Annotated in this window: 53 protein-coding genes and 6 pseudogenes (1 of these 59 running past the window's edge); 25 read left to right on the top strand and 34 right to left on the bottom strand. The window is 60.9% G+C overall.

Annotation, left to right across the window (positions count from 1 at the left end; all coding sequences use genetic code 11):
• The 3 genes in view from BS630_RS34110 to uvrA are tightly spaced (at most 24 nt apart) and all read right to left on the bottom strand, a layout consistent with a single transcriptional unit that may run on beyond the window.
• A protein-coding gene (locus tag BS630_RS34110; RefSeq protein ID WP_077981008.1) for a DUF72 domain-containing protein crosses the window boundary here: on the bottom strand, positions 1–215 show its start. Its footprint begins 592 nt before the window's first position; only the first 215 of its 807 coding nucleotides appear in the window; its start codon is at positions 213–215; its stop codon lies off the left edge, out of view.
• A gap of 24 nt (positions 216–239) precedes the next feature.
• Positions 240–701 (bottom strand): GNAT family N-acetyltransferase, encoded by a 462-nt coding sequence (locus tag BS630_RS34105; protein ID WP_077981007.1) that lies wholly within the window; start codon positions 699–701, stop codon positions 240–242.
• Positions 698–3,619 carry an excinuclease ABC subunit UvrA gene (gene uvrA / locus BS630_RS34100; RefSeq protein WP_020049915.1) on the bottom strand — a complete coding sequence of 974 codons (2,922 nt, stop codon included), beginning with the start codon at positions 3,617–3,619 and terminating at the stop codon, positions 698–700. Before uvrA ends, BS630_RS34105 begins: the two co-directional genes overlap by 4 nt.
• Positions 3,620–3,903: 284 nt before the next feature.
• Here uvrA and BS630_RS34095 point away from each other — a divergent pair, with 284 nt between their 5' ends.
• A complete protein-coding gene (locus BS630_RS34095) occupies positions 3,904–4,413 on the top strand; it encodes a single-stranded DNA-binding protein (protein WP_077981006.1) in 510 nt (169 codons plus the stop codon).
• A gap of 117 nt (positions 4,414–4,530) precedes the next feature.
• Here the strand turns inward: BS630_RS34095 and BS630_RS34090 are convergent, their stop codons facing one another.
• Entirely contained in the window at positions 4,531–5,178 is a 648-nt protein-coding gene (locus tag BS630_RS34090; RefSeq protein ID WP_011651968.1) for a MarC family protein, read from the bottom strand.
• Positions 5,179–5,402: 224 nt separating this feature from the next.
• Here BS630_RS34090 and gyrA point away from each other — a divergent pair, with 224 nt between their 5' ends.
• Entirely contained in the window at positions 5,403–8,240 is a 2,838-nt protein-coding gene (gene gyrA / locus BS630_RS34085; protein WP_077981005.1) for a DNA gyrase subunit A, read from the top strand.
• A 179-nt stretch (positions 8,241–8,419) separates the two neighbouring features.
• Here the strand turns inward: gyrA and BS630_RS38480 are convergent, their stop codons facing one another.
• From BS630_RS38480 to BS630_RS34080, 3 genes are all read right to left on the bottom strand, one after another.
• A complete protein-coding gene (locus tag BS630_RS38480) occupies positions 8,420–8,554 on the bottom strand; it encodes a hypothetical protein (protein WP_018445350.1) in 135 nt (44 codons plus the stop codon).
• Positions 8,555–8,590: 36 nt separating this feature from the next.
• The gene (locus tag BS630_RS37590; protein ID WP_003539654.1) at positions 8,591–8,746 is read right to left on the bottom strand and encodes a hypothetical protein; all 156 of its coding nucleotides are present in this window, start codon (positions 8,744–8,746) and stop codon (positions 8,591–8,593) included.
• A gap of 133 nt (positions 8,747–8,879) precedes the next feature.
• Complete coding sequence (locus tag BS630_RS34080; RefSeq protein WP_077981004.1) at positions 8,880–9,158, bottom strand: hypothetical protein; 279 nt, start codon at positions 9,156–9,158, stop codon at positions 8,880–8,882.
• Positions 9,159–9,248: 90 nt separating this feature from the next.
• Between BS630_RS34080 and coaD the strand changes: the two genes are divergently transcribed.
• The 5 genes from coaD to tgt all read left to right on the top strand — a co-directional run bounded on the left by coaD (position 9,249) and on the right by tgt (position 13,193).
• Positions 9,249–9,743 (top strand): pantetheine-phosphate adenylyltransferase, encoded by a 495-nt coding sequence (gene coaD, locus BS630_RS34075; protein ID WP_020049920.1) that lies wholly within the window; start codon positions 9,249–9,251, stop codon positions 9,741–9,743.
• A gap of 51 nt (positions 9,744–9,794) precedes the next feature.
• Entirely contained in the window at positions 9,795–10,367 is a 573-nt protein-coding gene (locus BS630_RS34070) for a peptidylprolyl isomerase (RefSeq protein WP_025394545.1), read from the top strand.
• Between the two features lie 29 nt (positions 10,368–10,396).
• Positions 10,397–10,906 (top strand): peptidylprolyl isomerase, encoded by a 510-nt coding sequence (locus tag BS630_RS34065; protein ID WP_025394546.1) that lies wholly within the window; start codon positions 10,397–10,399, stop codon positions 10,904–10,906.
• Positions 10,907–10,980: 74 nt separating this feature from the next.
• Positions 10,981–12,066, top strand: a complete 1,086-nt coding sequence (gene queA / locus BS630_RS34060) for a tRNA preQ1(34) S-adenosylmethionine ribosyltransferase-isomerase QueA (protein ID WP_077981003.1) — start codon at positions 10,981–10,983, stop codon at positions 12,064–12,066.
• Positions 12,063–13,193: a tRNA guanosine(34) transglycosylase Tgt gene (gene tgt, locus BS630_RS34055; RefSeq protein WP_025394548.1), complete on the top strand. Its 1,131-nt coding sequence runs from the start codon at positions 12,063–12,065 to the stop codon at positions 13,191–13,193. Before queA ends, tgt begins: the two co-directional genes overlap by 4 nt.
• Before the next feature lie 3 nt (positions 13,194–13,196).
• Here tgt and BS630_RS34050 read toward each other — a convergent pair whose 3' ends face one another.
• The 5 genes from BS630_RS34050 to BS630_RS34030 form a co-directional block, all read right to left on the bottom strand.
• The gene (locus BS630_RS34050; RefSeq protein ID WP_077981002.1) at positions 13,197–14,282 is read right to left on the bottom strand and encodes an acyltransferase family protein; all 1,086 of its coding nucleotides are present in this window, start codon (positions 14,280–14,282) and stop codon (positions 13,197–13,199) included.
• A gap of 109 nt (positions 14,283–14,391) precedes the next feature.
• Entirely contained in the window at positions 14,392–14,820 is a 429-nt protein-coding gene (locus BS630_RS34045) for a DUF4864 domain-containing protein (protein ID WP_020049925.1), read from the bottom strand.
• Positions 14,821–14,901: 81 nt separating this feature from the next.
• Positions 14,902–16,167, bottom strand: a complete 1,266-nt coding sequence (fabF, locus tag BS630_RS34040) for a beta-ketoacyl-ACP synthase II (protein ID WP_077981001.1) — start codon at positions 16,165–16,167, stop codon at positions 14,902–14,904.
• A gap of 13 nt (positions 16,168–16,180) precedes the next feature.
• The gene (locus BS630_RS34035) at positions 16,181–16,687 is read right to left on the bottom strand and encodes a winged helix-turn-helix transcriptional regulator (protein WP_025394552.1); all 507 of its coding nucleotides are present in this window, start codon (positions 16,685–16,687) and stop codon (positions 16,181–16,183) included.
• Between the two features lie 164 nt (positions 16,688–16,851).
• The gene (locus BS630_RS34030) at positions 16,852–18,717 is read right to left on the bottom strand and encodes a calcium-binding protein (protein ID WP_077981000.1); all 1,866 of its coding nucleotides are present in this window, start codon (positions 18,715–18,717) and stop codon (positions 16,852–16,854) included.
• A gap of 254 nt (positions 18,718–18,971) precedes the next feature.
• On the opposite strand from BS630_RS34030, the gene BS630_RS34025 reads away from it, so the two are divergent.
• The gene (locus BS630_RS34025) at positions 18,972–21,344 is read left to right on the top strand and encodes an alpha-amylase family glycosyl hydrolase (protein ID WP_077980999.1); all 2,373 of its coding nucleotides are present in this window, start codon (positions 18,972–18,974) and stop codon (positions 21,342–21,344) included.
• Positions 21,345–21,365: 21 nt separating this feature from the next.
• Here BS630_RS34025 and BS630_RS34020 read toward each other — a convergent pair whose 3' ends face one another.
• Positions 21,366–21,554, bottom strand: coding sequence for a hypothetical protein (locus BS630_RS34020; RefSeq protein ID WP_003539671.1), 189 nt, complete (start codon positions 21,552–21,554; stop codon positions 21,366–21,368).
• A gap of 156 nt (positions 21,555–21,710) precedes the next feature.
• Positions 21,711–22,012: pseudogene (locus tag BS630_RS34015) on the bottom strand (hypothetical protein).
• 145 nt (positions 22,013–22,157) lie between these two features.
• On the opposite strand from BS630_RS34015, the gene BS630_RS34010 reads away from it, so the two are divergent.
• The 6 genes from BS630_RS34010 (at position 22,158) to BS630_RS33985 (ending at position 27,848) form a co-directional block, all read left to right on the top strand.
• Positions 22,158–22,553 carry a hypothetical protein gene (locus BS630_RS34010; RefSeq protein ID WP_077980998.1) on the top strand — a complete coding sequence of 132 codons (396 nt, stop codon included), beginning with the start codon at positions 22,158–22,160 and terminating at the stop codon, positions 22,551–22,553.
• A gap of 200 nt (positions 22,554–22,753) precedes the next feature.
• On the top strand, positions 22,754–23,584 hold the full coding sequence (locus BS630_RS34005) for a metallophosphoesterase family protein (protein ID WP_077980997.1): 831 nt from the start codon (positions 22,754–22,756) through the stop codon (positions 23,582–23,584).
• On the top strand, positions 23,581–24,807 hold the full coding sequence (locus BS630_RS34000; RefSeq protein ID WP_077980996.1) for an ABC transporter ATP-binding protein: 1,227 nt from the start codon (positions 23,581–23,583) through the stop codon (positions 24,805–24,807). Before BS630_RS34005 ends, BS630_RS34000 begins: the two co-directional genes overlap by 4 nt.
• Positions 24,800–25,723 carry a carbohydrate ABC transporter permease gene (locus tag BS630_RS33995; protein ID WP_077980995.1) on the top strand — a complete coding sequence of 308 codons (924 nt, stop codon included), beginning with the start codon at positions 24,800–24,802 and terminating at the stop codon, positions 25,721–25,723. Before BS630_RS34000 ends, BS630_RS33995 begins: the two co-directional genes overlap by 8 nt.
• Positions 25,720–26,556 (top strand): carbohydrate ABC transporter permease, encoded by an 837-nt coding sequence (locus tag BS630_RS33990; protein WP_077980994.1) that lies wholly within the window; start codon positions 25,720–25,722, stop codon positions 26,554–26,556. The genes BS630_RS33995 and BS630_RS33990 overlap by 4 nt, the downstream gene beginning before the upstream one ends.
• A gap of 26 nt (positions 26,557–26,582) precedes the next feature.
• Complete coding sequence (locus BS630_RS33985) at positions 26,583–27,848, top strand: ABC transporter substrate-binding protein (RefSeq protein WP_077980993.1); 1,266 nt, start codon at positions 26,583–26,585, stop codon at positions 27,846–27,848.
• A gap of 71 nt (positions 27,849–27,919) precedes the next feature.
• Here the strand turns inward: BS630_RS33985 and BS630_RS33980 are convergent, their stop codons facing one another.
• The gene (locus BS630_RS33980; protein ID WP_077980992.1) at positions 27,920–28,900 is read right to left on the bottom strand and encodes a substrate-binding domain-containing protein; all 981 of its coding nucleotides are present in this window, start codon (positions 28,898–28,900) and stop codon (positions 27,920–27,922) included.
• Positions 28,901–29,129: 229 nt separating this feature from the next.
• Between BS630_RS33980 and BS630_RS33975 the strand changes: the two genes are divergently transcribed.
• The gene (locus BS630_RS33975; protein WP_077980991.1) at positions 29,130–32,048 is read left to right on the top strand and encodes a M16 family metallopeptidase; all 2,919 of its coding nucleotides are present in this window, start codon (positions 29,130–29,132) and stop codon (positions 32,046–32,048) included.
• Here BS630_RS33975 and BS630_RS33970 read toward each other — a convergent pair.
• Both BS630_RS33970 and BS630_RS33965 read right to left on the bottom strand, forming a co-directional pair.
• Positions 31,991–32,725, bottom strand: coding sequence for a GNAT family N-acetyltransferase (locus BS630_RS33970; RefSeq protein WP_077980990.1), 735 nt, complete (start codon positions 32,723–32,725; stop codon positions 31,991–31,993). The genes BS630_RS33975 and BS630_RS33970 overlap by 58 nt on opposite strands.
• Positions 32,725–33,069, bottom strand: a pseudogene (locus BS630_RS33965) (MarR family winged helix-turn-helix transcriptional regulator); the annotation flags it as partial. The gene BS630_RS33970 and the pseudogene BS630_RS33965, both read right to left, overlap by 1 nt.
• Here BS630_RS33965 and BS630_RS33960 point away from each other — a divergent pair.
• Positions 33,061–33,790 (top strand): annotated as a pseudogene (locus BS630_RS33960) (tetratricopeptide repeat protein); the annotation flags it as partial. The pseudogenes BS630_RS33965 and BS630_RS33960 overlap by 9 nt on opposite strands.
• Before the next feature lie 18 nt (positions 33,791–33,808).
• Here the strand turns inward: BS630_RS33960 and BS630_RS33955 are convergent.
• The 11 genes and pseudogenes from BS630_RS33955 to BS630_RS33910 form a co-directional block, all read right to left on the bottom strand.
• Positions 33,809–34,342, bottom strand: a complete 534-nt coding sequence (locus tag BS630_RS33955; protein WP_077981268.1) for a YidB family protein — start codon at positions 34,340–34,342, stop codon at positions 33,809–33,811.
• 169 nt (positions 34,343–34,511) lie between these two features.
• A complete protein-coding gene (locus BS630_RS33950) occupies positions 34,512–34,850 on the bottom strand; it encodes a hypothetical protein (RefSeq protein ID WP_077980989.1) in 339 nt (112 codons plus the stop codon).
• 167 nt (positions 34,851–35,017) lie between these two features.
• A pseudogene (locus BS630_RS36930) lies at positions 35,018–35,174 on the bottom strand (AhpC/TSA family protein); the annotation flags it as partial.
• A 113-nt stretch (positions 35,175–35,287) separates the two neighbouring features.
• Positions 35,288–35,749 (bottom strand): DUF411 domain-containing protein, encoded by a 462-nt coding sequence (locus BS630_RS33945; RefSeq protein ID WP_077981267.1) that lies wholly within the window; start codon positions 35,747–35,749, stop codon positions 35,288–35,290.
• Positions 35,750–35,805: 56 nt separating this feature from the next.
• The gene (locus BS630_RS33940; protein WP_077980988.1) at positions 35,806–36,093 is read right to left on the bottom strand and encodes a copper-binding protein; all 288 of its coding nucleotides are present in this window, start codon (positions 36,091–36,093) and stop codon (positions 35,806–35,808) included.
• 22 nt (positions 36,094–36,115) lie between these two features.
• Positions 36,116–36,595, bottom strand: a complete 480-nt coding sequence (locus BS630_RS33935; protein ID WP_072638454.1) for a cupredoxin domain-containing protein — start codon at positions 36,593–36,595, stop codon at positions 36,116–36,118.
• A gap of 30 nt (positions 36,596–36,625) precedes the next feature.
• Positions 36,626–37,972, bottom strand: coding sequence for a multicopper oxidase family protein (locus BS630_RS33930; protein ID WP_077980987.1), 1,347 nt, complete (start codon positions 37,970–37,972; stop codon positions 36,626–36,628).
• 15 nt (positions 37,973–37,987) lie between these two features.
• On the bottom strand, positions 37,988–39,454 hold the full coding sequence (locus tag BS630_RS33925) for a TolC family protein (RefSeq protein ID WP_077980986.1): 1,467 nt from the start codon (positions 39,452–39,454) through the stop codon (positions 37,988–37,990).
• Positions 39,451–39,678 (bottom strand): hypothetical protein, encoded by a 228-nt coding sequence (locus BS630_RS33920; protein WP_077980985.1) that lies wholly within the window; start codon positions 39,676–39,678, stop codon positions 39,451–39,453. The genes BS630_RS33925 and BS630_RS33920 overlap by 4 nt, the downstream gene beginning before the upstream one ends.
• 94 nt (positions 39,679–39,772) lie before the next feature.
• Entirely contained in the window at positions 39,773–40,177 is a 405-nt protein-coding gene (locus tag BS630_RS33915; protein WP_077981266.1) for a hypothetical protein, read from the bottom strand.
• A 162-nt stretch (positions 40,178–40,339) separates the two neighbouring features.
• On the bottom strand, positions 40,340–40,843 hold the full coding sequence (locus BS630_RS33910) for a cytochrome b (protein ID WP_077980984.1): 504 nt from the start codon (positions 40,841–40,843) through the stop codon (positions 40,340–40,342).
• Between the two features lie 520 nt (positions 40,844–41,363).
• On the opposite strand from BS630_RS33910, the gene copM reads away from it, so the two are divergent.
• The 3 genes from copM (at position 41,364) to BS630_RS33890 (ending at position 42,806) form a co-directional block, all read left to right on the top strand.
• Positions 41,364–41,795 (top strand): CopM family metallochaperone, encoded by a 432-nt coding sequence (gene copM, locus BS630_RS33900; protein WP_077980982.1) that lies wholly within the window; start codon positions 41,364–41,366, stop codon positions 41,793–41,795.
• Positions 41,796–41,806: 11 nt separating this feature from the next.
• On the top strand, positions 41,807–42,139 hold the full coding sequence (locus BS630_RS33895; protein WP_077980981.1) for a four-helix bundle copper-binding protein: 333 nt from the start codon (positions 41,807–41,809) through the stop codon (positions 42,137–42,139).
• A 112-nt stretch (positions 42,140–42,251) separates the two neighbouring features.
• Positions 42,252–42,806, top strand: coding sequence for a c-type cytochrome (locus BS630_RS33890; protein ID WP_077980980.1), 555 nt, complete (start codon positions 42,252–42,254; stop codon positions 42,804–42,806).
• A gap of 61 nt (positions 42,807–42,867) precedes the next feature.
• Here BS630_RS33890 and BS630_RS33885 read toward each other — a convergent pair whose 3' ends face one another.
• Positions 42,868–43,548: a peroxiredoxin-like family protein gene (locus tag BS630_RS33885; RefSeq protein WP_077980979.1), complete on the bottom strand. Its 681-nt coding sequence runs from the start codon at positions 43,546–43,548 to the stop codon at positions 42,868–42,870.
• A gap of 74 nt (positions 43,549–43,622) precedes the next feature.
• Positions 43,623–46,868 (bottom strand): adenylate/guanylate cyclase domain-containing protein, encoded by a 3,246-nt coding sequence (locus BS630_RS33880; protein WP_077980978.1) that lies wholly within the window; start codon positions 46,866–46,868, stop codon positions 43,623–43,625.
• A gap of 274 nt (positions 46,869–47,142) precedes the next feature.
• Between BS630_RS33880 and BS630_RS33875 the strand changes: the two genes are divergently transcribed.
• Positions 47,143–47,394: a ribbon-helix-helix domain-containing protein gene (locus tag BS630_RS33875; protein ID WP_027665810.1), complete on the top strand. Its 252-nt coding sequence runs from the start codon at positions 47,143–47,145 to the stop codon at positions 47,392–47,394.
• Positions 47,395–47,396: 2 nt separating this feature from the next.
• A complete protein-coding gene (locus BS630_RS33870; RefSeq protein WP_077980977.1) occupies positions 47,397–47,747 on the top strand; it encodes a type II toxin-antitoxin system RelE/ParE family toxin in 351 nt (116 codons plus the stop codon).
• A gap of 167 nt (positions 47,748–47,914) precedes the next feature.
• Here BS630_RS33870 and ilvB read toward each other — a convergent pair whose 3' ends face one another.
• Together ilvB and BS630_RS33860 are read right to left on the bottom strand one after the other, a co-directional pair.
• Positions 47,915–49,621: a biosynthetic-type acetolactate synthase large subunit gene (gene ilvB, locus BS630_RS33865; RefSeq protein ID WP_077980976.1), complete on the bottom strand. Its 1,707-nt coding sequence runs from the start codon at positions 49,619–49,621 to the stop codon at positions 47,915–47,917.
• 422 nt (positions 49,622–50,043) lie between these two features.
• Positions 50,044–51,132, bottom strand: a complete 1,089-nt coding sequence (locus BS630_RS33860; RefSeq protein ID WP_077980975.1) for a LacI family DNA-binding transcriptional regulator — start codon at positions 51,130–51,132, stop codon at positions 50,044–50,046.
• A gap of 348 nt (positions 51,133–51,480) precedes the next feature.
• Here BS630_RS33860 and BS630_RS33855 point away from each other — a divergent pair, with 348 nt between their 5' ends.
• The 3 genes from BS630_RS33855 (at position 51,481) to BS630_RS33845 (ending at position 55,134) form a co-directional block, all read left to right on the top strand.
• The gene (locus BS630_RS33855; RefSeq protein ID WP_077980974.1) at positions 51,481–52,443 is read left to right on the top strand and encodes a sugar-binding protein; all 963 of its coding nucleotides are present in this window, start codon (positions 51,481–51,483) and stop codon (positions 52,441–52,443) included.
• Between the two features lie 79 nt (positions 52,444–52,522).
• Positions 52,523–54,064 (top strand): sugar ABC transporter ATP-binding protein, encoded by a 1,542-nt coding sequence (locus tag BS630_RS33850; RefSeq protein WP_077981265.1) that lies wholly within the window; start codon positions 52,523–52,525, stop codon positions 54,062–54,064.
• A gap of 44 nt (positions 54,065–54,108) precedes the next feature.
• Complete coding sequence (locus BS630_RS33845; RefSeq protein WP_077980973.1) at positions 54,109–55,134, top strand: ABC transporter permease; 1,026 nt, start codon at positions 54,109–54,111, stop codon at positions 55,132–55,134.
• Positions 55,135–55,205: 71 nt separating this feature from the next.
• On the opposite strand, the pseudogene BS630_RS37585 reads toward BS630_RS33845, so the two are convergent.
• Positions 55,206–55,458, bottom strand: a pseudogene (locus BS630_RS37585) (ISNCY family transposase); the annotation flags it as partial.
• Positions 55,435–55,740: pseudogene (locus BS630_RS37730) on the bottom strand (helix-turn-helix domain-containing protein); the annotation flags it as partial. The pseudogenes BS630_RS37585 and BS630_RS37730, both read right to left, overlap by 24 nt.
• Here BS630_RS37730 and BS630_RS38345 point away from each other — a divergent pair.
• On the top strand, positions 55,678–55,845 hold the full coding sequence (locus tag BS630_RS38345; protein ID WP_167383853.1) for a hypothetical protein: 168 nt from the start codon (positions 55,678–55,680) through the stop codon (positions 55,843–55,845). The pseudogene BS630_RS37730 and the gene BS630_RS38345 overlap by 63 nt on opposite strands.
• Positions 55,846–55,943: the final 98 nt, after the last annotated feature.

The raw sequence follows: 55,943 nt of genomic DNA, 5'->3' as shown, positions 1-55,943 counted from the left end.
AAGATGAAACCGTCGGGCACCTCAGCCGCCCATTTGGCAAAGACCGCAGGCTTCTGCGTGCTGTAATAGGTGCCGTTAACCTCGATGACCTTCAGCTGGCGGCTGGCATAATTCAGCTCGTCCTTCTGTTTCAGGTCATCGGGAAAGAAATGCCCGCGCCAGGGCTCGAAGGTCCAGCCGCCGATGCCGGTGCGGATAGTGCCGGATTTCGTCATGTCGTCCTCCCCATTCGCAGCCGCTCAGGCCGCATTGATCTCTTTCGCCATGTCGACGAGCGTCCATCCTGGCCGATAAGGGTTCGGTCGGCGACCCGTTTCCTGAAACCCGAAGGCGCTGTAGAGCGCGATATTCCGCTCCATCCGCGCATTCGTGTAGAGCCGGATCTTCGGCACGGCCCATTCCCGCGCCTTGCCTTCCAGCCAACGCAGCATCGCCAGCCCATGCCCGGCACCCTGAAACGCCGGCGAGACCGCGATGCTGAACAGCATCAGGTGATCGGAATGCTGCTCGACGACCACCAGGCCGGCCGTTTGCCCGCCGATCTCGCGCAGCCAGACCTCGCCGCGTTCGATCCGCGGCGTGTAATCCTCCGTCACTGGCATCGGCGGAGCGCCGAAGAGCTCGCTATAGGGCCGATAAGCGGCTGACGTCAGCGTCACGATCGTTTCCAGATCATCGGGCGACGCTGGCCTCATCGTCATTCCGCCGCAACCGCCTTCTTCGCCGGCCGCCGTTCCAGCAATTCCTTCAGGAACTGTCCGGTATAGGACCGCTTCTCCTTGACGATCGCTTCGGGCGTGCCGGTCGCGACGATCTCGCCGCCGCCGTCGCCGCCTTCGGGGCCGAAATCGAGCACCCAATCGGCCGTCTTGATGACTTCGAGATTGTGCTCGATCACCACCACCGAATTGCCCTGGTTGACCAGTTCGTGCAGCATTTCGAGCAGCTTGGCGACATCGTGGAAATGCAGGCCGGTGGTGGGTTCATCGAGAATGTAGAGCGTGCGTCCCGTCGAGCGTTTCGACAGCTCTTTGGCAAGCTTGACGCGCTGCGCTTCGCCGCCTGAGAGCGTATTCGCTTGCTGGCCGACCTTGATATAACCGAGCCCGACATCCTTCAGCGCTTGCAGCTTGTCGCGCACCGCAGGCACCGCCGCGAAGAAATCGACGCCTTCCTCCACCGTCATGTCGAGCACGTCGGCGATTGACCTCTGCTTGAAGGTGACGTCGAGTGTCTCGCGATTGTAGCGCTTGCCGTGGCAGACGTCGCAGGTGACGTAGACATCGGGCAGGAAGTGCATCTCGATCTTGATGACGCCGTCGCCTTGGCAGGCCTCGCAGCGCCCGCCCTTGACGTTGAAGGAGAAACGGCCCGGCTGGTAGCCGCGGGCCTTGGCCTCCGGCAGGCCGGCAAACCAGTCGCGGATCGGCGTGAAGGCGCCGGTATAGGTTGCCGGGTTCGAGCGCGGCGTGCGGCCGATCGGCGATTGATCGATGTCGATCACCTTGTCGATATGCTCGAAGCCGTCGATGCGGTCGTGATCGGCCGGGTTTTCACGCGCGCCCATGACGCGCCTTGCCGCTGATTTATAGAGCGTTTCGATCAGGAAGGTGGATTTACCGCCGCCGGAAACGCCGGTCACCGCCGTGAACACCCCGAGCGGGATGGATGCCGTGACATTCTTCAGATTGTTGCCGCGTGCGCCGACCACCTTGATCTCGCGGCCCTTCTTCGGCTTGCGCCGCTCGTCGGGAACGGGAACGCCAAGTTCGCCGGAGAGATATTTGCCGGTCAGCGATTTCGGATTGGCCATGATATCCTGCGGCGTGCCATGGGCGATGACCTGGCCGCCGTGAATGCCGGCCGCCGGGCCGATATCGACCACATCGTCGGCCGACAGGATCGCATCCTCGTCATGTTCGACGACAATGACGGTGTTGCCGATGTCGCGCAGGTGCTTGAGCGTATCGAGCAGCCGGGCATTGTCGCGCTGATGCAGGCCGATCGAAGGTTCGTCGAGCACGTAGAGCACGCCCGTCAGCCCTGAGCCGATCTGCGAGGCAAGCCGGATGCGCTGGCTCTCGCCGCCCGACAGCGTGCCGGAATTGCGCGACAGGCTGAGATATTCCAGGCCGACATCGTTGAGGAAGCGCAGCCGGTCGCGGATTTCCTTGAGAATGCGCACGGCGATCTCGTTCTGCTTGGCATTGAAGCTTGCCGGCAGCGTCTCGAACCAGTCGCGGGCGACGCGGATCGACATACCAGTCACCTCGCCGATATGCAGCGTGTCGATCTTTACCGCTAAGGCCTCGGGCTTCAGGCGGAAGCCGTTGCACGAAGGGCAGGGGGCGGCCGACATGAAGCGCTCGATGTCTTCGCGCGCCCAGGCGGAATCGGTCTCCTTCCAGCGGCGCTCGAGATTGGTGATGATGCCCTCGAAATTCTTCTGCGTCGTGTAGGAGCGGGCGCCGTCGGCATAATGGAATTCGATCTTGTCGTTGGTGCCGTTGAGGATGACGTCCTTGGCCTCGTCGGAGAGATCGTTCCAGCGGGTGCCGAGCTTGAAGCCGTAATGTTTGCCGAGCGCTTCCAGCGTCTGATTGTAATAGGGCGAGGTCGACTTGGCCCAGGGCGCGATCGCCCCGTCGCGCAACGTCCGCTCGGGCTCGGGCACGATCAGATCCGGATCGATCTTCTGCTGGGCGCCGAGGCCATCGCAGGTCGGGCAGGCGCCGAACGGATTGTTGAAGGAGAAGAGCCTGGGTTCGATCTCGGGAATCGTGAAGCCCGAGACCGGGCAGGCGAATTTCTCCGAAAACAGCACGCGTTCATGTGTCTCGTTCAGCGACTTGTTGGCCGAGCCGCCGGCCGACGTCTCTTCCGGCGGCAGCGGCTTGTCGGCGAATTCGGCGACCGCCAGCCCGTCGGCGAGCTTCAGGCAGGTTTCGAGACTGTCGGCCAGGCGCGCCGAGACATCCGAGCGCACGACGATGCGGTCGACCACGATGTCGATGTCGTGCTTGTATTTCTTGTCGAGCACCGGCGCCTCGGCAATCTCGTAGAACTGCCCGTCGACCTTGACGCGCTGGAAGCCCTTCTTCATCAGCTCCGCCAGTTCCTTCTTATATTCGCCCTTGCGCCCGCGCACGAGCGGCGCAAGGATATAAAGACGGGTGCCGTCGCCGAAATCCAGGATGCGGTCGACCATCTGGCTGACGGTCTGGCTCTCGATCGGCAGGCCGGTCGCCGGCGAATAGGGAACGCCGACGCGGGCAAAAAGCAGGCGCATGTAGTCGTAGATCTCGGTGACGGTGCCGACCGTCGAGCGCGGATTGCGCGAGGTGGTCTTCTGCTCGATCGAGATCGCCGGCGACAGCCCGTCGATCTGGTCGACGTCGGGCTTCTGCATCATCTCGAGAAACTGCCGGGCATAGGCCGACAGGCTCTCGACATAGCGCCGCTGGCCCTCGGCATAGATCGTGTCGAAGGCGAGCGAGGATTTGCCGGAACCCGAAAGCCCGGTCATGACGATCAGCTTGTTACGCGGCAGATCGAGATCGATGCTCTTGAGATTATGCTCGCGCGCGCCGCGGATGGAGATCGTCTTCAGTTCGCTCATCGTCTCTGCTTTGGTTTTCTGGATGACAGCCCTTATTTAGTGATGCCGACGGGCGAGTCGAGGCTGAATATCCGCAAGGGCTCAAGGTTTTCGATTCTGTTGACAGGATCATACGGATAAACTAGAACAAATAAAGAACAAAATTCCTGATGAATGCATGCGGCTTTCTGATGGGATAAACATGTGGATTAATTGCCGCCCATGCGCATCGGCGGTCCGTGATGGTTTAAGGTGCGCCGATCGATTAAACGCCGCCGGGCAGGGCGGCAGGCAGGGTGAGAAGCATGGCTGGTAGCGTGAATAAGGTAATTCTGATTGGAAACGTCGGTGCGGACCCGGAAATCCGCCGCACACAGGATGGCCGGCCGATCGCCAATCTTCGTATCGCGACCTCGGAGACCTGGCGCGACCGCAATTCCGGCGAGCGCCGTGAAAAGACCGAATGGCACACCGTCGTCGTCTTCAACGAGGGCCTCTGCAAGGTCGTCGAGCAATATGTGAAGAAGGGCGCCAAGCTCTATATTGAAGGCCAGCTGCAGACCCGCAAATGGCAGGACCAGCAGGGCCAGGATCGCTACAGCACGGAAGTGGTGCTGCAGGGTTTCGGTTCGACGCTGACGATGCTCGACGGCCGCGGTGAAGGCGGCGGCGCGAGCGGCGGTCGTGGCAGTGGCGCCGGCGGCAACGATTATGGCGACGATTACGGCGCCCCGGCTCCCGCTTCATCGCCGAGCCGCGGCGGTGGCAGCGGCGGCAACTTCTCGCGGGATCTCGACGACGACATCCCGTTCTGATCGGCCGCCTTTTCTGGCTTCATGAAAGACTTGAGAGAGCATGATGCCTTGGATGGCGTCATGCTCTTTTTCGTTGATCTTGCGGCAGATGATTTGAGGCCGGGTGGGCGGCCCTTTTCAGTGCGGTGTCGCGCTGATCAGATTGAACGCCGACTTAGCCCCGTCGACGACGAATTGTGCGGCGAGCGCTGCGAGGATGACGCCGAGAAGCCGCGTCAGGATCGCCCGGCCTGTGACGCCGAGGAAACGGTCCAGCCTTTCGGCGATAAGCAGCATGAGGAAGGTCAGCAGCAGATTGGCCGCAATGACGCCGATCAGCTGGGCTTTCCCGATCGAGGTGGCCAGCGTGCCGGCAAGCAGGATCGTCGCCGAGATCGCACCCGGGCCGGCAATCAGCGGTAAGGCGAGGGGAAAGACGGCGATATTCTCGATATGATCCTTGGTGATCGCCGCCTCGGTCGCCTTCTCCTTGCGCTGCTGCCGCCTCTCGAACACCATCTCGAAGGCGATCCAGAACAGCAGCAGCCCGCCGGCGATGCGGAAAGCGCCGATCGAAATCCCGAGCACGCCGAGCACGCCCGCGCCGAACAGCGCAAAGACGGCAAGGATGATGAAGGCGATGACCGAGCCGCGCAGCGCCACCTGCTTGCGCTCGGTCCGGCTCATGCCTGTCGTCAGGCCCAGAAAGATCGGCGCAAGCCCCGGTGGATCGATGGTGACGAGCAGCGTCGTGAAGGCGTTGATCAATTGGTCGGCGCTTGCCATCGGCTCTCCGGAACCCCATATGGGTGCGTGGTTTTTATGATTGTGAAGCGGGGATTTCGATTTGGCAAATATCCCGCGGCGGGCCGCGGCGGATTTCCGCGCAACTTGCATATTTTACCCTCTTTAAGCCGCAAAAGCCTGTTCAAAACGCGCTGTGAAATGGCGCGGCAACAGGCTTTCCGCTATAAATCTTCAAGTGATTCTAGAAGAGATCGTGATCTGTTTTGACTGAGCAAACACCCCCCGGCGGCGGGAAGCTCCCGCCAGGCATCGAGCCCATCTCCATCATGGAGGAAATGCAGCGGTCGTATCTCGATTACGCCATGAGCGTCATCGTCAGCCGCGCGCTGCCCGACGTACGTGACGGCCTGAAGCCCGTGCACCGACGCATCCTCTACGGCATGTCCGAGCTCGGCATCGATTGGAACAAGAAATACGTCAAATGCGCCCGCGTCACCGGTGACGTGATGGGTAAATTCCATCCGCACGGCAATTCCGCGATCTATGATGCGCTCGCCCGCATGGCGCAGCCCTGGTCGCTGCGGCTGCCGCTGATCGATGGTCAGGGCAATTTCGGCTCGGTCGATGGTGATCCGCCGGCGGCCGAACGTTATACCGAATGCCGCCTGGAAAAGGCTGCCCACTCGCTGCTCGACGATCTCGACAAGGAAACCGTCGATTTCCGCGACAACTACGACGGCACGCTCTCCGAGCCGGTGGTGGTGCCCGCCAAGTTCCCGAACCTTCTCGTCAACGGCGCCGGCGGCATCGCCGTCGGCATGGCGACCAACATCCCGCCGCACAATCTCTCCGAAGTCATCGACGGCTGCATCGCGCTGATCGACGATCCGGCCATCGAGCTGCCGGAACTGATCCAGATCATTCCCGGTCCCGACTTCCCGACGGGGGCGAAGATCCTCGGCCGTGCCGGCATCCGCTCGGCCTATGAGACCGGCCGCGGCTCCGTCATCATGCGCGGCGTCGCTGCCATCGAGCCGATGCGCGGTGACCGCGAGCAGATCATCATCACCGAGATTCCCTACCAGGTGAACAAGGCGACGATGATCGAGAAGATGGCCGAGCTGGTGCGCGACAAGCGCATCGAAGGTATCTCCGATCTACGCGACGAATCCGACCGCCAGGGCTATCGCGTCGTCGTCGAGCTGAAGCGCGATGCCAATGCAGAGGTCATCCTCAACCAGCTTTATCGCTATACGCCGCTGCAGACCTCCTTCGGCTGCAACATGGTGGCGCTGAACGGCGGCAAGCCCGAACAGCTGACGCTGCTCGACATGCTGCGCGCTTTCGTCTCCTTCCGCGAAGAAGTCGTTAGCCGGAGAACGAAATTCCTGCTGCGCAAGGCGCGTGACCGCGCCCATGTGTTGGTCGGTCTGGCCATTGCCGTCGCCAATATCGACGAGGTCATCCGCGTCATCCGCCAGGCGCCCGATCCGCAGTCGGCCCGCGAAGAGCTGATGACCCGCCGCTGGCCGGCGGAAGATGTCGAAAGCCTGATCCGTCTGATCGACGATCCGCGCCATCGCATCAACGAGGATCTCACCTACAACCTCTCCGAAGAGCAGGCCCGCGCTATCCTCGAACTGCGCCTTGCCCGTCTGACGGCGCTTGGCCGCGACGAAATCGGCGACGAACTCAACAAGATCGGCGAGGAAATCAAGGATTATCTCGATATTCTCTCCTCGCGCGTCCGCATCCAGACCATCGTCAAGGATGAACTCATTGCCGTCCGCGACGAGTTCGGCACGCCGCGCCGCACCGAGATCGTCGATGGCGGCCTCGAAATGGACGACGAGGATCTGATCGCCCGCGAAGACATGGTCGTCACCGTCTCGCATCTCGGTTATATCAAGCGTGTGCCGCTCACCACCTACCGTGCCCAGCGCCGTGGCGGCAAAGGTCGCTCCGGCATGACCACCCGCGATGAGGATTTTGTTAGCCGGCTATTCGTCGTCAACACCCATACGCCGGTGCTGTTCTTCTCCTCGCGCGGCATCGTCTACAAGGAGAAGGTCTGGCGCCTGCCGATCGGCACACCGACCTCACGCGGCAAGGCGCTGATCAACATGTTGCCGCTCGCACCCGGCGAGCGCATCACCACCATTCTGCCCTTGCCCGAGGACGAGGCGAGCTGGGACAATCTTGACGTCATGTTCTCGACGACGCGCGGCACGGTTCGCCGCAACAAGCTGTCTGATTTCGTCCAGGTCAACCGCAACGGCAAGATCGCCATGAAGCTCGAGGAGGAGGGCGACGAAATCCTCTCCGTCGAGACCTGCACGGAAGATGACGACGTGCTTTTGACGACGGCGCTCGGCCAGTGCATCCGCTTCTCCGTCGATGACGTCCGGGTCTTTGCCGGCCGCAACTCGATCGGCGTGCGCGGCATCAATCTCGGCGATAGCGACCGCATCATCTCCATGACGATCGTTGGTCATGTCGATGCCGAGCCGTGGGAGCGTGCTGCCTATCTCAAGCGTTCCGCCACCGAACGTCGGGCGACGGGCGTGGATGAAGAGGATATTGCGCTGGTCGGTGAAGAAGTCACCGAGGAGGGACAGCTCTCCGACGAGCGCTATGACGAGTTGAGAGCACGCGAACAATTCGTGCTCACCGTCTCCGAAAAGGGCTTCGGCAAGCGTTCGTCTTCCTACGACTTCCGTATCTCCGGCCGCGGCGGCAAGGGCATCCGCGCCACCGACACGTCGAAGACCGGCGAGATCGGCGAGCTGGTCGCGGCTTTCCCTGTCGATGACGGTGACCAGATCATGCTGGTCTCCGATGGCGGCCAGCTGATCCGTGTGCCGGTCGGCGGTATCCGGATCGCCAGCCGCGCCACCAAGGGCGTCACCATCTTCTCGACGGCCAAGGACGAGAAGGTCGTCTCGGTCGAGCGTATCAGCGAGCCGGAGGAGGATGAGACGGAAGAGGCTGTCGAGGTCGCCGAAGGCGCCCCAGCTACCGACGAAGGTGCTGCCGGCGAAGGTGCCGGTGACGAGGCGCCGATTGCCGATGGCGATCCGGCCGGGCCTGCCGAGGAATAGTCAAATGAACGGGGCGGCTTCGAGCCGCCCTTTTCTTTTCAAGCCGCCCTTTTTTCAAGTCCAATGATGGTTGAGGACGACACCCAAAGAAAAAGCCGGACGCTGGGTGCATCCGGCTTTGAATGGTCCTGGCGACGGAAGGGTGCCGCTCAAGGGTGGGAAGAGGAGAGAAAGGAACGTCAGAACGCTCTATGTTTTTCGTTCAGAGCCTTCACCTCTTCGCCCTCGCGCCGGAGCGCTGAAATCGTTGAGGCCACAGACACGATGAACATGACGCTGATAAGGGCGGTGAGCACTGTCAAGATCGTGAACATAGGCATTCCTTTCCTGGGGAGTTGCGTTCTCGCCCCTCAGTACTGGCCCAGCACGGCCGTCCGGGCCGAAGCATAGGGACCATAAACCTTGGACGTATCGACCTTCTGATCATAGAGAGCGACAGTTGCGGTCAACATGCCCGTGACCATTACCATCCAGAGCACGTTAATCATCGTAATCTTACCGGGCATTTTTATTCCTTCCGCGCCGCTCTATGTATCGGTTGAATGAACGCATCCGTCTGTAAATGGTTCCGCCGGATGTTGATCGGGTGTTTACCAATGCCGATCTGAAGCGACCTTGAATGTCTCGTTCATCTGGCATTCAGATTCGAAGCTCGTTTTTTTCACGCAGCCGGCCCTGAGCGCGCACGATCGCCGCATGCTCGGCAAGCTCCGGCTGCACCCAGCTCATCTCGTATCGGTCGGCGAAATAGCCATAAGCCATCTCGGCGGCGAGGGAGGAAACGACGGCAAGTGCAACGAGCACGATCAGCATGGACCTGGTCTTTCGGGGAGCGCCGGATGCCGGAATGGCATCGGCTGCTTTGATGATCGGAGTTAAGCAGATCCTGTCTGAAACGGTCTTGAACGGCACATTCATCCGCCGTTCAGCCGCCCGGAACGACTGGCCAAATCACTTGCGAGAAGGCGTCATCCGTGACAAAAGGCGTCAAACCAACGGTCGGGCCACATGACGACAGCTTTCTATCCGGGGTCCTTCGACCCGATCACCAATGGGCATGTGGATGTTCTGGTCCAGGCGCTCAACGTCGCCGAAAAGGTGATCGTCGCGATCGGCATCCATCCCGGCAAGGCGCCGCTCTTTTCCTTTGAGGAGAGAGCTGAGCTGATCCGCCGTTCACTGGCTGAAGCGCTGCCTGGCAAGACCGGCGACGTCACCGTCGTCGCCTTCGACAATCTGGTCGTCGATGCCGCCCGCACCCATGGCGCCACGCTGTTGATCCGCGGTCTTCGCGACGGCACCGATCTCGATTACGAAATGCAGATGGCCGGCATGAACCGGACGATGGCGCCCGATATTCAGACCATCTTTTTGCCGGCGGGCACGGCCTCGCGGCCCATTACCGCCACATTGGTCCGCCAGATCGCCGCCATGGGCGGCGATGTCAGCGCTTTCGTGCCGGCCGCCGTCTTGCAAGCCCTCACATCCAAGCGCCCAAACTAGCAAGACTAGCAAGCGCAAAGACTAGGCGGAACCCGCCGCAATGGAGCTCATATGAAACTCTTTTATCTCGCATTTGCCGGCGTGTTGTATCTCGCCTCCTTCGCGGGGGATGCCTTCGCCCAGTCGGCCGATCATTATCTCACCATCCAGCTGAAGAATGGCCCTGTTGTCATCCAACTCATGCCTGAGGTGGCGCCGAAGCATGTTGCCCAGATCGAGGCGCTGGCCAAGAAGGGCGAATACGACAATGTCGCCTTCCATCGCGTCATCGATGGCTTCATGGCTCAGACCGGCGACGTCAAATACGGCAACATGGAAAAGGGCTTCGATGCGAGTCTCGCCGGCACCGGCTCCTCTGACATGGCTGACATCCCGGCTGAATTCTCCAAGACCCCGTTCGTGCGCGGTACGGTCGGCATGGCCCGCTCGCAGGATCCGAATTCCGCCAATTCGCAGTTCTTCATCATGTTCGCCGACGGTTCCTTCCTGAACGGCCAGTACACCGTCGTCGGCAAGGTCGTCTCCGGCATGGAGAACGTCGACAAGATCAAGAAGGGCGAAGGCCAGAACGGCGAAGTCAAGAGTCCCGACCGGATGATCAAGGTCACCCTGGGCAACAAGTAAGTTACGAGAGAAAACTAGAGGAGAAGACAATGGTCGAGATCAAGGATCCCGAAAACACCGTCATTCTGGAAACCACCAAGGGCAAGGTTGTCATTCAGCTTTTGCCGCAGGTTGCTCCGGAGCATGTCGCCCGCATCAAGGAACTCGCGCGCGAGAAGGCCTATGACGGCGTCGTTTTCCACCGCGTCATCCAGGATTTCATGGCCCAGACGGGCGATGTCGAATTCGGCAAGAAGGGCTCGGAAACCTTCAATCCCAGCCGCGCCGGCATGGGCGGCTCCTCGAAGCCGGATCTGAAGGCCGAATTCTCTGCGACCACGCATACGCGCGGCACCTGCTCGATGGCCCGTTCGCAGAACCCGAACTCGGCCAATTCGCAGTTCTTCATCTGCTTCACCGACGCGCCCTGGCTGAACAAGCAGTATTCCGTCTGGGGCCAGGTCATCGAAGGCATGGACAACGTCGACAAGATCAAGCGCGGCGAGCCGGTTTCCGATCCGGACTCGATCGTCTCCATGCGGGTTGCCGCCGACGTCTGATTGTGATTTCTGCTGAAACCCGCCCTTGCGCATAGCTGCGCGGGGCGGGTTTCGCTTTGCCTGAAAGTGCCCTGATGCGCGTAGACCTTTTCGACTTCGATCTGCCCGACGAACGTATAGCGTTGAGGCCCGCCGAACCGCGCGACAGCGCGCGCCTGCTCGTCATCGATCCGAATGCGGAAAACAGCCTGTCGGACCATCGCGTCGGCGATCTCACATCCTTTCTGCGGCCCGGCGATGCGCTGGTCTTTAACGATACCAAGGTCATTCCCGCCCAGCTCGAGGGCATCCGCCATCGTGACGGCGCCGGCGGCCAGCAGGTGTCGGCAACGCTGCACATGCGCACCGGCCCCAGCCGCTGGAAGGCCTTCGCCAAGCCGGGCAAGCGTATCAAGCAGGGCGACCGCATCTCCTTCGGCCATTCCGGCGAAAGCTGCTTTCTCGGCTCGCTCGACGCCACCGTCGGGGAAAAGGGCGAGGCCGGCGAGGTGACGCTGCTGTTCGATCTCTCAGGCCCGGCGCTTGACGAGGCGATCGCCGCCGTCGGCCATATCCCGCTGCCGCCCTATATAGCCGCCAAACGTCCCGAGGACGAACGCGACCGCGCCGACTACCAGACGATCTATGCCCGCGAGGAGGGCGCCGTTGCCGCCCCCACCGCCGGCCTGCATTTCACACCGGGCCTGTTCGAAGCGCTCGATAGGGCCGGCATTGAACGCCATTTCGTCACGCTGCACGTCGGTGCCGGCACTTTCCTGCCGGTCAAGGCCGACGATACCGCCGATCACAAGATGCATCTGGAAAGCGGCTATGTCAGCGCTGAGATCGCCGCCCGGCTGAATGCCGTGCGGGAAAGAGGCGGGCGCATCATCTGTGTCGGCACCACCTCGTTGCGGCTCATCGAGAGTGCGGCCGCGGAAAGCGGAGAGATCATGCCCTGGGCCGGCGCTACCGGCATCTTCATCACGCCTGGTTACCGCTTCAAGGCGGTCGACATGCTGATGACCAATTTCCATCTGCCGCGCTCGACGCTGTTCATGCTGGTCTCGGCCTTTGCCGGCCTCGAGACCATGCACGCGGCTTATCAACACGCCATTTCGACGGGCTACCGCTTCTACTCTTACGGCGACGCGAGCCTTCTTTTCCGGAAAGACAGATGACAGACAACTTCCAATTCACCTTGAAGAAGACCGATGCCGGCGCACGCCTCGGCCAAATCTCCATGCCGCGCGGCGAGATCCGCACGCCGGCCTTCATGCCGGTCGGCACCGTCGGTACGGTTAAGGCCATGTATCTCGACCAGGTGCGCGAGACCGGCGCCGATATCATCCTCGGCAATACCTATCACCTGATGCTGCGGCCGACGGCCGAGCGTGTCGCCCGTCTCGGCGGCCTGCATAAGCTCATTCGCTGGGAGCACCCGATCCTGACGGACTCGGGCGGTTTCCAGGTGATGTCGCTATCCGGCCTGCGCAAGCTCGACGAGCAGGGCGTCACCTTCAAGTCGCATGTCGATGGCAGCCTCCACCATATGTCGCCAGAGCGCTCCATCGAAATCCAGGGGCTGCTCGGCTCCGATATCCAGATGCAGCTCGATGAATGCGTGGCGCTGCCGGCCGAGCCGAAGGAGATCGAGCGCGCCATGGAAATGTCGCTGCGCTGGGCCGAGCGCTGCAGGGTCGCCTTCGGCGAGCAGCCAGGCAAGGCGATGTTCGGCATCGTCCAGGGCGGCGATATCCCGGCGCTGCGCATCCGCTCGGCTGAGGCGCTGGCCCAGCTCGATCTCAAGGGGTATGCGATCGGCGGCCTTGCCGTCGGCGAGCCGCAGGATGTCATGCTGCAGATGCTGGAAACGACGCTGCCCGTGCTTCCTCTGGAAAAGCCGCGTTACCTCATGGGCGTCGGCACGCCTGATGATATCCTGAAATCGGTCGCCCGCGGCATCGACATGTTCGACTGCGTCATGCCGACGCGTTCGGGCCGCCATGGTCTGGCTTTTACCCGCCGCGGCAAGGTCAATATCCGCAATGCCCGCCATGCCGAGGATATGCGCCCGCTCGACGAACAGTCGAACTGCCCGGCCTCGCGTGATTATTCGCGCGCCTATCTGCACCATCTCGTCCGCTCCAACGAGGCGCTCGGCGGCATGCTGCTCTCCTGGCACAATCTCGCTTATTACCAGGAGCTGATGCAGGGCATCCGCAAGGCGATCGCCGAAGGCCGCTTCGCCGATTTCATGGCGGAAACGCAGGAGCAATGGGCGAGGGGCGATCTCGAACCGGTGTAAAGGCTACTCCGGCCCCGCGTTGCTTACCGCGGGGACTGCGGACGCCGGGTTTGGCGCAACCATTATTCTAAGTTTTTTTCGCACTGGCTCGTCGAAGTGGACGGCGGCGATGCCAGCCACAATGAAAATTCCGACTACGACGACCATACCGGCTGCCGGAGAGGTAGGAAGGTCAAAGCCCTTTTGCCGCAGCGACTGCAGCAGACTGAAGATGGGGCCATGCAGGATATAAATCGGATAGGAAAGCCTCCCCAGCCAACGGAATACCAGCTCGACCAGGCCGGTCTGTCTCGTGCGCATCGCAAGCCAGACAATGGCCGGGAAGACCACGAGGCATATTAAAAAATCAAAATATGGGAAACCGAAGAATATGCGGGCTGGTATGTTGGCGATGACGATCAGACAACCACAGAGAAGAAGGCCGATAACGTTGCCGTTATTGGCTGTATTCGGTTTCTGGACGTCATATAACCTGTAAAGGCAGATTCCGAGCGAGAACGAGAACAGCACTCTTGAAAAGCCAAATCTGAAGTCGCCCGCCTCGGGACCAATATCGAAGTTACCTGCGACCGATGCCCCAAAGATGGTGATGCCGGCCGCACCCAGGGCGATGGCGAGCAAGCTTCTGAATGACAGTCGTATCAGAAGCACGGAGAACAGCACTCCGACCCAGAGCTCGAAGAAGAGCGACCAGCTGGGCCCGTTGAAGGGAAAGATACCTTCTTGGCTTGCGCTTGGAATGAACAGAATTGCCCTCAGCAGAAGGTCCGCCAGGGTGGAGTAGTCCAACCCGTTTTTAAGCGCATAGCTGAAAAGTCCGATCGGAAGCGAAAGAAGATAAAGAGGGTAGAGTCGAATGATACGCTGTAGCAGAAGCCCGGTGGGCGAAATCTGCTCCCTTGTCAGTCGCTTCTCATATGAATTTGCAAGAACGACGCCGCTCAACAGAAAGAAGAGGTCAACGGCAAGGTAACTGATATTCGCCGGGATCGGACCCAGCGTACCACCCGTGTGGAGGAACATGACCATGATAGCCGCAATTCCTCGCAACGCCTCAAGAGCTGTAAAAAATTGTTTGCCGGCGTTCAACGCAACAACCCTCCGTTGGCACGTTGTTACTCCAGGAGGATTTCGAAATCGTTATTGCAACGAAACCGTGTAATCTGTCGAGTTTCCACCGAAGAGTGGAAACAGCGCGTCAGATGCCCTTGCTGTCCGCGTCTGGCATGATCTGCACGCCGTTGATCCTGTAGCTGCCGTCCGGCTGACGCGTGATCTGGTAGATCGCTGTCCAGTCCTTGCCGTCGCGGCCTGAAATCAGCACCTCGTGATAGATCAGCGCGCCATTGTCGATCGAGCGGCTGCGGCCGAAGGCGTAATTGCCGGGGTGATAGACCGGCTCGTAGCTCTTCTTCACCATGGCGAAGAACAGGTTCTTGTCGGGATACAGTGCCCGGATGCCGGGAGCAGCGAAAGAATAGGCGGTCTCGGCATCGTCCTTGAGGAAGGCCTTGATCTGGTCCTCGATCATCGTCCGCGTCGTGTCGATCGGATCTTCGGCGCGGGCCGAGACAGGGGAGAGAAAGGACGCGGCACACAGAATAAGAACTGCGAAGAAGGCGCGCATGGTGTACCTCCGGCTCTATCGGGGAAAGGATCGCCGATAAAGCAGAAGTGTAGGCGATTTTCAGCGCAAGGAAAGTGAACTTTACGACCAGCGGCGGAACAGGGCGCTGGCATTCACCCCGCCGAAGCCGAAACCGTTGGTGATCGCATAGTTCATCGCTAGCGGCCGCGCCGTCTTGCCGACGATATCGATGCCGCCGGCATCAGGATCAGCCTCATCGAGGTTGCGGGTCGGCGGTGCAATCTGGTCGCGCAGCGCAAGGATGGTGAAGATCGCCTCCAGGCCGCCGGCGGCGCCAAGCAGGTGGCCGGTCGCCGATTTCGTCGCGCTGACGGCAATATCGCCATTGCGGCCGAAGACCGTGCCGATCGCCGCGATCTCGCCTCTGTCACCGACCGGTGTCGAGGTCGCATGCGCGTTCAGATGCCTGACCTCCGAAGCGGGGATCTTCGCCTGCCTGAGTGCTGCCTCCATCGCCCGGCGGGCGCCGTCGCCGTCTTCTGGGCCTGAGGTCATGTGGTAGGCGTCCGCAGCGGTGCCATAGCCGACGAGTTCGGCGAGCGGCGTGGCGCCACGGGCAAGCGCATGCTCCAGTGTTTCGATGACAAGGACGCCTGCACCTTCGCCCATGACGAAACCGTCGCGCGCCGTGTCGAAGGGCCGTGACGCCAACTCCGGCGTCTCGTTGAAACCGGTGGAAAGGGCACGTGCAGCGGCAAAGCCGCCGAGGCTCACCTTGTCGATGCAGGCCTCTGCACCGCCGCAAATCGCCACATCTGCTTCGCCGGAGCGGATCAGCCGCGCCGCATCGCCGATTGCCTGGACGCTGGCCGCACACGCCGTCACCGGAGCCCCGAGCGGCCCCTTGAAGCCATAGCGGATGCTGACCTGGCCGGCGGCGAGGTTGACGAGGAAGGACGGCACGGTGAAAGGCGACAGCCGCCGAACGCCGCGCGTTTCGCCGATCCGCACCGCTTCGGCGATCGCCGGAAATCCGCCGACGCCCGACGCGATGATCGTTGCCGTGCGCTCGCGCTCGACTTCGTCGGTCGGCATCCAGCCGGCCTGCCTCACCGCTTCCTCCGTCGCCGCCATGGTGAAGTGGATGAAGCGGTCCATCTTCTTCTGGTCCTTGGGCGTGATGTAACGGTCGGGATCAAAACCAGCCTCAGCATCTTCCGCGATACCGGGAACGATGCCGCCGACCTTGGCCGAGAGCTCGCCGACGATATCCTCCACCAGCACCCGCAGCCCCGAACCGCCATCGAGAAGGCGCTTCCAGGCGGGCTCGACACCGGTGCCGAGTGGCGAGACAAGTCCCATGCCGGTGACAACAATGCGATCCATTCTTTTGTCCTTTCTATGCGTCGATGCCGAGATACCAGGCGCGCATGCGGTTGATCCGCTCGTGCACCTCGTTGTCGGCGGCGGGGCCTGCAAGCAGGCTGGTGTTTTCGGGGGTCACTTCTTCGCCGGTCCGCGCATCGACCAGCATCGTCTGGCGCTCTCTGCCGGAAGCGGCATCGCCCAAGAGAAAGGCGAGGTCCTCTTCCGGGATGTGCCGGCTTCCCCAGGAAAACAGCGTCATCAGAACAGGAAAGAAATCACGGCCCTTTTCCGTCAGCAGATATTCGTAGCGGGCAGGGCGCTGATGGTAGAGCCGCCGTTCGAACAGCCCCTTTTCCGTCAGATGTTTGAGCCGCCGCGTCAGGATGTTCGGCGCCACGCCGAGGCTTTTCTGGAATTCGTCGAAGCGCGAAAGTCCCTGAAAGGCATCGCGCAGTATCAGCATGCTCCACCAGTCGCCGACGCTGTCGAGCGCACGCGCCGCCGGGCATTTGAAGTCGCTGAAGCTCGTCCGCTGCATGGCTGATGTCACTACAGCAGTGACTATCATCATGCAAGTTAGTTATATCAAACGTCGCCCTCAAAGGCCTCACCGTTGCGGCACGCGTGGCGTCAATGGAGAATGTGGCCGGGATCTAGGCTAAGAGCGGGAGACCGCCCCCCCAAGGAGACCGGCCGACAGGGTCAGACAAGCAGGAGATCTTTGAAGTGAAGTGCGGCGGAATTGTCGAGATCGGTGACATGGATTGCCCCGCCCGCTGCGCTTCCATCCGCATCATAGGATAAAATGCCGCTGGCCTGATCGTAGATCAGCTTGTCATCAGCCTCGAGCGCTTTTGTTCCGAGAACGAAATTCTCGGCCGAAAAGCTCGATGGCTTGAGCCCGGTGAAGACAGCATCGTCGAACACCAGCTTATCGCCTGCGGCTGACGAGAAATCCACGATCTTGTCGACGCTGGAATTGCTGGGATTCACATCGAAGACGAAGGAATCGGCTCCGCCTCCGCCGGTGAGAACGTCAGCACCGGTTTTGCCGAACAGCTTGTCGTTGCCGAGCCCGCCGATCAATCGGTCGTTCCCTTTCCCGCCGTTGAGGAAATTGTTTCCGTCGTTGCCGGTCAGAATGTTGGCCGTATTGTTGCCTGTCGCGCTGAGATTGGCCGTTCCGGTCAAGGTGAGGTTTTCGATCGTTCCAATCGTATGCTTCTGATCGGCAAGGCTGAAGGAGATCGACGCCTTGATGGTATCCGTTCCGCCGCCCCGGCTTTCGTCGACGATCTGGTTGGCATTGGTCACGGTGAAGGTGTCGTTGCCGGTGCCGCCATAGAGATGGCTGTTGGCCGGCGGCGGCGTGCTGGCGCCGCTGCCTGCTACCTCGATGATCAAGGGATGGTCGACGACATCGAGCGTCAGGGATGAGACGTTGCTGAGGCTTTTGATCGCCGTCGTTCCGGTCACGGGGTCGAAGACCTTAACGGAGCCGAACGAGGCGCCGAGATTGACCTTGACGGCTGTTGTCGCAGCCTGAATGGCGGTGTCGGAGGATTGGTTCCAGATATCGGGCTCGTTCCAGAGGATGATCTGGTAGCTCCCATCCGATTTTTCCGTGAGCAGGCTGCGGGCGGAGGACGGCAGGCCGTCGATCGAATAGTTGAGCGCTCCGGCGCTGAAGCTCGCCTTCTGAGCGCTGTCATCCGCAAGGATTTCGGTGAGGTTGTGGATCGCCGTCGCAGCCGGCTTGGCCGAATAGTCGAGATGAAAAAGGCCGAAATGCTTTTCCTGATTGGCGCCCTGCGGGTCGGAATAGGCGTCCAGCAGTTCGTAGATGAATGTCTGTTTCGATCCGAGTGCCGCGCCGTCCATCAGCGTATTGAGCAGGAGCTTTGCCTGCGTCGCTTCGCTGACGCCTTCCCAGCCGCCATTGGTGTCGGCGGTGAGCGAGGTGTGGTAACCGGTCTCGGTGATCGCCAGCGGCTTGCCCGGATCGGCAGCGCGCTGAACGCCGGATTCTCGGGAAAGCCATGAGAATGGTTGGTCGCCATCCTTCGCATAGGTGTGGATCGTCGTGTAGTCGGAGGCCGACGCGACCGTATATCCGGTAAAGCCGAGGACGGGGATATTCTTCAGCAAGGGATCGGCGCTGACGGCCGCAAACAGATCCTTCTGATAGGCAACCGCTGCTGCCTGGCCGCTCAGGCCATGATAGCTGACCGGCCAGTTGTTGACTTCGTTCGGACCTTCGATGCCAACGACCGATCCGGGATGGGCCTGCACGAAGGCGTGCAGCCGTTGGGCGACGGTGGCGGGGTCGACTTCCCGCTGGGCACTGAAGACGAATTGCACGCCGGCCTCGGCCGCATCGCCCAGATGCGTTTGGCCATTGGGGTCGGAAGCGGAGTTTGGGGCGTGATCGCGGACCGTATCAAGGCCAAGATAGTCGAGAGCCTTAACAACTTCTCCAACATTGGAATATTTTCCGTCGGTATAGTCGATATGCGTATCAATTCCAAAGGAACGAATAATATCGTTTGTTCTAACGGCTTGAGCCAAATTTTTTCTCCCAGTTCATGAGGGAATTGGCGATGGGAATTTATCCCATTTCTGATGCCGATTCGATTTAATACAGAAGGAGGGCTGCGCAGTATTGCCCGTTAACCATGATATGTTGTCCTGAATGTGGCCCGTTCCGGATCGCATTGAATGCCGAATCTATGCTTGCATTTTTGTATTCAGCCGGCTGATCATGCCCGAGTGAGATGGCCGCATGAGCGGGGACCGCAAATCCGACACGGCTTGGAGGATCGATGACCGTCAATGTTCAATTCCGGTTTCGCAGCGGTTTGCCTTCGATGGCGTTCGACAATGTCCGTCTCCGCGGCAGTTGGGACGAGCAAGGCCGTCCCTCGAACGGGTGGACGTCTCATCCGATGCAGCGCTCTCGTGACGAGGATGGCTATGATGTTTTTGTCGCCCGCGTGCCCTTTCCCGATGGCGAGATCGGTACGCATTTTCGCTGGGGGATCGAACTCGATCGGCCGGGCATTCCAGACCTATGGGCGATCGCCGCTGAATTGGACGATGAGGCCTCCTCGCGCCGCGAATGCTCCTTCCATCTCCAGCAGGGAATCGGGCCGCAGACCTATTATCTGACGTGGATCGGCCGTCTGGGAGCGAACCGGGTTGAGAAGCCCAACAGTTCCGACGGCATCCGCTTTTCGGTCTGGGCGCCAAACGCCAGGGCGATTTCGCTCGTGATAGCCGATCCTGCCATCGGCTACGTCGCCGACGACGGCACCGGAACGGTCGCAACCATCGGGATGCGAAGGACCGTTGATGGATTCTGGAGCGTTGAAACCGGCGAGGACGACGGCCTTTCCGATTTCGACAGCATGGTCGGCACGCCCTATATGTACCGCATCACCAGGGATGATGGATCGGTTGCTTACCGCACGGATATCTGGTCGCTCATGCAGATCGGCGCCGGAGACTTCGATCCGGATGGAGCCGTCTATCACGGATCGCCGGCGGCATTGGACGGACCGCAAAGCTGCTCGGTCGTCTGCGATCCGAAGCGGGTCGTACTTCCATCCGGGCAGGAGGTTGCCGCCGAGACGTTCTGGGTTGACGAATTCGTTGGCGGCCGAACACTTCCGGAGCGGCTCGAGGATCTGGTGATCTATGAATTGCACGTCGGCGCACTCGGTTTCGGCAAGGCCGCGCCCGGCACACTTGATGATGCCATTGCCTTCGTTGAGCATCTGTCGGCGCTCGGCGTCAACGCCGTGGAACTGCTGCCGATTGCGGAATTCGAGACCCGGGCCAACTGGGGTTACGGCACGTCGCATTTCTTTGCCGCCGACCAGGGGGCTGGCGGTACCGATCGGCTGAAGATGTTCGTGAAGGTCTGCCACCAGCGCGGCATCGCCGTTATCCTCGATGTCTGTTATAACCACTTCGATCCGGATGGCGAGCGGGCGCAATGGGCCTATGATTCCACCGATCAAACCCGCAACATCTATTATTGGTATGAGGGACGCCCCGGCGACTACGCCGATCCGACAGGCGGCTATATCGACAACATCTCCACGGGATGGGCGCCCCGCTTCCATGAGGAAGCCGTGCGCCAGCTTTTCGTCTCCAGCGCGGCATTTCTCGTCTCCGTCTGCCATATCGATAGTTTCCGCCTTGATCAGACCAGTTCGATCCATCAATATCCGGTGCTGCATGCCGATGGCCGGCGCGCCGATCGGGCCGCGGCCTTCGGGGCCAAGTTCCTGAAGCAGTGGACCCGCACGATGCGGCTGATCAAGCCGCAGCTTTTCCTGACGGCCGAGGATTATTCGGATTGGTCGGCGATGACCGAGCCAAGCCTGACCGGCGACGGGCTCGGCTTCGATGCGACCTGGTACGGTGATTTTCATCACAACCTCGTCGAATATCACGGCGGCGCGCAGGCGCAGCTGTTGAAGAATGCCGGTTTCGGCGACAAGCGGGCGCTGACCATGTCGTCTCTTGCCGGCGCGCTGCAGACGAGCGCGCGATCCAAGGTGGTCTACAACCAGTCGCATGACGATTGCGGCAATCGTGAAGGATCGGCGCGAACCGCTGTTATCGCCGTCAATTTCGCGCCAATCGCCGGTGAGACCAGGGCGTGGGCGGAGGCGAGATCCCGGTTCGCAGCGGCGATGACGCTGCCATCGCCGGGGACGCCGATGTTTTTCATGGGTGAGGAAATCGGCGCCCAGAAACCCTATCGCTACAATGATTTCCTCGAGAACCGGGAGAATATTCTCGGCGAAGCTGATGGTAGCGGCGCGGGGATGCTCAGCTGTTATCGCGATCTCATCGCGCTCAGCGTCCATCAGGATGCTATTCGATCCCGCAACATCGCCATTCCCGTGGTTCACGACGAAAATCGGGTGATCGCGTTTCATCGATGGAACGACGGCGAGGATTGCCTCGTCGTGGGGTCGCTGAACGACGCTCCCTTCGAACACGGCTATCGGCTGTACAGCGAACGCCTGGGCGATGACCTCTGGGAGGAGATCTTCAACACCGATGCTAAGATATATGGCGGCTGGAACGTCGGTAATGGCGGCGGAAGAATCAGAGCAACGGCGGGAGTGCTGAATGCCGTGTTGCCGGCATCAGGCGTTCTGGTCTTTCGCAGGCTCTGACGCTTCCGACGTCCCGTATGGTCAGGCAAAGCCGAGCGGCAGGTTTTCCACTTTCCTGTCATTGCCGTAGTCGCGCTCATGCGGCGAGCGACGACGGCCGTCGCGGCGAGCGGAAAGATCGATCCGGTTTTCGGCAAAGATCCCATCGGGCCAGGTGCCGGTGTCATGGCAATCGGCGTCGATCTTGGGTGCAAGGATTTTCAGGATCATCGGGGTTCCTCCACGGCGCAGCATCAACAGTTGGAAAGGTTGTCTGGTTCCATTCATAATCCCGCAATTATTAATAAATTAACCATAAATGCCGGTCTTCGGCAAAGGAGATCGCCGCCGGCCTAGCCGGACAGCCGCGATCGTTCTCAGGAACGTTCAATGGACGTTTGACGACGAGGACATCGACGCCAGCATTCCCTCAGTCGCGCGGACCAGCCGCGCCGTGCGCGCCAGCACTTCGGCGCCGGCCTCTGTCTCGGCAATCGTGGTTGCCATGCTCTCAATCCGTCCGCCACCTCAATCAGCGCTGGCAGCATGTCGGCCCGTCCGATCGCTTCGGCCGATCTGGCGAGTTTTCGCAACGCCTCCGAATAGCTCGATATCAATGCGCGTTTCCGATCTGCCGGAATATCGCAGAACGAGCGTTTTTCAGAGGGCGACAGTGGTGACTTCGACATGGACGCGACCTGTTGAACCTCGAACGAACTCGCATCCGCATTATTTGTTCCCGAGCCGGTCAATCGTCGCGAGGCCGGCCGCTTGCATTGAAATGGAACTCCGGACCTCGATGGCCGTTGAGGTGCATGAACACAGGAGGTTTCCATGCAGCTGATCGATACTCGGGTGACGCAGGCCGGCGACATCTTCACCGTCGAATTCCTGGGCGAGGGAGGAGAATCGATTTCCGTCAAAATCGACAACTCCCATGGCGAGCTCGATGACACGACGGCGGTCGACCACGCCAAGGTCATGATGGTTCAGCTGACCGCCTTTGCCGGCGCGGAAGCAGACGGCAGCATCAACCGTTACGATGCCTTGAGCAACGGCAATTTCGACGAAGGCAGCAAGGGTTTGATCGGCCAGCCGAGTGCGCGTTCGGCCGGCGACAGGCAAACGCTGGAAGAGGAACTCGATGAAGGCCTCGAGGACAGCTTTCCTGCAAGCGACCCTGTCTCGGCAACGGTATCATCCATTCCCGCCAACGCACGACGGCACTGATTTCACCGCGATCTCAATTCCAAATGCAGGCGAAGGCTGCCCCGGTTCCCGCGGGCAGCCTTCTTCTTACATGACAGATTGATGTCAAAACTGAGAAACAGGTGAAAACTCCAGCTGTGTGATTGACATGGGAGCCTTCTAGAGAGGGCACGAGAAGGGAGCGCCCGTGAGGCGCTGCCGACGTCTCGGAGACGCGCCCCATGAAAATCATTCAGATCACCGACACCCATTTCAGCCCCGGCAAGCCGCATTTCAACGGCAACTGGGCGCCGCTTCTGACCTGGATCGAAGCGACCGGTGCCGACCTGATCGTCCATACTGGCGATCTCACCGTCGATGGCGCCGACAAGGACGACGACATCACCTTCTCTATGGATCTGATGCGTCAGGTGTCGATCCCGATGCTGATCGTCCCCGGCAATCACGATATCGGCCACCTCAAGGGATCGGATCAGCCCGTCACTGCCGAGCGGCTGTCCCGCTGGCGCAGCCTTGCCGGCGACGACCGCTGGCTGGAAGATGCGGCCGGATGGCGCTTCATCGGATTGAACTCGCTGCTTCTCGGTCATGAGGATGACGAGGAAGAGGCGCAGTTCGAATGGCTTCACCAGGCGCTGTCCGACAGGGCAGGGCGGCGGGTGGCGCTGTTTGCGCACAAGCCGCTGTTCGTCGATGCACCCGGCGAAGGCGATACCGGATATTGGAGCGTTCGCCCGGCTCAGCGCCGGCGGCTCTATGATCTGATCGCTGCTCATGACGTGGCGCTGTTCGCAAGCGGCCATCTCCATTGGGCCTGGCAGGGTCGCTTCGGCAATACCCAGCTGACATGGGGTCCGTCGGCCGCCTTCATCATCGACAAGATGGAGCGCGAGATGCCGGGCGAGCGCCTGATCGGCGCTGTCGTCCACGAGTTCGATACTGGTGTCGAAAGCACGATCGTCGCCGTTCCCGGCATGACCGCGCATGTGCTCGACGATGTCGTGCACGAGGTCTACCCCCAGGCGGTCAAGCAGCGGGAACCCGTCGAATGAGCGCGCTCTCGCTTCGCGGCATCGCTAAGGCGTTCGGCGGCAACCAGATCCTTGATGGCGTCAGCCTGGATGTCGCCGCCGGCGAATTCATCGCGCTGGTCGGTCCTTCCGGGTGCGGCAAGAGCACGCTGTTGCGCGTCCTTGCCGGCCTCGACCACGCCGACCAGGGCGAGATCCTGATCGGCGGGCTGGATATGTCCGGCGTTGCGGCCGCCGACCGCAACATCGCCATGGTCTTTCAGTCCTACGCGCTTTATCCGCATCTGACGGCCTCTGAGAATATCGCCGTGCCTTTGGCGATGCGTCGGTTGTCGAGGATGCAGCGGCTGCCCTTCATCGGGTCGTTGATGCCGGGCCAGCGCGCCACCCGGAGGGCGATCGCCCGCGACGTCAGGGATATGGCGACATCGCTGAAGATCGACCACCTGCTTGACCGCAAGCCCGGCCAGATGTCGGGCGGCCAACGTCAGCGCGTGGCGCTGGCCCGCGCCATGGTGCGCCAGCCGAGCATCTTCCTGATGGACGAACCGCTCTCCAATCTCGATGCCAATCTGCGCGTTCACGCCCGAGGCGAGATCGTCGACCTGCATCGCCGCGCCGGCGTGCCGACGCTCTATGTCACTCACGACCAGGCGGAAGCGCTTTCCATCGCCGACCGTGTCGCCGTGATGATGGGCGGAAAGTTGCTGCAGATCGCCAGCCCCGAGGTCATCTACGACGATCCCGCCCATATCGAGGTCGCCCGCTTCATCGGCCAGCCGCGCATCAATCTCCTGCCGGCCTTTGCCGAAGGCGGCGTCATTCTCTGCGGCGGCCTGCGCCTGGCGCTTGAGAATGCGCCCGGCGGCAAGATGCCGGTCACGCTCGCCATTCGCCCGGAATTCGTCTTTGTCTCCAAGAGCCGGCATGACGGCCTTGCCGCTAGTATCGAACGCGTCGAATTCCTGGGCTCCGAAGTCATCCTCCATTGCCGGCTGGACGCGATCGGCGAGACTATCGTCGCCAAGGTTCAACCGGCCGAAGCCTCCGGCCTTGTTGCCGGCGATCCGGTCGGGCTGCGGCTTTTGCCCGACCGCACGCTGATCTTTGCCGAAGACGGCAGCCGGCTGGCCGGCGGCGTTGCAGTGGGTGATGCAGGGCTCGGCGCTGCCGATGCCGGGCTCGCTACAAGCGATGCCGGGCTCGCAATAAGCGATGCCCAGCGGGAGAGGGCGCATGGCTAGCATCGTCTCCATGGCCGTGCCGCAGGATGCCGCCGTTGCGCATCGGCGCAGCGAGGCCCGCATCGCCTGGATGCTGGTGATGCCGGCGATGGTCCTGCTATTCCTCTTCGTGCTTTTGCCGGTTGCATCAGTCATCGTGCTCGGCTTCACCGATTTCGAACTCGGCTACGGCAAGTTCCGTTTCGTCGGCTTCGAGAATTACGCGCATTTGGTCACCGACCGCACGTTTCGCAAGTCGCTGTGGAATACGACGGTCTATACCGCGGTCGTAGCACCCGTCTCGATCCTTCTCGGTCTCGGCATCGCCATGTTGATCGAGAGCGAGACGAAGGCGCGCAGCTTCTTCCGCACTGCCTATTTCCTCCCGGTCGCCTCGCTGATCGTCGCTATGGCGACCGTCTGGCAATATATGTTCCACCCCACAATCGGCCCGCTCAACGCACTGCTCGCCCTCGTCGGGATTCCCGGCCCGAACTGGCTGGGCAGCTCCGGCACGGTGCTTTACAGCCTCTCGATCATCGGCGTCTGGCAATCGGCCGGCTTCAATATGGTGCTGTTCCTGGCCGGACTGACGGCAATCCCGCGCGAGCTTTACGCGGCAGCCGAAGTGGACGGCGCCAGATCCTCCCTCGACCGGTTCCTGCTCGTCACCTGGCCGATGCTCGGGCCGACGACGCTTTTCGTCATCACCATCAGCATCACCAATTCAGTCAAGGTCTTCGAGACGGTGAAGACGCTGACCGAGGGCGGCCCGAACAAGGCGTCGGAGGTGCTGCTCTTCACGATCTACCAGGAAGGCTTCGTCTATCTGCGCGTCGGTTATGCCTCCGCGATGACGGTGGTCTTTCTGCTGATCCTGGTGGTGCTGATGTTCCTGCAGTACCGCGTTCTCGATCGCCGGGTGCATTACACATGATGACGAACGCTTCTTCCCTCGGCAGGATCATCCGCCTGGCGCTGCTTTCGCTCGGCGCAATCATCTTCCTGTCGCCCTATGTCTTCATGATCTCGACGGCCGGCAAGGCCCAAAGCGACATCTTCACCTCGTCGCTGTCGCTGATCCCGGCGCACTTCACCTATGCCGAAAATTTCGCCAAGGCCTTGAGCCGGGTACCGATGGCGCATCTGTTGTGGAACGGCGTCGTCGTCTGCGGGCTGATCTTCTTTTTCCAGGTGCTGGTGGCGATCCCTTGCGCCTACGCCATGGCAAAGCTGCGCTTCGGCGCCGCCCGCGCCATGATGGTGCTTGTCATGCTCGGCCTGCTAGTGCCGATCCATGCGACCGCGCTGCCGCTCTATGTCGCCTTCGACCGCGCCGCGCTGCTCAACAGCTATGCCGCCCTGGTCGCGCCCTTCACCATTTCGGTCTTCGCAATTTTCATGTTCCTGCAGTTCTTCCGCGCCATGCCTGATGATCTCATCCATGCCGCACGTCTCGACGGTATGTCGGAACTCGGAATCGTCGCCCGCGTCATCGTGCCGAATGCCTGGCCGGCGGTCACGGCCTTCGCCATCTTTTCGGTCGTCGCCCATTGGAACGATCTCTACTGGCCGCTGATCGTCATCAGCAAGCAGGACTATGCCACACCGCCGCTCGGCCTGATGTATTTCCGCGCCGCCGAGGCCGGCGACGACTACGGCGCGCTGATGGCGGCGACCCTCACCATTACCCTTCCCCTCGTCATCGCCTTCCTGCTTGCGCAGAAGCGCTTCGTCGAAGGCATCACCATGACCGGTCTCAAAGGCTGACCGGTTTCAACCCAGGAGAACGAGCGATGAAACATATCACCCAGCTTCTCGCCGCAGCGGCCGTCTCGATGGCAATCGCGCTTCCCGCGCATGCCGAGACGACGCTGACGGTTCACTACCCGATGCCGGGCTTCTTCAAGGACGTGATGGACACGATCTCGAAGAAGTTCATGGAAGAAAATCCCGATATCAAGATCCAGTTCGCCAGCCCGTCGGCCACCTATGAAGAAGGCATCCAGACGATCCTTCGCCAGGTCGGCACCAGCGAAATGCCCGATATCACCTTCATCGGCCTCAATCGCCTGCGCATGCTCGACGAACGCGACGTCGCCGTCGACCTCGGTCCGCTCGTCCAGAAGGACGGCAACATGGGCGAGCAGGGCTTCTCCGACACGATCCTCAAGCTTGCTCAGGTCAAGGGCAAGCAGGTGGGCCTGGCTTTCGCGACCTCCAACCCGATCATGTATTACAACGCCGATCTCGTGAAGGCGGCCGGCGGCGATCCGGAAAATCCGCCGAAGACCTGGGATGAGGTCATCGCGCTCGGTGGCAAGATCAAGGCGCTCGGCAATGGCGTCGACGGCATCGACTTCCGCTGGCAGGGCGACGACTGGATGTTTTCGGCACTGCTCTTCGGCGCCGGCGGCAAGATGCTGAGCGACGACGAAAGCAAGGTTGCCTTCAATGGGCCGGAAGGCCAGAAGGCCGTCGAAGTCTTGCATCGCCTGGTCACCGAAGGCGGTATGCCTGTGTTCACCAAGGCCGCCGGCGAACAGGCTTTCGCAGCCGGCAAGGTCGGTTTTGAGTTTCAGACCACAGGCGCGCTGCGCAACACGATCAAGAATGTCGGCAACAAGTTCGATCTGCGCACCGCCAAGATCCCGTTGATCGATCCGGTGAACGGCCGCCTGCCGACCGGCGGCAACGCCGTCGTCATCCTGACGCATGACGCCGCCAAGCAGGATGCCGCCTGGAAGTTCGCCAAATTCGCCGCCGGCCCTTATGGCGCTTCCGTCGTCGTGCCCGGCACCGGTTATGTCCCGAACAACGAGCTCGCCGCGAAGTCGGCCGATTATCTCGGCGATTTCTACAAGCAGAACCCGCTGTTCCAGGCAGGCCTCAGCCAGATGCCGGTGATGATCCCCTGGTATGCCTTCCCAGGCTCGAATGGCGTCAAGGTCACGCAGACCATCGTCGACAATCTCTCGCGCATCGTCGACCAGTCGGCCGAGCCGAAGGAAGCGCTCGATGACGCAGCCGCCGATGTCGAGGGCATGCTGCCGCGCAGCTGATCGGTTTCCCAATCGGGAACAGGGCAGGGCCGCCACGCCGAGCGCGTGGCGGCCTTGTTGTTTCGCAAGCGTCAGATGGCGCGCACGGTGCCACCGCGGCGAAGCGTATAGGCGACATTAAGATGGCGGGCAGGGGCGGCGTTCTCCGCCATGTCGAGCAGCAGCGAGGCGGCCGTCGCCCCCATGCTGGCATCCGGCATTTCGATGGTCGTCAGCGGTGGATCGATCAGCCGGCCGATGGCGATGCCGTCGAAGCCGGCGACCGAAACATCCCCAGGCACGGAAAGCCCCTCGCGCTTCAGCGCGCCGATGACGCCGAGCGCCAGGAGATCGTTGGAGGCGATGATCGCCGTCGGCGCAAGCGAAGTCATCGCGACGCCAAGATCGAGCTGGTCATAGCCGCTGACGAACGGGATCTGTACGGCATCGAGTGGTGTCAGCCCGTTCTCGGCCATAGCGTCGAGATAACCGCGGTAGCGAAGGTGGGCGCGGTCGGAGGCGACAAAATTGCCGGAGAGAAACAGAATGCGGCGATGGCCCATGCCGATCAGAAATGTTGTGACCTCGCGGCCGGCGCCACGATTGTCGGCGGTAACAGCCGCCGGAAACTGCGCCGTCGGCAGGTTGTTGAGCAGCACGGTCGGCGGGAGCTTCGCAAGCAGCGCCTGGCTGGTCGACGGATTGCAGACGGTGAGGATCAGCCCGGTCGGCCGGTCGTTCAGGAGTGCTGCGACGGCATCGGCCTCGCGCGCCGGATCATAATTCGACTGGGCGATCAGGACGCCATGGCCGGCCACCAGCATGCGGTTCTGGATGCTCGACAGCGACGAGGCAAACACCGGATTGGTGATGCTCGGAATCAGCACGCCGATCACAGGCCTGCGTCCGAGCCTGCCGGCGGACGAGCCGGCCGGGCGATAACCGAGTTCGGCGGCCGCACGGCGCACCTTGCGCACCATCAGGTCGCTGGCCGGTCCGTTGCGGTTGAGAACCCTGCTTGCGGTCGCCAGCGAGCATCCTGCCCGGAACGCGACCTGCTCCAATGTCGCCATCGAAAACGCCTCCTGGTGACAGTATCGAGGCGCAATCCCTTAGGCGGGTTCGATGACATTGGTCTGACACCCACAGCATGATGCCGAAACCTGTGAACAGTTTTCGGACGACATCATGCTCTAACTCTCTAATTGAAAACAGGTTTCAGATTTTCGGCCGACCGGGCGTAAAATCATCCTGTCCTAGGGAGAGTTATCTACTTCTTATTCATTACAAACATGGAAGTTGATGGGGAATGCAACCTGTGGAATAGTCAGGTTGGCGCGATCTACCCTCTTCATTCTCATCACCTGGACAAGAATGTCTCACAAAAAAATGGAATGCTCCACGGTGTGGTGGTTTCTCGCGACGATCTCCCTCGCCGCAAACTTCATGTCGCCAGCCTATGCGGACAGCCCGTCCGTGCCCTGGCCACAAACGCAAAGCGACATCCAAGCCGATCCCCACGTGCGTTTCGGCATGCTCGCCAACGGCATGCGATTTGCGATCATGCGCAATGTCACGCCGCCCGGACAGGCGGCGATCCGTTTTCGCATTGGCTCCGGTTCGCTCGACGAAAACGACAACCAGCAGGGTCTGGCGCATGTTCTCGAGCACATGGCCTTCAAGGGTTCCACACATGTCGCCGAAGGGGAGATGATCCGTATCTTGCAGCGCAAGGGTTTGGCCTTCGGGCCGGACACCAACGCCCATACCTCATATGACGAGACTGTCTATGCACTCGATCTGCCCGAGGTCGATGCAGACACGGTTTCGACGGGCCTGATGCTGATGCGAGAAACGGCGAGCGAGTTGAGCCTCGATGCCAACGCCTTCGATCGCGAACGCGGCGTCATCTTGTCGGAGGAGCGGCTGCGCGACACACCGCAGTATCGCGCGGCGCTCGAAATCATGAATTCGTTGCTTGCCGGTAAGCGTGCGACCATGCGCGCGCCGATCGGCAAAGCCGACATCATCAGCAATGCGCCTGTGGCCCTCGTCCGTGATTATTACCGGGCCAACTATAGACCCGATCGGGCAACGCTGATCGTGGTGGGGGATATCGACCCCGCCGGCATGGAAACGGAAATCCGGCAGCGCTTCGGCGATTGGAAGGCCGTGGATCCGGCGCCGGCAAAACCGGATCTCGGCACGCTGGTGACGAAAGGCGAAAGCGCCGACCTCATCGTTGTTCCCGGCGGCATGACGAGCGTACAGGTCGCCTGGACACGTCTCTTTGACGCGGCGCCTGACACTTTCGCCAAGCGCCGGGCCGAACTTATTGAAAGTCTCGGACTTATGGTGCTCAATCGCCGGGTGAGCACCATCGCCGGCAAGGCGGATGCCCCGTTCATCAGTGCGGGTGTCGGCTCTCAGGATATCGTCGATTCCGCTCATGTCGTGCTGATTGCGGCGAACTCCGAGCCGGACAAATGGCAGGCGGCGCTCACGGCCATTGACCAGGAACAGCGTCGTATCCAGGAGTTCGGCGCTACGCAGGCGGAGATCGATCGCGAAATCCTCGACTATCGTTCGGCCCTGCAGGCTGCTGCGGCCGGAGCCGCGACGCGCACGACCACCGACGTCGCTTCCCTGCTGGCGAGCAGCGTCGATGACGATCAAGTCTTCACCTCGCCTGCCGAAGACCTCTCGCTGTTCGAGACGATGACGAACGGCGTCACGGCGGCCGAGGTCAATCAGGCGCTGCAGCGTGCGTTCTCCGGCAACGGTCCGCAGGTCGTGCTACAGACGGCCCAATCACCTGAGGGCGGAGCCGACGCGGTTCGGCAAGTCTACGATGCTTCGAATGCCGTTGCCGTCTCGGCGCTATCCAATGCAGCTGACGTCGCCTGGCCCTACGCCCATTTCGGCGCGCCGGGCGCCGTGGTCGAACGCCGCGCCGTCGACGATCTCGGCTTGGCCATGGTGCGCTTTTCCAACGGCGTACGGCTTACCGTCAAGCCAACCAAGCTGCGTGCCAACGAAGTGCTGGTGCGTGAAAATATCGGCGGTGGTCGGCTGGACCTGCCGCACGACCGTTCCGCCCCGATCTGGGCATCTCCGGCCGTCGTGCTGTCCGGCGTCAAGGCCATGGATTACCAGGATATCCAGAAAGCGCTGACGGCCAACATCGTCGGCATCGATTTCTCGGTAGGCGATAGCTCCTTCAGGTTCGACGGTCGTACAAGGACTGAAGATCTTGCAACGCAGCTGCAGCTCATGACCGCATACACCTCCGATCCCGCCTATCGCCCCGAGGCTTTCAAGCGTGTGCAGCAAGCCTATTTGAGCGGTATCGATCAGTATGAGGCGACGCCCGGCGGCGTTGTCAGCCGCGATTTCCCAGGTCTCGTCCATTCGGGCGACCCGCGCTGGACCTTCCCCGATCGCGCACAGTTGTCGGCCGCTCATCCAGACGATTTCGAGGCGCTGTTCCAACCTATGATCTCCAACGGCCCAATCGATATCACCATCGTCGGCGACGTGACGGTGGACGACGCGATCCGGCTGACAGCTGAAACCTTTGGCGCCTTGCCGCCGCGCTCGCAGACGACGTCGAGCGACGACGGGAGCGACGTGCGTTTTCCGGCGACGACCGAGAAGCCCGTTGTGGAGGCCCATAACGGCAGGGCAGATAACGCCGCCGCCGCGGTAGGGGTTCCCATTGGCGATTTGCTTTCCGACCTGCCGCGGTCCTTCACCGCCAATCTCGCCACCCAGATTTTCCAAAACAGGTTGATCGACCAGTTTCGTATCGCAGAGGGATCAAGCTATGTGATGGAGGGCGATGCTGACCTGTCAAGTGAACTCCCTGGCTACGGCTACGCATATTTCTACGTCGAGACAGACCCGGCAAAGGTCGCGCGCTTCTACGCACTCGTCGACGAGATCGCCAAGGATCTGCGGTCGCGTGATGTCTCCCCGGACGAACTCACGCGCGCCCGGGAACCCATTATCGAGACACTGAAGCATCAGCAGCAGGGTAACGAATATTGGATCGAATATCTGCACGGCGCTCAGACGGATTCGCGTGGTTTAGACCGGATACGCGACAATCTCAGCGGCTACGAGAAGGTTGCCGCCGCAGATATTCGCGCTTTTGCCACGACCTATTTCAGCCCGGAAAAATTCTGGAAATTCGAAGTGCTGCCGCCGGCGGTGCGATAGGAACGGCGTTTCACCACGCGCATGTTCATCTCCGCGCGAAGCGCAAAGCCGTGTGTCTTGTAGAGCGAAATGGCCGACGTGTTTGCCGCATAGGCGTGCAGATAAGCTGTGTCGCCGCTCGATGCGATTTCGCCGGCAACGAAGCGGAAGAGCAGGGTGCCGAGGCCGCGTCCCTGGAAATCCGGATGGGTGCAAAGCCCGCTGAGCTCGATGAAGCCTGTCTGCCGCATCCGTTGCCCGGCCATCGCCAGCAGGCGGCCTTCGCTCTTGATCCCCCAGAAGCGGCCGAGGCTCTGGGCTCGCAACGTGAACGGCCCGGGTTTCGTCAGTGTCGCCAAATCAAGCATGTCGGCGGCATCGGACTCCGTCAGCGGCTGGATGCGAGAATCGGAAATTCGCTCGTGGGGCCGCTCGGCAATCATCTGGACCACCGATGCCTCCGTTGCAACGGCAAGACCCGCTGGAATGGCGATCGGCCCGGATTCGACGAGAATCATGCTCTCTTCCTGCGAAGGCAGGTCCTCCAAGGCGTCGAGGCTCTCCGGCGTATCGTCGGCGGACGCCGCGAAAGGAACGATGGAAGGTGGGTATCGCCGCGCGGACTTGCCGCCTTCGGCAAGATCGGCATGGGCGGTCTCCAGCGCGCTCCAGATCGGTCGGTCGAGGATATGGGGCATTATCGTTCCTCCTCGGCGGCGTTGCGGCGCGCAAGCGGCACCGCCGCAAGCCCGTCCTCGATGGCCGCGAGCTGTTCGAGGATCGGCCCGTCGAGATCGCCGCAGAGATCTGCAACGGCGGCGGCGATGCGCGGCCAGATCACCTTTTTCGAATGGTCGACGAGGTCCTGTCCCTTGTCGGTCAGCGAGACCAGTCTGCGACGCTGATCATCCGGGGCCGGCTGCATGTCGACGTAACCAAGTTCGAGAAGCTGGCCGACGGTGCGGGTTGCGCCGGGCTGGGTGATGCCCACCGCCTGCGCGAGCTCGCCGATCGTCAGCGGCCCAGACCGATCGATCGCTGCCGTACGGGCGCGCAGGCTGATGGATGATACGCCACAGACGGCGCGGGAAGCGCATCTGATGCTGACACGCGCGATTTCGCTCGACCCTGATTATGCCGAGCCCTATCGCTGGCTTGCCATAAACCACTGGATGGGTGAGGTGCATTCCGGCGGACCGACGGAGCCTACGCGCAAGAATGCTCTGCAACTGGCGCGCAAGGCTGTAGCGATCGATCCCAACGATGCCGGCTGCCGCTGGGTCCTGGCTTACCTGCTTGCCTATGAGCGCAGTTTCGCCGAGGCGGATGCGGAATTCGCCAGGGCGATCGAGCTCGACCCCAACGACGCCGACACCTTTGCGGCATTATCCGACATCGCGGTCCTGGCCGGGCGGATCGGGGAGGGCCTTGAGCACATCGCCAAGGCCTTTCGGCTGAACCCGTTCCCGGCAAGCTGGTACTATCTGACGCTCGGCCAGGCGCAATATGCCGCCGGCCAGTACGAAGCCGCCATCGAGACGCTGCGCCGGGACGAGACCTATCGCACGAGCTCACGCCGTTTCCTGGCGGCAAGCCTTGCCCAACTCGGCCGGCTCGACGAGGCGCATGCCGAGGTCGAATTGTTCCTCGTCGCCAACCCGCATTTTTCAACCCGCCACTGGGCGGCGGCCGAACCGTTCCGTGACGCTCGGACGCTTGCGCATTTCATCGACGGCTACCGCAAGGCCGGTCTCCCCGAGTGATGCGCTGGTGCGACGAAATTAGAGGGTGCCGGGTCGTCCGCTGGTGGTCGATTGACTTGCAGAAGACAAAAAGCTCTCTTCGGCGGTGGGTACTCTTCCCTCGGGTGTCAGGTCGTCCACCGCTTTGGGAAGGTCGCGCTTGAGGCGCCCCAGAATCTCTTCATGCGAAAGGCCGGTACTGGCCGCGATCTCGTTGAGAACGTCCGGTCCCAGTGCTTCCGCGAGCTGGCCGTCATTAATGTCCGCATTCGGACCGGGTTTTACCCACGACTCCGCCTTGTCACCGTGACCATTCTGCTGAAACGTCTTCAGCAGATCGCCCAGACCGCCGCTGACGACGCTTCCGGACGTCAGCCCGCCGAGAAGTCCGCCGAGACCACCCGAACCGGCCAGTCCGCCAAGAAGGCCGCCAAGCCCGCCGGGCTGCTGGTTTCCCGCGCCGGCCTGCTGAGGATTCTGAATGCCCCGTAGGAGCTCTCCGATTTTGTCTCTATTTTGGTAGCCGGCAACGGCAAGCACGGCGAGAAGCGCCTTCAATTGACCGCTCATCATGATGAATCCTCCTATGGTGCTCAATGCACGCGACCCAAAGCAGAGCGCTGCATGGGCAGCAATGTCCAGAGGGGCCAAAGGTTCCGTCGCTTTGAAAACAAGGCCGCACGGTTGGAATCCTTCGATGGTCTCGAAGGCCGGCCGTCCCACCTCATGGCTCACGCCGCGGTCAGATTTCCGGGCAGCCGCGCTGGTTTGCGAAGGTCATTCGTTCCGGTCCACGGCGCGTCATCCCCTGCACAACGATTCTGCGTGGAGACATGCGTACGATCTGTGCTCTGCGAAGTCCTTCGCTCCGCGCGATGTCGAGAGCATCATACGGGTCGCAGCCTCGCGGTCCGCGGCGATCATATCCATATCGATCACGATCGCGATCCCGGTCGTAAACGCCGACGCCACCGGGGCCGAGCCGCAGCTCCAAATCCTGCGCGGCCGCGATCGTCGGCGAGATCGTCAACCCGGTTATCGCGGCCAAGCCGACCAGTACGAACTGAAGAGATTTCCGCATGAGTTCCTCCCATGGTTCAATGTTTATATAAATGACAACATCGCCATGCGAGATTTGTTCCTTGAGATAAGAGGAGTCGATGCGAGCGACGAACTTGTAGTTCGTCTCATGGAAAGCGCGTCACATGAATCCAATTTCGATGCGACGCGCTTTAAAGATCATTCGCTTCAAACAGCCATGTTCGACGCTGCCGACATCACCTCCCGCGGGGTGGGACTGCCGAACATATATGGCGGCCATCCGCTTCGACTTCGGTGAAACACCAGCGCACGACACCATCCGATCGAGCAGAAATTCGCCTGCGGGCTGGCCTTCGCCGATGGCGATCACGCAGCGTCGTTCGGCGGCAACCGGTCGATCAGTCTCAGTCTGGCGCACGGTGGTTCCGCTCCGGTTTCCTGATCGGTCGTCCGGTTCTGGCCAGATCGATCGCAACCTCAGCCCTTCCGGGGACGGACCTCCATGAATACGTATGGCGCGCCGGTTCCCGATGGGATCGCATACACGTCATAGGACGCCTGCGGGTCGTCGCCCATTCCCAACGAGCCGGACGGCATGCCCGGCACGGCCAGCCCCCGGACCGACGGCCGCTTCTGCAACAGGCGCTGGACGGCCTCGAGCGGCACATGTCCCTCGAGGTAGTATTCCTCAATGACGGCGGTGTGGCAGCTCTGCACGTCGGCCGGCACGCCCAACTGCGCCTTGATCGCTGAAAGGTCGTCGGTGTCGCGAGTGTCCAGCGAAAATCCTGCTGCCGCCATCGCCTGCGACCATTCATGACAGCAGCCGCAGTTTGGATCCTTGTAGACCGTCATCTTCGTCGGCGTGGCGGCACGTGTCCCTCCGCCAAGAAACGCCATGGCGGATGCCGCCATTGTAATGAAGCTTCTCCTGTACATCATCTCCACTCCTTGATGTCCTGCCGCCCGGATTGAGACCGGGCGGCAGGAGCCCACTATTTTACTTCGGTGACGGTCAGCTTGCCGTTCACCCGTTCGGCGACGAATTCGATCTTCGAACCTTCCTTCAGCCTTTCGAGCAGAGCTGGGTCTTCGACCCGGAAAACCATCGTCATCGCAGGCATGTCGAGGCTCTTCAGGTCCTCATGCTTGATGGTCACCTTGTTCGCTTTGGCGTCGACCTTGTTGACGACACCCTTGGTGAATTCCTGGGCGAACGCACCGAAAGCCGCACCGGCAGAGAGCAGGGCGGCCACGCTGATTTTGATCATGGCAGTTTTCATGTTCGTAGCTCCTTTTTGCGGATTATTTCCCGGCAACGGTGACGTCGCCGTGCATGCCGGCTTCATAGTGGCCGGGGATCAGGCAGGCGAACTTGAACTCGCCGTCGGTGGTGAATTTCCAGACGATCTCGCCGGATTGGCCTGCCGGAAGACGGATGGAATTGGCGTCGGCATGTTCCATTTCCGGGAACTTCTCCATGACCTTCTTGTGTTCCAGAATCTTGTCTTCCTGATCGAGCACGAATTCGTGGTCGATGGTTCCGGCATTCTTGATCGCGATCTTGACGGTCTGCCCCTTGCGGACGTTGAAGACCGCGGGGGTGAAGAGCATCTTTCCGTCGTCAGTTTCCTTCATCGTGACGCGGATGGTCTGTGTCGCTTTGGCCTTGTCGCCGGGTTCTCCGACAGCCATCTTCTCACCGTGGCCACCGGCATGATTGCCGGAAGCGAGCGCTGGAGACGCGAGGGCGACGAGCGCCAGTGCCATGAGATAATTCTTCATCCGTAATTCCTTTCGATGTTGAGATGGACCTCAGCCGTTTGTCGGCTTCGGCGTAATTTGCGTCTTTGCGTCTTTGGCCTTGGTCGCGTCTGGCAATTCGCCAGTCCATTCCCAAGCCTGGGTCCCGGGTGGGTTTTCGCACCAACCCGGATCGGTGTAATCGTCTGCCGAGATGCCCTCGCGGACCTTCACGACTGAGAACATGCCGCCCATTTCGATCGGACCATGCGGCCCCCAGCCGGTCATCATCGGAACGGTATTCTCGGGGATAGGCATTTCCATTTCGCCCATGTCGGCCATGCCCTTGGTGCCCATGGGCATGTATTCCGGCTGCAGCTTCCTGATCTTTTCGGCGACTTTCGATTTGTCCGCACCGATGAAGGTTGGAATGTCGTGACCCATGGCGTTCATCGTGTGGTGCGATTTGTGGCAATGGATCGCCCAGTCGCCGAGATACTTGGCGTCGAACTCATAGGCGCGCATCGCGCCGACGGGGATGTCGATGCTCACCTCCGGCCACCGCGCTTCCGGCCGCACCCAGCCACCGTCGGTACAGGTCACCTCGAAATCGTAGCCATGCATGTGGATCGGATGGTTGGTCATCGTCAGGTTGCCGACGCGGACGCGCACCCTGTCGTTCTTCGACACGACCAGAGGGCTGATGTCCGGGAACACGCGGCTGTTCCAGCACCACATGTTGAAGTCGGTCATCTCCATGATCCGCGGCACGTAGGAGCCGGGGTCGATGTCGTAAGCGTTGAGCAGGAAGACGAAGTCTCGGTCGACGCGCATGAACTTGGGATCTTTCGGATGGATCACGAAGAAACCCATCATGCCCATGGCCATCTGCACCATCTCGTCGGAATGCGGGTGATACATGAAGGTGCCGGATTTCACGAGGTCGAACTCGTAGACGTAGGTCTTGCCGACTGGAATATGCGGCTGCGTCAGGCCGCCGACGCCGTCCATGCCCGATGGCAAGATCATGCCGTGCCAGTGGATCGTCGTGTGCTCCGGCAGCTTGTTGGTGACGAAGATGCGGACGCGATCTCCTTCGACGGCCTCGATGGTTGGCCCCGGAGATTGGCCGTTGTAGCCCCACAGATAGGCGGTCATGCCGTCGGCCATCTCGCGTTCGACGGGTTCGGCGACGAGGTGGAACTCCTTGACGCCGTTGTTCATCCGATGGGGCAGGGTCCAGCCATTCAGCGTAACCACTGGCTGGTAATCTGGTCCCGATGTTGGTTGGAGCGGCGGCTGCATATCCGCCGATTCCATTGTCGGTGCGTCCGGCAAGCCCATTGCCGACGTCTTTGTCCAGGCGGCCGTCGAAAGCAGAGCGGCGCTGGCTCCAATGATCTGTCTTCTATTGAACATAGCGATGTTCCTTTCTCAATGACCGCCGCCAGCGCTGCTTTCGGAAGCAGTGGCGACCTCGGTCTCTGCCGACGCCTTCGTCGCGCCGCCGCCGTAGATCGCAGGCGCCAGATCGGCTTCGGCCAGCCAGAAATCTCGCTTCGCGTTGACGGAGAGCAGGATGGAGTTGATCTTGTCGCGGGTGTCTGTCAGCAGCTCGAAGGTGTTCGAGATCATGCCGTTGTAGGTCAGCAGGGATTCCTCCTCGACCTTGGTGCGCAGCGGCACGACGCTGTTGCGGTAGTGCCGCGCGATGTCGTAGTTCGAGCGGTAAGCCTCGTAGGCGGAGCGTGCTTCTGAGCGGACGTTGACGGCTTTCTCCGCCAGCAGGTTCGCCGCCCGCATGTAGGCCAGTTCAGACTTGCGCATCCGCGCCTTGCCGGTGTCGAAGATCGGGATGGCGAACTCAAGCTCGACTTGCGCAGTGGTTCGCGTTTTCTTCTCGTCGTCCTCGATTTCGCGTTCCGTTTCGAAACCGGTCAGGATGTCGAGGTCGGTCACATAGCGCGTCGCCTCGGTGAGGCCGTAGGACTTGGCCGTGGCCTCAAGGTCGAGCTTGGCGATCTGCAGATCGATGCGGTTCCTGAGAGCCTCGGCCTCGATGGTATCGCGTCTGATGACGGACTTGGGCAGCGGCGGCAGACCGTCGGGAACCTGATAGTCCAGGTCGGTGCCCCAGAGGCCCATCAGCCGCGTCAGCTCCTCCTTGGCAAGACGGGCGGAGAGGCGGGCCTTCGCCGTTTCTCCGGCGAGTTCGGCGACGAAGACATGCTCACGGGCTTGAGCGCCCTTGGTCATAGCGCCGGTCTCGCCAAGCTTCTCCGCGAGTTCCGAGGCTGCGTCGGCGGTCGCCTGGGCACGCTGGAGCTGCCCGACGGTCTCCCATGACGCCACCGCGCCGATCCAGGCGCGCCGCGTGTCGGCGGCGACCTGAAGTGTCTTCACCGCCGCGGTCAATTGCGCCTGCCGGAAGCGGGTGTCGGCGATCGCCATGTCCCTGTTCTTCGTGGCGAGCGCCAGGATGTTCGTCGCAATCATTCCTTCGATCGTCTTGAACGCCTCCAGGCCCGGCGCGCCCATGCCGGTAGTGCCGATGGAGACAGACGGGTTGAGGAACATCGTCGTTTGCCAGGCGTCGGCCGCGCTGTCGCCGAGATCGGCGTAGGCGGCCTGCAGTCCCTTGTTGTTGAGCAGCGCGATCTGGACGGCCGTCTCGACGTCGAGAGGCTTCGTTCGAGGAAGCAGGCTTTTGACTTGAGCTGCCGCCGATCGAGCCTGGTTCTGGTTCTGGATCCAGACGGTCTCTTTCGCCGTGACGGTGGCGGTTTTGTTGGCAACGGAGGTGAAGCCCGCCTCTTTGCGGGAATACTCGGCGCCTGTGACACAGCCGCTCAAAGCGAGCGGAAATGCCAGCGCCAAGATCAGTTTTCTGGTGCCGATCATGAGTCGTCTCCATTCATGGGAGACTGCAGATCGTTCTGTCTGCGCCAGGGCTTGGGATCGACCGGCTGCCGGGCGACGTAGCCTGCGATCGGCGACCTGTATGCCGCCGGAGGTGCGGACGGCTGGTCGACAGCGGTGGGAAACGCCACCACGTCGGGAGGAAGTGTGGATGCGCAGCCGCCGACGACAAGCGGCAGCCCCACCACGAAAAGCGAGGGTTTCATTATGAAATTTCCGAATAGGAGATAGCCTTACGGCGCGCTCGCCCGGAAGCAGGCAAGCGTCCGACTAGACCCGATCAAACGGGTAGGTCTCTATTCAGATATTCGGGGGACGGTGGAGGGGCGGCAGCTCGCCAAGGGTCGTCCGGTCGTCGATGAACTGCCGGATCGAGGTTACGACGGGTCCGTCGACATCCTGGCCTTCACAAATGATGCCGAGCCCGCCACAGAAATCCTTGCAGCATTCTTGCTTGACAGGCTTCGATACGCCATCGGCGTCATCACTGACGTCGCCCTGGGAGTGGTCATGGACAGTCATCTGCGTCATGTCATGGCCATCATGATGCTGCATTGCATCGGACTCGGACAGTACCGCTGCCGCCTCGGGGAAGGAGGAGCCATGCATGGCGGCGCTGGCGTTCGACAGCGAGTACCCCGCCAGTGATACGATGATCACCAGCCGCATCATCACGAGCAGCCTGCTCATTGCGATTCGGTACATCTTGCCCATGCTCCTCGAACTACACGCAATGCAGCTCGATTTCAATTGCGACTTCATCTGTCGTCGATGTTCGCGTCCTTTATGTGGCACGGAACCGCTTGCCGTTCAGATCCTGGATTCTCAGCCAACACCGGCCGCTACGTCGTGCTGCTGTTCGCCACGTTACAGATCCTCGGCTGACCGCTTCCGGCGCGGGAACACCATCCGGTCGACCGTCTCGTCACGAGCGACGATCGTGTGCCAAATCGCCGCCGTGAGATGCAGCGCCACCATCGCCAGGATTATCCTCGATCCGACGACGTGGTATGGCGCAATCCCGAACCAGAAGTAGCTCGCGACGAGGCCCATGCAGGCCTGTCCAATGATCGCGGCGTAGAAGGCGTGGTGAAGCGCCGCGGCTGCTCGCTCACTCCATGAGCTGGGTGCGCTGGTTTCGGAGGGCTGAAGAAGACGAAGAACCAACCGCAGGCCCATCAGCAGGCCAATCGCCATACCCGCGTAGTTGTGGAGATGGTGCTGGACGACGTCCCAGTACGCCGGAGTCATGCCCATGTGGACGGCGTGATGGGTTCTCTCGATGCTGCCGCCCGTCAGATACTGGACCGGCACCAAGAGGGCGATCAGCCAGTGAAGTCCTATCTGGGCCAGCGAATAGCCAGGTTTCATCGAATTTTTCCGAGCGAGAGGCGCAGACTAGCCCGCGACGGTTAATGCTTCCTCATCGGCCGTTGCTAAAAGAAATAAGTGCTACAGATCAACCTTCCATTGGAACATTTCTGCTGGCGCCCAGTTCGGCGCCGGAAGGGAACCCAGCCGAATGAGACTTGGAAGCATCTTCCGGTACGCTCAGCTTTTGCTCGTCGCTCTCCTGGTGGCGGCGAGTTCTTTCGGCATGGCCGCGGCGCCGAGCACCCTGCAAAGCCAGCACTGTGCCGTCGTGGGGGAGCGTGATCGCCATGCGGGGCATGCCTGCGGCACGCAGGCCGGGTGCTGTTCGGCGATGCACTGCTGTCCGATCCTTGCGGAACTTGCCAAGGTCGCGGCTCCGCGCTTCGAACCGGGGAGGCATGAACGGACGGAGCCCGTCGACAGGCCGCTCCTGCTGGTCCGTTCAATCGATCCGCCGCCCCGATTACAGGCGGGCTAAGACGGACCAAACAATCAACCAGATTTCGGAGATCGAAAAATGAAGACGTTCACCAAGCTTGCCTTGTGCACGGCAGTCGCCACCGGCTTTGCTATCCTGCCATCGGCGGTTTCCGCCCAGTCGACGATGGCCTATCCGGAAAAATGCAAGTCCAAAGACATGGACATGTCGAAGGCGGACATGCCTTCGGGCGGCATGCCGATGGGCGACATGACCGACTACCAGAAGGCGTCGATGGACGGCATGAAGGGCATGCACATGAACATGATGCAGGGGATGATGAAGAAGGACGCCGACGTCTCCTTCGTCTGCGGCATGATTGCCCACCATATGGGCGCGATCAGCATGTCGGAGGTCGAACTCAAGTACGGCAACAATGAAGAGGCCAAGCAGATGGCACAGAAGGTCATCGAAGCCCAGAAAAAGGAGATCGAAGAGATGTCCAAGTGGGTGGACAAGGAAGTCAAATAGGAGATTGCGCCATGCATCATATATCGACTGAAATCAAAGCCTGCATCGACAACTGCCTCGCCTGCTACAGCGAATGCCTGTCGATGGCCATGGGACATTGCCTGGAACTGGGTGGGGAGCATACCAAGCCTCCGCACTTCAAGCTGATGATGGCATGCGCGGAGATTTGCCGGACCTCAGCGCACTTCATGCTGATCGGCTCGGAGCACCACAAGCATGTCTGCGGGGAATGCGCAGAAATCTGCGGCCAGTGCGCCGAAGACTGCGAGCGGGTGGGCGACATGCAAAGCTGCGTCGACGCCTGCCGCCGTTGCGCCGATAGCTGCCGCAAGATGGCGGCGTGATCGGGGAGGGCGTTCTCCGTCCGCGCCCTTCCTGCCCAGATGAGAACGGATATCCGTTGAAGCGACGGATATCCGAAGCAAGCGGCATGGCCCGGTTTGGAACGCAGCGTTTATGAAACAACCCGCTTATATGAAGAAGGCTGGGCTGCTCTCCATCGTGGGAGCAGTCCTGATGGCCGGGCTTCCATCGCCCGCCTCGGAGGACCTCGTCTCCCGTCGACAGGCGGACATGAAGGCCATGGCCGCCGCGGCGAAGACGATCTCCGGCATGTTCAAGGATCCGGCGGCCTACAACGCCAGCGAGTTCAAATGGGCGGCCGACACCATCCGCGACAAGTCCGGGAGTATTCTCTCCGCACTTTTCGCGTCCGAGGCCGACAGTCGGCAATCGAAGGCCGGGCCGAACATCCTTAAGGAGCGCGACCGGTTCGACCGCATCGCCAACGACCTGCGCGACTACGCCGTCGCGCTGGACGCCGCCGCGCAGAATAACCCAGGACAGATGTCCGCCAGCATGCGCATGAAGCCTGGGGAAGCGATGGGTGGCGGCCCGCTCGGCACCCATGTTCGCAACGAGCAGGAACTGCTGGCAATGCCGGCGGAACACGCGTTCCACCTTATGCTTCAGACCTGTACGACCTGCCACGCCAAATTCAGGATGGAATAGGGGCGATCACGCGGGACCGGGAATTGCTCGCCTTGTTCAAGCGTCCGACCTTTCGGCCCCATCAAACAGCCATGTTCGACGCTGCCGACATCACTTCCCGAGGGGCTGGACCGCCGAACATATGGCGGCCATCCTCCTCGACTTCGGTGAAACACCAGCGCACGACGCCATCCCGATCGAGCAGGAATTCGCCGACGAGCTGGCCGTGGCCGGCGGCGATCATCTGCTTGTCATCCTCGGTGATTTCATAGCCGTCCGCCTTGTCGAGGAATTTCGACGCCGCCATCGGGTCCATAGGCGCTGGAAGCTCGCCCGGCATGTCGATGCGCATCGACATCACCGTGTTCATGCTGACTTTGCGCGGCCACTCATTCTCATCTTCGGTGAACTGCAGATTCGGCAGGCCGAAGGCCTTGTGCGATACCCGTTCCGGGTCCGAGGCCGCCAGCAGATTGGGAAGCGGATGGTAGCGGAAATAGAGGCGAGCGCGGTCGATCGGCGTGTTGACGACGGTCAGGCTGTCGATGCCTTTCTCCTGCAAGGCATCGGTGAGTTCGGCCATGGCGGCGATCTGCCGGCGACAGAAGGGGCAATGCAATCCGCGGAACAAACCGATGAGCACCGGCTTCTGGCCGCGAAAATCGTCGATGGCGACCTTGCCCTGGCGGGTGATCGCATCCAGCACCACGTTCGGTGCGCGATCTCCCGGCTGTAACGGTCTTGCGGCGTGGTTCTCCTGCATGTTTCGTTCCTCCCTTTATCTTCTTGAATCGATTTTCCTAATCGATCTCCGGCGATCACTGCAACGAGGACAAGTCAGTCGAGAAACGGCAAGACGACGAGCGTGCCGGGGTCGAGGTTGTGGCGGATGCACACATCCTGTGCCAGCGTGAAATACCGTTCCGCCTCGTCCATGTCGTCATGCTCAAGGCTGAGTGTCGCCAAGCCATCATAGCACGGAAAGAGCAGTTGCGGTTCATCAATTTCCTTCGCAACCTCAAGGGCTTCTTCGTAATACTTACGAGCTAGCTTCGGCTGCCCGTGGCACTGATGAATCTGGCCCAGCACGATCAGCGGCACGGAGAGGTGGTCACGCTGATCGAGCGCCCGGTCGATTTCGACGGCCTTCTCCGCCGCTGGTACACCCTCGGCGGCGCAGCGATCGGTGAAAGTACAGCAGGCAACTGCGAGGTTGGCGAGAAGGCGCGCCTGGAAGCCGAGATCGCCGATACGGATCGCAACCTCCAGACCGCGCCGGCAGATTCTGATGGCGTTAGCAGGATCGACAATCGTGTAGAGAACACCAAGATTGGAATAGGCGCGACAGGCAGCACTTTGCAGATCCGCCTTTTCGGCAACAGAGAGGCTACGCTCCACTTCCTGCACGGCCTCGCGGCGGCGTCCGAGCCGCGCAAAGGCTACCCCCTTGGTATTCAGCGCCTCCGCCATCGCTCGCGCTGTCTCCCGTCCGGCCTCGGTCGTCCCGTCGATCGGCAGCGTTTGCAGGCATTGCAGCGCCTGCGTCGCCCACTCTGCGGCAGCGGACTGATCCCCCATGCGGAAGGCCAGATGGCCGCGCTCCTGCAGAACATGTGCACGTTCGACCGGCGCGTCGATCGTTGCGATCATCGCTTCGGCTTCGGCCAAATGTGTCTCCGCTTGATCGCGGCGTCCTGCATCGAGATGCAAACGGCCGATCTTGCGCAATATCCTCGCCGCGGCGATAGGGTCATCTTTGGTGCGATGGGTCGTCAGCGCCCGCTGATAATGGTTCAAGGCGGCGTCGCGCAGCCCGGCGGGACCGCAGAGATCGGCAAGACGCTCCAGGAGCGCCTGTTGCCCTGGTGTCACCTCCGCCTCGTTTGCGAAGGCCGCAAGGGCCTGACGATAGAGGCGCATTGCATCGTCATTGGCGTAGGCCTTGCGCGCCAGATCGCCCGCCGCCATCAGATAGGTGGCGCCCTTGGCCTTTTCGGTGGTCAGGCTGAAGTGATGGCCGAGCTGTGCCAGATGCTCGGGCCGGTCGGGCGCTGCACCATATTGACGTTCCAGAACCCGGCCGATCCGTTGATGAAGCTCCATGCGCCGTTGCAGCAGGAGATTGTGGTAGATGACGTCATGCATCAGCGTCTGGCTGAAGCGATAGCCCGGCGAGCCGCCGGCATCCGGCCCGCGCAATTCCTCGATGATATTGGCATCGCAGAGATGATCCAATGCAGCATCGATGGCGGCCGGGTCTGTGGCGACGGTGCGGAGCAGGGCGGTATCGAACTTCGGGCCGACCACCGCCGCCTCTTGCGCCAGCCGTCTGATCTCCTGCGGCAGACGATCGACGCGGGCAAGCAACAGGGCTTGCAGGTTCACCGGTATATCGACATCCGTGTCTTCCGCTGCGACATGCCAGCGCTGGCCGTCATTGTGCAACGTGCCCATGTCGATCAGCGCCCGAAGGGTTTCTTCGATGAAAAGCGGATTGCCGCCGGCGCGGTCGAGGATGCGTTTGCGCATCGTCACTGGCAACTTGGCATAGCTCTCGCCAAAAAACGCAGCAAGCAGCTTCTGCCCGTCGGCCGCAAAGAGTGGGGCAAGACGTTGGACGGTGACGCTGACACGATTGGAGTCCAGTGGGTCGGTCTGCGATGTCGGCCGGTAGACCGCCAGCAGCATCAACCGGCTGCGCTCCAGCCGGTCCATCATGAAGCGAAGCACTTCCAGCGAGGCAGCGTCCGCCCAGTGCAGATCCTCAATGACAAGCAGCAGGGGACCTTGCGCCAGTCGCCGCTCGAAGACGGTGCGGACGGCATAGAAGATCTGCCGCCGCAGCTGCTCCGGCTCGATGTACCGCAACGCGCCATCGGGATCGCCGAGGCCGAGGACATGCAGAAAGAGCGGCAGAAGTCCCTCGACCTCCTCCTGCGTCAGATCGAGCGCGCGAAACCCCGTTGCCAGCAATTGCCGCGCCCTGTCGAGATCGTCTCGCTCGCCAATGCCGTAGGCGCTGCGCACGACCGCGCCGAGCGTGCCATAGGATTGTTCGCCGAGGGGAGAGCAGGTCGCTTTGCGGATGGCGAGGCCCTGGAAACGAGCGGCATTGCTGGCTATCACGACGAATTCATTGACCAGCCGCGACTTCCCGATACCCGCTTCGCCGATCAGGCGGACAAGCTGTGCTGCCCCGCCGCAGGCAAGATCGAGGCATGTCAGCAACCGCGACATTTCCGTATCTCGTCCGATCATCGGCGCCTGAAGGCCGAGACTCTCGAGCCCGCGCGCCGCATGCGGCGCTTCCAACAGCCCTGTCAGCCGATGGACAAGGACGTTTCCGCTTTTGCCGCGCAACGCCTGCGCACCGAGACTCTCGAAGGCAAAGGCATGGCGGGTGAGGCGATAGGTCAGCGGCCCGACAAGGATATCGTTTTCGCCGGCCATGGATTGCAGGCGTTGGGCGGTGTTCACCGTGTCGCCGGTCACCGAATAGGATTTTGTACTGACCGCACCGAAGCCGCCGGTAACGACAGGGCCGCTATTGATTCCGATATGCAGACGCAGCGGCACGCCGGCCCGGGCGTGCCAGCGCTCGCCGACCTGCGTGGCCCGACTGATCATATCGAGTGCGGCACCAAGCGCCCGGACCGGATCGTCCTCATGAGCGACCGGCGCGCCGAACAGCGCCAGCAGCGCATCGCCGACGAACTTGTCGACGAAGCCGCCATAGGCCTCGACCGCCTGGGTCATCTCTTCGAACAATTCGTTCTGCAGCACCCGCATGACTTCAGGGTCGATCTGCTCGCTCAGAGTCGTGAAGCCGCAGAGATCGGCAAAGAGCACGGTCACCGGCCGCCGGTCGGCATCGCCGTCAGATTTAGACTGCACCGTCTCGATGTTTGGCTTCGACGCGGGTTGGACTTTGCCTGAAACCGACGCGCCACAGCTGGGGCAGAAGGCAAAATCGGGCTGACAGGGATAGCCGCAGGCAGCGCACGAGATCGGTTGCCTTGCGCCGCATCGCGGACAGAAAGCAAAACCGCTCTGAATATTGAACCCGCAGCCGGCGCACTCCATCGCACGCGTCTCACGAAAGCCCAAACTGTTACGGCTATTTCAGCCGCAACCAGCGGGCCTCAAAACAGGAACAAGCATGAACCTGCTGCCCCAGGCCCGCAAGCACTAAACAAACGGCGAACCGACGATGATGATCCTGTTCGGAACATCTTTAAGCCAGCCGAGTCGCCGAGCGAGGTTCGAGAAACCATGTCACGATTGAATTCTTTGTGATGAATATTGACAATATATGCTACGCTGCACCACGATAGAGCAAGCACGAAAGGGTAGGCCCATGGCATCGGGCAGCATTCATGTGAAGGTCAGCGGCGTGCTGCAAGATCACATTCAGCAGCAGATCGGTGACGACGGCCTCTATGAGAATGCGAGCGAGTACATTCGCGCCCTGATCCGACGCGATTTGCAAACGCGCGACGAGGCATGGGATGGCCTGCAAAAGGAGCTTGCACCCGCAATGCGTGCCGACGACAGCGAGTTTGTCGTCGTTTCCGCTGAAGACGTTATCCGCCGCAACAAGCGCCGCTGAGCATGGTAGCCTATCGGTTTTATCCACGCGCTGACGCCGCGCAGGACAAGAATTGGCGTGACACTTTCGAAGCGTGGGGAGAAAAACAGGCAGATGCGTACATTCTCGGGCTGCATGTTTATTTGCAGCGTTTATGCGAAGATCGACTGATCTGGCGACAGCTTCCGCAACGGTTGGCAGTTCCCGCTGACATCAGGCGTCGGGCCTATTTCAGCCGCTATGAACATCACTATCTATTCTTTCGTGAGCTTGAGAACGGTGATCTTGGCGTCATGAGCATTCTTCACGAACGGATGGATTTACCGGTGCGGCTTAAAGAGGACTTGGCCGCTCTTTCAAACAAAGAGTCGTGACACAGCATCTTTGATCAGAAGCGGGCTGAAGAAAATTGATCTCATAGAACGGCATAAATCCATGATCGAGACGCCAGTCTCGATCATGAGGTCTTCGGCTAGGCTAGACGATGACTGCGGGCTGCACGATCGCACGGCTTGCTTTTGGGGTGTTCGATCATCAGCCGTTACTGCCGATGGGTATCGGTCAGCCTTGCAACCCGGCAGTGGAGGAGCACCGGCCGGTCCGCGTCGATCATCTCCTTGATTTTGGCGTCGAGTTCGCTTGGGCTTTCGCAACGAAGGCCGATGGCGCCATAGGCTTCCGCGAGTTTGGTGAAATCGGGCAGTGAGGCCGAATATGAGCGCGCTCGACTGTTGCCATCCAGTATGGAATCCCATTCTTGCGCCATGCCCGGATGCTCATCGCTCAAGACGAAAATCTTGATCGGCGCTTGATGCTGTATCGCCGTCGACAGCTCTTTCATCGTCGTTTGCACCGACGCGTCGCCGGCAATGTCGATGACAAGGCGGCCGGGATTTGCGAGCTGCGCCCCCAGCGCGGCAGGAAGGCCGAAACCCATAGTCCCCAATCCCCCTGAGGTAATCCAGCGATTGGGCCTGTCGAAACCGAAGAACCGCGCCACCCACATCTGCTGACCGATCTCCGTGGCGATGATCGGGTCGTGCGGCTTTGTCAGCGCATACAGACGCTCCAGCGCATGTTGCGGCATGATTGCATGGTCCAGCCGCTCGTAGGAAAACGAATCGTGGGTTCGCCAATGGTCGATCTGCGTCCACCACGCCCGCAACCGTTTCTGGTCGGGCATAGTGGAGAGCGACCGCCAAGCATGGATCATATCCGCCAGCACATGCGCGGCGTCGGCTTGAATGCCGATGTCGACGGGAACGCGTTTGTTGACCGACGAGGCGTCGATATCGATCTGGATTTTCTTCGAGTGAGGCGAAAACTCATGGACGCGCGAGATCGCGAGATCGTCAAACCGCGCGCCGATGGCGAGCATCAGATCGCAGTCGCCAATTGCCATATTGGCTTCATGCGATCCGTCCTGTCCGGCGACGCGCAGCCAGTTCCGCCCGCTGGCGGGATAGGCTCCAAGCCCCATGACGGTCGACGTTACGGGAAAGCCGGTGAGGTCGACGAACTCACGCAACAATCTCGACGCCTCCGGTCCCGAATTGATGATGCCGCCGCCGGCATAGATGATGGGTTGCCGGGCTTCGGCCATCAATGCGACCGCCGCTCGGATCGCGTTCCGATCGCCTTGCATTGCCGGCTGGTAGCTCGTCAGCGCAGCTACCTGGTCAGGTGCAACGTAGGTCCCGCTGGCGAAGAGCACGTCCTTCGGCATGTCGACGAGAACAGGGCCGGGTCGGCCGGCCGCCGCGATCCGGAAAGCCAGATGGATCGTTTTGGCCAGATCGTCGACGTGTTTGACGAGGAAATTGTGCTTTGTGCAGGGGCGGGTGATGCCGACCGTATCGCATTCCTGAAAAGCGTCGGTACCGATGAGACTTGTCGGCACCTGGCCGGCGAGGCAGACGAGCGGAACGGAGTCCATAAGAGCATCCTGCAGCGCCGTAACCGCATTTGTAACGCCTGGTCCCGATGTCACCAGCATGACGCCAACTCTTCCCGTCGAGCGGGCATAGCCTTCCGCGGCGTGTCCGGCGCCTTGCTCATGGCGCACCAGGAAATGTTTGATGTCCTCCTGTTGGAAGATTTCGTCATAGATCGGCAGCACCGCTGCGCCGGGATAACCGAAAATGTGTTCGACACCGTTGTCGCGCAGCGCCTGCAGAACGATCTCGCCGCCGTTCATGCGACGATCAGAGGGGGTGTTGAGGAAAGAGTTGGCTGTTTCGCCGGTCATATCTGGGTTCCGTCGTGAGTGAGGTGATGGGTGCGACGGGGCATAAAAAAAGGCCCCGTCAGGGACCTGTTTTCGGCGCATGGGTGGCTATTGCCGGACGATCAGACCGTCCTGCCCATGCGCGATATCACCACTACGAGAACCATTGCGATTTTCATGGCGCTAGAGCTAGCTCTAAATCCACACGTCGTCAACGTCGCCTCTGCGTAGATTGTATCTGTGGTTGAGATTATTTGAGATCGGTGGTTCGTCAGTGACGACGCAAGGGCAGGGCGATCCGTTCGCAAGCCTATCGACCAACGGCAAGCTCTGCCCGCTCTATCGCTCGAGAAGTGATTTCTACCACTTCCTCCAATGTGGGCCGGTCAGGAGTTCCGAGCGAGCTGGGCTCCACTCAGTGGATGAGTGACCCGGCGCGAACGCTATGGCGACGTATATGCACCATCGAGGATCTGCCGCGCCTCGGCCCGCGGCGCGGCGACGGAATGACGCTTAACGAGCGAGCATTCGAGCTTCGCAATGGGATAGCGCTTGCCGGGCACACTTTCCGGGTTGAGATGTTCGATCGCCCATTGCCCCATGGCAAGATGGGGAAGGACCGAAGTCGTCAGCGGGGGTACGAGATGTCGTGAAATTTCTTCGTCGTCATAACCCACCACCGACATGTCCTGGGGAATGCGAAGCCCTGCATCCTTGAGCGCTTCGTAGCACCCGATGGCAGTGCGGTCGTTCTGGCAGAAGATCGCAGTGGGCGGCTCTTTCAGAGCAAGCAGTTTCATCGTGGCGGCATAGCCGGCACTGGCCGACCAGTCGCCTTCAATGACCAATTCCGGATCGAAGGGTATATCGGCGGTCGCCAGCGCGCGGCGATATCCCGTCAGCCGGTCCTGCGCCGCCTGCATCCAGATTTCACCGGTGATCGTCGCGATACGATGGTGTCCGTGCATGATCAGATGCCGGGTAGAGCTCTGCCCTCCGGCGATCTCACTCGGCACCACGGCGGGAAAGGCATGGTCCGCGGTATAACAGTTCAGCAGGACCGTCGGGATGTTGAGCTTGCTGACATAGGATGGAAGCTCCACCTGGCGAGTATAAATTGTCATATATATGAGCGCCGATATGCCTCCGTTCGTCAACGCCTCGATTGCTTTCGGCTCCATGACGGGGTCACTGAGCGTCTGGGTTACCAGAAGGACATTGCCGGCGTTCCAGGAGGCTTGCCGCGCGCCTTCGATCGCAACGATCGCTTCCGGGCTGGTGGCGAGTTGATCCACGGCGAAACCGATGACGTTGTCCAGTCCCGAATAAGAGGCCTTCGTCGTATAGGTCTTCTCCATGTAACCGAGCGCGCGCGCCACCTCCAATACGCGATCGCGCGTCTGCTGTGAGATGCGGGTGCCGGGTGTGTCGTTGAGGACGAAGGAGACGGCCGCCTGCGAGCAGCCAGCCGCCGCGGCGATGTCCATCATCGTCACGCGCACAGGCTTATTTTGGGTCTTGGACTTTCGCATTCGTGGAGACTGTCTCTGCTTGGGATAACGGTTCAGGGTGATTGATTGTCGGTTTTGGTAATTAATATTATCATCTATCTGAAAGCGCTGGCAATTGCAGGAATTGTTGCAACTCTATCAGTTATTGGCAAGTGTCAGTACAAAATCGCCATCGTAGCCATTGCACGATGAAATGTTTTGATCTGCATTGATAATACTATTTACTAATTAAATTTCTTGTATACCGTCAAGGAGCGATCGGAACCAATGCCACTCGTCGCTTTGCGACGGCCCTAGGAGGGGGCGCGCATCCGGCCGGCCGTAAATCGGAAACGGGCCCGTGCAACTGCGGCCCTCGGGAGGTGTATTATGAAACAGCTGAAACGCAATGCAGCCTTGTTCTTCGCCGGGTTGATGCTGAGCGCGGCACCGATTGCCGTATCAAATGCTGCCGACAAGCCGACACTCGCATTTGTCGTCAACGGCGCATCCGACTTCTGGAAAGCCGCAGAGGCGGGCGTGAAGAAGGCGCAGGGCGAGATGCCCGACTACCAGATGGAGCTGAAGTACCCTGAGCAGGCATCTGTCGCCGTTCAGCAACGGCTTATGGAAGACTTGGTCAGTGCCGGCGTCAAGGGGATCATGGTTTCCGCAGTCGATCCCAAGACCCAGACGGACGGTTTGAACAAGATCGGCTCGCAGACTGCTCTCTTCACCACAGATAGCGACGCGCCGCAGACCAACCGCGTCGCCTATATCGGCTCATCGAATATCGACGCCGGCATGCAGGCCGCCGAAATCGCCAAGAAAGCGATGCCGGACGGCGGCAAATGCATCGGCTTCGTTGGCCTGCTCGGCGCCGACAATGCCAAGGAACGCATCCAGGGCATGAAGGACGGCCTGAAGGGCACGAAGATCGAGCTGACAGATGTACGCGGCGACGATATCGACCAGACGCGCGCAAAGAAGAACGTCGAGGACGCGCTGGTGGCCAGCCCCGACGTCACCTGCATGGTCGGCTTCTACTCCTACAATACGCCGCGCATCTATGAAGCGTTGCGCGACGCCGGCAAACTCGGCCAGATCACTGTCGTCGGCTTTGATGACGATCCGATCACGCTCGGCGGCGTCAAGGAAGGCACGGTCGCAGCGACCGTCGTGCAACAGCCGTTCGAATGGGCCTATCAGGGCATGAAGCTGATGGCGGCCTACCTCAAGGGCGACAAGTCAGGCGTTCCCGGCAACGGCTTGATCATCATCCCGACGGTAATCATCGGCAAGGATGACGTTGACAAATATGCCGCCAGCCTGAAGGCCATGTCTGGAAAATAACCCTCCTTCGCGGCGGGGGCACTTGCCGCCGCCGCGAAAGACGTCTCATGCCGACAGTATTGGCAGCCATGGACAGGCGATGAACCACAGCTCCGACTTCCCGTCACCGGACGCGCTTACAACGCCGTTCCTTTCGCTTTCCGGCGTTGGCAAGACCTATCCGGGCGTCGTTGCGCTTGAGGGCCTGTCGATCGACATCATACCGGGCGAGGTCATCGGCCTCGTCGGCGAGAACGGGGCAGGAAAATCGACGTTGATGAAGATTCTCGGCGGCGTGATCGCACCCGACCGAGGCACGATTCTGCTCGACGGAGCAGAGCTTCGTTTCCTCACTGTGGAATCGAGCATCGCATCCGGCATCGCCTTCGTTCACCAAGAACTCAATCTCTTTGAGAATCTCGACGTTGCTGCCAATATCTTCCTGGGCCGCGAGCCGCTAAAGGCCGGACCTTTCAAGCTCGTCGATCGCAATCGGCTGCGAGACATGGTGAAGCCGCTGTTGAAGCGGGTAGGGGCTCATTTTTCCGCCGACACACCCGTGGCATCGCTTTCCCTTGCCGAGCAGCAGATGGTGGAAATCGCCAAGGCGCTGTCCATCAACGCCAGGCTCGTCATCTTCGATGAACCCACGTCCAGCCTGCCGCTGGCCGAAACCGAGCGTCTCCTGAGCATTATCAAATCGCTGAAAGCCGATGGCATCAGTGTGGTTTTCATTTCGCATCGCCTCCACGAGGTTGAGCGCGTCGCAGACCGGGTCGTAGTCCTGCGCGACGGCACGCTTGTGGGCACGCTTGCCAAGAAAGACATCGGCCACGACCAGATGGTCAAGCTGATGATCGGCCGGGTGCTTGCGGCCCGGACCGCAAAACCGCAGCGCTCGCCCGGCTCGGTCGCGCTGAAGGCAAGCGGCGTGCGCACCGAGGCCTATCCCGGCCGCCCCGTTGATCTGGAAATCCGGTATGGAGAAATCATGGGGCTTGCAGGGCTCGTTGGGTCGGGCCGCACCGAGCTTGCAAAAGTACTCTTCGGCATCGACCGGAGCTACGGCGGAGCCATTCTGCAGGACGGGCGGCAAATTGCGGTCAGTTCTGCCCGAGATGCCGTCGCTCGTGGCATTTTCCTGGTCCCGGAGGATCGCAAGCGCAACGGCATTCTTCTTGATCTTCCGATCGCCCAGAACATAAGCCTTGCCGACCTTCCCCGGCTCTCCAGCCGCTTCATGCTTTCTGCCGAGCGGGAGAGGGCGGCGGCCGAAAAGCAGCGTGTTCGCCTTGGTATCAAGGCGCCCTCCGTTTCGACGCGAACCGGCACTCTGTCAGGCGGCAACCAGCAGAAGGTGGTGCTTGCCAAATGGTTGTCGATGAGCCCGAAGGTGATGATCTTCGACGAGCCGACACGCGGCATCGATATCGGCGCGAAGAACGAGATCTACGGCCTGATGCGAGCGCTTGCCGACGCCGGAGTGGCGATCCTGATGATCTCCAGCGACATGGAAGAGGTGATCGGCGTTTCTGACCGCATCGCCGTCATGCACGAGGGCCAGATCGCCGGCATATTGGAAGAGGACGAAATCAGCCAGGAAAGCGTCCTTTTGCTTGCCGTCGGCAAAAGGGTAAAATAGCCGCTGCGGCCCATAAAAATAAGGTATCGGGGGATGGATCTCGAATGATCAAAAAAGATATCGGACTGCTGCTTTTGATCGTCGTCGTCGGCATCGTCGTCGCCATCATCAATCCGCGCTTCCTGCTGCCGATCAACCTGGCCAACACTGCCAACCTGATCGGTCTGTTCGGCATCCTGTCGATCGGCCAGGCCTTTGTCATCATTACAGGCGGTATCGAGCTTTCCGTGGGCTCGCTGGTAGCACTTCTCGGCGTGCTCTTCGTCGATTTCATCGCGGTCCAGGATATGTCATGGATGCTGGCGCTGCCGCTCATTCTCGCGCTCGGCGCGGTCATAGGCGCCGTCCACGGCTGGCTGATTACTCGGCTCAACCTGCAGCCCTTCGTCGTCACCCTCTGCGGCCTCCTGATTTATCGTGGGGCAGCGCGCTTCTATACGGCTGACGGAACCGCGGGCTTTGCTTTCGGCCAGAATTTTCCAGACCTCGAATTCCTGACCGCCGGACGGTCTTACGGCGTTCCCAACACCTTCATCGCACTCGTCATCATTGCCGTGGTCATGTGGATCATGCTGCATCGCTCTGTTTTCGGGCGTTATCTATACGCGATCGGGAAGAACGAGGAGGCGGCCCGCTATTCCGGTATCCGTACCGGCCGCATGGTCATGTCGGCCTATGTCATCTGCGGGCTGCTGACGGCGCTTTCGGCGATTTATTTCGCCATGTACACACGCTCGATCTCGCCGGCGAGCCATGGTCAGTTCTACGAACTCTACGCAATTGCTGCTGCTGTACTTGGCGGTTTTTCGCTCCGCGGCGGCGAGGGATCGATTGTCGGCGTCGTGCTGGGCACGGTCCTGCTCCAGGAGTTGCAGAATCTCGTGAATCTCCTTGGTATCCCTTCGTCGTTGAATTTCGCTGTCATGGGTGGCGTGATCCTCATCGGCGTCCTGATTGACCAACAATGGCACGCGATCCGCGCAAAGCGCCGCCTTGTCTCGGCCGCCCGGCAGACCGAAACCCGTCTTTCGAACGAAGGCAGTTTGCCAGCGGTTGCCAATCAGGACTAGGTCAATTGATGGGGCCATGCGTGTCGTGACCTTGCCCCGTTGCAAGATTAGATCGGGGCGGGTGAGGGCGCCGATCCATCGTTCTGAACCAGCTCCCCGAAACAGTCGCGCCGGCCGCGTGGCTGGAAAACCCGCTTCTTGCGCTCGCGACGCGAGACCCAGATGCCGGCCTCGGTCATCCATTGCCGCAGCGTTTCCTTGGCCACCGAGATCCGGTGCAGCTCGATCAGCTTCTCGCGAGCCAGCGTCCAGATAGCGCTCCCGGATCAGATCCAGCGCCGCATTGCGAAACTCCTCGCAGTGGCGCCGGTTGCTCGGCTGGCGCTCAAGCTGCAATCGGCCGGCGATCTGTTGCGGCGACCAGCCATGCATGATGCGCTCGATCACCGATTGGCGGAGCTGCGCGAAACGGGCAAGTTTGCGGAGCTTGGCACGCCGTTCTCGCTCCATGTCATTGGCCATCACGCAGTAGTAACCGTTGAGGTCCGGCATCTCACGATCCTCGAACGTATTGCGGCGCAGCTCACGGAAAATGGTTGAGCGATGTCGGTGCAGCTTCTCGGCGATCACATCAACGCTGACCCCAGCCGTGCGCCAGCGGGCAATCTTGCGGCGTTCATCGATATCGATCCGGGAGTAGGTGCGCTTCATGTCTCGTTCCTTGCAAGGATAAACCGTTGTTATCTATTGCAAGTCGCACTTCATCCTTGAACCCACCCCCCTTACAAGCATTGTCAAAGCTGAATAGGGCTGCGACGGTGCCGGCCAGTTAGAAACGCGACATTGGCGTCCGGCTTGCTCCGACGATC

This window comes from Rhizobium laguerreae (genome assembly GCF_002008165.1).
In the GTDB taxonomy this organism is placed as follows: domain Bacteria; phylum Pseudomonadota; class Alphaproteobacteria; order Rhizobiales; family Rhizobiaceae; genus Rhizobium; species Rhizobium laguerreae.
The sequence above is the reverse complement of the archived record's forward strand: the minus strand, read 5'-3'. Positions and strand labels throughout refer to the sequence as shown.

Bases quoted from the DNA above. Each gene is read 5' to 3' on its own strand.
- BS630_RS33925 (WP_077980986.1), bottom strand. From the start codon at position 39,454: ATGATCGGCACCAGAAAACTGATCTTGGCGCTGGCATTTCCGCTCGCT.
- BS630_RS33860 (WP_077980975.1), bottom strand. From the start codon at position 51,132: ATGCGAAAGTCCAAGACCCAAAATAAGCCTGTGCGCGTGACGATGATG.
- BS630_RS33915 (WP_077981266.1), bottom strand. From the start codon at position 40,177: ATGTACCGAATCGCAATGAGCAGGCTGCTCGTGATGATGCGGCTGGTG.
- BS630_RS33980 (WP_077980992.1), bottom strand. From the start codon at position 28,900: ATGGCGACATTGGAGCAGGTCGCGTTCCGGGCAGGATGCTCGCTGGCG.
- BS630_RS33995 (WP_077980995.1), top strand. From the start codon at position 24,800: ATGGCTAGCATCGTCTCCATGGCCGTGCCGCAGGATGCCGCCGTTGCG.
- BS630_RS34080 (WP_077981004.1), bottom strand. From the start codon at position 9,158: ATGAATGTGCCGTTCAAGACCGTTTCAGACAGGATCTGCTTAACTCCG.
- BS630_RS33885 (WP_077980979.1), bottom strand. From the start codon at position 43,548: ATGCAGGAGAACCACGCCGCAAGACCGTTACAGCCGGGAGATCGCGCA.
- BS630_RS34070 (WP_025394545.1), top strand. From the start codon at position 9,795: ATGAAACTCTTTTATCTCGCATTTGCCGGCGTGTTGTATCTCGCCTCC.
- BS630_RS38480 (WP_018445350.1), bottom strand. From the start codon at position 8,554: ATGTTCACGATCTTGACAGTGCTCACCGCCCTTATCAGCGTCATGTTC.
- BS630_RS33855 (WP_077980974.1), top strand. From the start codon at position 51,481: ATGAAACAGCTGAAACGCAATGCAGCCTTGTTCTTCGCCGGGTTGATG.
- BS630_RS33870 (WP_077980977.1), top strand. From the start codon at position 47,397: ATGGTAGCCTATCGGTTTTATCCACGCGCTGACGCCGCGCAGGACAAG.
- BS630_RS33920 (WP_077980985.1), bottom strand. From the start codon at position 39,678: ATGAAACCCTCGCTTTTCGTGGTGGGGCTGCCGCTTGTCGTCGGCGGC.
- BS630_RS34035 (WP_025394552.1), bottom strand. From the start codon at position 16,687: ATGCAGCGGACGAGCTTCAGCGACTTCAAATGCCCGGCGGCGCGTGCG.
- fabF (WP_077981001.1), bottom strand. From the start codon at position 16,167: ATGGATCGCATTGTTGTCACCGGCATGGGACTTGTCTCGCCACTCGGC.
- BS630_RS34065 (WP_025394546.1), top strand. From the start codon at position 10,397: ATGGTCGAGATCAAGGATCCCGAAAACACCGTCATTCTGGAAACCACC.
- BS630_RS33880 (WP_077980978.1), bottom strand. From the start codon at position 46,868: ATGGAGTGCGCCGGCTGCGGGTTCAATATTCAGAGCGGTTTTGCTTTC.
- ilvB (WP_077980976.1), bottom strand. From the start codon at position 49,621: ATGACCGGCGAAACAGCCAACTCTTTCCTCAACACCCCCTCTGATCGT.
- BS630_RS33955 (WP_077981268.1), bottom strand. From the start codon at position 34,342: ATGATGAGCGGTCAATTGAAGGCGCTTCTCGCCGTGCTTGCCGTTGCC.
- queA (WP_077981003.1), top strand. From the start codon at position 10,981: ATGCGCGTAGACCTTTTCGACTTCGATCTGCCCGACGAACGTATAGCG.
- BS630_RS34045 (WP_020049925.1), bottom strand. From the start codon at position 14,820: ATGCGCGCCTTCTTCGCAGTTCTTATTCTGTGTGCCGCGTCCTTTCTC.
- BS630_RS34000 (WP_077980996.1), top strand. From the start codon at position 23,581: ATGAGCGCGCTCTCGCTTCGCGGCATCGCTAAGGCGTTCGGCGGCAAC.
- BS630_RS34025 (WP_077980999.1), top strand. From the start codon at position 18,972: ATGACCGTCAATGTTCAATTCCGGTTTCGCAGCGGTTTGCCTTCGATG.
- BS630_RS34005 (WP_077980997.1), top strand. From the start codon at position 22,754: ATGAAAATCATTCAGATCACCGACACCCATTTCAGCCCCGGCAAGCCG.
- BS630_RS33875 (WP_027665810.1), top strand. From the start codon at position 47,143: ATGGCATCGGGCAGCATTCATGTGAAGGTCAGCGGCGTGCTGCAAGAT.
- copM (WP_077980982.1), top strand. From the start codon at position 41,364: ATGAAGACGTTCACCAAGCTTGCCTTGTGCACGGCAGTCGCCACCGGC.
- BS630_RS34010 (WP_077980998.1), top strand. From the start codon at position 22,158: ATGCAGCTGATCGATACTCGGGTGACGCAGGCCGGCGACATCTTCACC.
- BS630_RS33850 (WP_077981265.1), top strand. From the start codon at position 52,523: ATGAACCACAGCTCCGACTTCCCGTCACCGGACGCGCTTACAACGCCG.
- tgt (WP_025394548.1), top strand. From the start codon at position 12,063: ATGACAGACAACTTCCAATTCACCTTGAAGAAGACCGATGCCGGCGCA.
- BS630_RS33910 (WP_077980984.1), bottom strand. From the start codon at position 40,843: ATGAAACCTGGCTATTCGCTGGCCCAGATAGGACTTCACTGGCTGATC.
- uvrA (WP_020049915.1), bottom strand. From the start codon at position 3,619: ATGAGCGAACTGAAGACGATCTCCATCCGCGGCGCGCGCGAGCATAAT.
- BS630_RS33950 (WP_077980989.1), bottom strand. From the start codon at position 34,850: ATGCGGAAATCTCTTCAGTTCGTACTGGTCGGCTTGGCCGCGATAACC.
- BS630_RS33935 (WP_072638454.1), bottom strand. From the start codon at position 36,595: ATGAAGAATTATCTCATGGCACTGGCGCTCGTCGCCCTCGCGTCTCCA.
- BS630_RS33945 (WP_077981267.1), bottom strand. From the start codon at position 35,749: ATGTACAGGAGAAGCTTCATTACAATGGCGGCATCCGCCATGGCGTTT.
- BS630_RS37590 (WP_003539654.1), bottom strand. From the start codon at position 8,746: ATGCCCGGTAAGATTACGATGATTAACGTGCTCTGGATGGTAATGGTC.
- coaD (WP_020049920.1), top strand. From the start codon at position 9,249: ATGACGACAGCTTTCTATCCGGGGTCCTTCGACCCGATCACCAATGGG.
- BS630_RS34095 (WP_077981006.1), top strand. From the start codon at position 3,904: ATGGCTGGTAGCGTGAATAAGGTAATTCTGATTGGAAACGTCGGTGCG.
- BS630_RS33975 (WP_077980991.1), top strand. From the start codon at position 29,130: ATGGGGAATGCAACCTGTGGAATAGTCAGGTTGGCGCGATCTACCCTC.
- BS630_RS33930 (WP_077980987.1), bottom strand. From the start codon at position 37,972: ATGTTCAATAGAAGACAGATCATTGGAGCCAGCGCCGCTCTGCTTTCG.
- BS630_RS33890 (WP_077980980.1), top strand. From the start codon at position 42,252: ATGAAACAACCCGCTTATATGAAGAAGGCTGGGCTGCTCTCCATCGTG.
- BS630_RS34105 (WP_077981007.1), bottom strand. From the start codon at position 701: ATGACGATGAGGCCAGCGTCGCCCGATGATCTGGAAACGATCGTGACG.
- BS630_RS33990 (WP_077980994.1), top strand. From the start codon at position 25,720: ATGATGACGAACGCTTCTTCCCTCGGCAGGATCATCCGCCTGGCGCTG.
- BS630_RS33845 (WP_077980973.1), top strand. From the start codon at position 54,109: ATGATCAAAAAAGATATCGGACTGCTGCTTTTGATCGTCGTCGTCGGC.
- BS630_RS33940 (WP_077980988.1), bottom strand. From the start codon at position 36,093: ATGAAAACTGCCATGATCAAAATCAGCGTGGCCGCCCTGCTCTCTGCC.
- BS630_RS38345 (WP_167383853.1), top strand. From the start codon at position 55,678: ATGTCGGTGCAGCTTCTCGGCGATCACATCAACGCTGACCCCAGCCGT.
- BS630_RS33895 (WP_077980981.1), top strand. From the start codon at position 41,807: ATGCATCATATATCGACTGAAATCAAAGCCTGCATCGACAACTGCCTC.
- BS630_RS34020 (WP_003539671.1), bottom strand. From the start codon at position 21,554: ATGATCCTGAAAATCCTTGCACCCAAGATCGACGCCGATTGCCATGAC.
- BS630_RS34090 (WP_011651968.1), bottom strand. From the start codon at position 5,178: ATGGCAAGCGCCGACCAATTGATCAACGCCTTCACGACGCTGCTCGTC.
- BS630_RS33985 (WP_077980993.1), top strand. From the start codon at position 26,583: ATGAAACATATCACCCAGCTTCTCGCCGCAGCGGCCGTCTCGATGGCA.
- BS630_RS33970 (WP_077980990.1), bottom strand. From the start codon at position 32,725: ATGCCCCATATCCTCGACCGACCGATCTGGAGCGCGCTGGAGACCGCC.